Here is a 53,872-nt window from a genome sequence, read left to right as displayed (position 1 = left end):
TGCTAAATCTTTTGAGGGATTCAAAAACAGAATATTATCTAAGATTACGGCTATGACGGTCATTCAATATATAAACATATTTGAATTCAACAGAAATATCAATAACCTAAAAATCAATATTGCCTAAATGCACAACGGGTTACTAAAGTAATTACCTTCACAAAAGGAATAGTTATAAATTCTGTATTTTTACGCTCGTATTATGAAAAAAGAAAAGCAAAAAATTTTATTAGTTGAAGACGACCCTAAGGTGTGTTCCTTTATAAATAAGGGGCTTACCGAAGAAGGTTTTGAAGTTTCCATAGCTTTAAATGGAAGTGAAGGGTTTAGGTTAGCTACTTCTTCTGAGTTTGATTTGCTAATTCTTGATATTATGCTTCCTGAGATGAACGGAATGGACATCTGTAAGGAGATTAGAAAAAATAACGCCAGTATTCCAATTATATTTTTAACGGCTCTTGGAAGTCCAGAAAACATAGCATTAGGACTAAATACTGGAGCCGACGATTATTTAGTAAAGCCGTTTAAGTTTATTGAATTAACCGCTAGAATAAATAGTTTGTTAAGAAGGTCTTCCAATAACAAATCGTTGGTTAACCAAGCGTCTAATATTTATACGTTTGAAACAATTGTTGTAAACGATGCTGCCAAAACAGTTCAAAGAGACAGTCATAAAATTAATTTAACTTCTACAGAATATAAGCTTTTGTTAGCTTTTATAAAGTCGCCTGGAATTGTACTTTCTAGAAATGAGCTTTTAGATAATGTTTGGGGAGTAAATTTTGATATTGGGACAAATGTAGTAGATGTGTATGTAAATTATTTACGGAAAAAGCTAGAGAAATATAACGGAGAACGTCTTATCCATACTGTAATTGGGATGGGATATATTTTAAGAGTAAACGATGAAGACACAAAATAGAATAATCATATTTTTAACCTCCGTTTTCTTTGCTTATATTTTAATATTTAGTGGTGTAATATATTATTCTATAAGTAGTTATGCGTATACGGATTTCTATAAAAGACTGGAGATTAGAGCCATTACCATGGCAAAAATTCAATTAGAAAACAATCAAGATATTGATGTTGTTAAAGAGATTCGCCAAGATTTTTTAGAAAAACTTCCAGATGAAAAAATAACGCTTATAGATCTTGATGAAATAGCCGATTCTGAGGTTTTATTAAATAAAGCAAATATTCCACAGGAGTTTATACAGCAAATTATAGAAGAAGAAAGAGTATTTTACAAGCAAAATAATACCTTTTATTCAGGAATAAAATATGAAAATTATATAGTAGTTGTTTCTGCACAAAATTATTATGCAGAACACCACATGGTCCATTTAAGAAACCTTCTGTTTTTCTCTCTGCTTATTTCAGTTTTAATAATAGTATTTATTGCGTATTTTTTTTCTCGAACGGTAATGCAACCTATAAGTAAGATTATTAAAGGAGTGAAGAAAATTGGGACAGAAAGTCTTAATTATCGTTTAGAGGAGTCTCAAAGTAATGAAGAAATGAAAAGTTTGGCTACCACTTTTAACGATATGCTTAACCGATTGGAAACTTCTTTTGAAACACAGAAAAATTTTATTAGTAATGCTTCTCATGAGCTTAATACTCCGCTAACTTCAATTATTGGGGAAGCAGAAGTTACGTTGTCTAAAGACAGAAGTTCTGAAGAATATAAACAATCGTTAATTACAATTTTAGAGGAAGCTGAAAAACTGAATAAAAAAACTAAAGCATTGTTGTTTCTTGCACAAACGGGTTACAATAAAGGAAAAATAAATCAAGACAGCATTATCCGAATGGATGAGTTAGTTATTGATGTTAAAACTACGGTTGAAAAAATTTATCCTGAAGCTAATATTTATCTGGACTTTAATTTGTTACCCGAAAATCCTTATCATTTAAAAGTAAAAGGAAATGAGCAATTATTACATCTGGCTGTTTCTAATATTGTAATGAATGCATGCAAATATTCCAATAATGCCAAGGTGGATATTATTCTAGCTGCCTCTGATGTAAATGTGATTTTAATTATTAAAGACTTAGGAGTTGGAATTCCAGAAAAAGAGTTAGGCTATATTTACGATCCATTTTTTAGAGCTTCAAATACTGAAGATTACTCAGGTTACGGAATTGGATTGCCATTAAGTAGGAATGTTATTAAACTTCATAGAGGAGAGCTCATTGTTAGCTCTAAAGAAAATGAAGGAACAACAGTAGAGATTTTACTTCCTCACAAATAATTAATTCTCTCGCAAGCTATTCGCTAAGATTAGACAGATTTTACAACAGTAGAATCTTAATTAATGATAACATAGCGGCTTATAAAATTTATCTATCAACTGTCTCGAGGCAAGCCTACAAGGAATGCAAAGGAAAATAATTTAATCCATTTCGACGTAGAGCCCTTCGGTAAACTCAAGATAGGCTATAGGGATTAAAACCCTCAATGAGGGATTTGAAAATTCTAATGGAATTCTAATGTGGTCTTAATTCCATTCTTATAATGTAAACATAGTTTTGTTTTTAAGTAAAAAAAACAAACTATGAAGAAGATATTAGTTCCTACAGATTTTACAATTCAGTCTTTATCACTATTAAAAAAAGTAATTAGCAGTCAGACAGAAAAAATCAATATTGTACTTATTTACAGCGCTCCAATTTCTAGCTCTATTACAGAACTTTTATTTTTCTCCAAAAAACAACAAATAGAAATGCTTCAAGAGGAAAAATTTAATGAAGCACTTGAAATATTGGGTAATAAACACGCTAGAATAATCAATTCTATTTCTACAGATTTATATCATGGATATACAAAAAATGCTTTTGAAAACTATATAAAAGCAAATAAGATAGACGAAGCATATATTCCCATGGCTGTGAAGAAGCAGAAAGAAAAAAATTTCCTTTTAATAAATACTATTAAGAGGTCAAATTTGATTGTTAATGAAGTAGAAACTCCTTTAGAAATAATCTACCAGACTCAAGGAACTTTTGCGAAATTACTTACGTCATAGCTCTCAAAAAAACAATTATGAAGAATAAAATTGTACTAATATACCTGCTTTCGTTTGTAGTTATTGTAACAACAATTACACTTGTTTTAAGCAAAAGCACTCCTCCAAATATGGAAATAGTTGGGGTTTGGGAAGAAACATCTTGGAAGTATGAAAAATTGCCATTAAAAAACAATAAATATATTGATGAAACTATAAAGAATGATATTACAGAAGGCTTGATTATACATGAAGCGGAAACTTGGGAGTTTTTACCAAATGGGGAAGTTCTTCTCTCTAGTGAAGACAGGAAAAAGAAGTTAGAGTGGACACTCAAAGGAAGGGGACATATTTTAAAACTTAAATATCCCGATTTTAAGAATGAACATTACAATCTTTATAAAATTAATGATAAAGAAATGGAGCTTCACTTCCAATCGGATATTCAAGCAAGGGGAATAGTTAAGCTAACTTTTAAGAAAAAAGAAGAGATAAATTATGCTGAGAAAATTTAATAATAGCAGAACCGTCAAAGATAATATCCAACTAGGATCCTTATCTGCTTTTTCAGCAGGAATGGTTAATGTTACTTCTGTAATTATATTTTTTGCATTTACGTCGAATGTAACTGGGCATTATGCAATTTTTGCTGAAGAGGTGGCCAAGGGGAATTGGAATGGCGCTATCATTGTATTTGCTTGGATCTTTTTATTTTTTATAGGAAACTTTTGCTCCAATCAAGTCATAATAAACTTCAATCATAAAAATTCGTACATCGCACATTCGGTACCGTTATTTCTTGAAATTATATGTCTGTTTGCAGTAGGAACTTATGGGGAGTTTTATTATCAAGAAACCTTATGGGAAACCGAAATTATGGTTGGTTTGATGTTGTTTGCAATGGGATTACAAAATGGACTGACCGCTAGTATTTCTAATTTTTCGGTAAAAACAACGCATATGACAGGACTTACCACCGATGTTGGTATTCTTGCTTCTATGTACACAAAAAAGAAATACCGTAATAATAAAGCGCTAAAAGAGAAAGGAAAAATATTGCTCTCCATAGCCTTAGCATATATTACAGGGGGGATTTTTGCAGGAGTAGTGTATTTAAAAATTCAATTTATGGTATTTTATGTTGCTTGTTTTGCTATTTCTATCATTATAGGCTATGAATATTATAAATTAAAAATAAACAAACTTATGAGGAGTCGTCGTAAACGAGCACTTCCACCAAAATATAAAATTGCCGATTAAGATATTTTATTACCAAAGGTTTCTAAGAATTATTACGATGGTTAGTTAGGTTTTTTAAACCAGTTGTTACATCAATCCGTTTGGCTTTTTTAAATGGATTGATGTTTTTTTTGCTCTAATTTTACTCGATAATCGAAAGTTTAGTTACTTTGATGTAGTTTCCTTCTTCTTTAATAGTATAGAAACATTAATGTCCGAGTAAAAATACAAGTCCGCTCGCTATAAGAAAAAGAACAACGACTAAATATTAACTATCTAAAAACAAGTAATTTAGATAATAAACATTACTAAAATCCTCTTTTCATTCATTTTTACTAATAGCAAGGAGCCTATTTTGAAAACCTCATTTAAGCCTTGATATAAGTGGAGTACAATAAATTCCGTTAACTTTTATCGGACAACAATAGTTATAGAACACTAAAATTTCATTAGAAAATAGTATTTTGGTAGCCAATAACTATGTAATAAACTTACAAGAAAAAGATATAAATTATAATGTAATATTCCGACCTAGTGTTGAAGAATATAAACATGCTTAATGTGAGTAAACTACCTAGCAGGGGTAAACCTACAAGGTAGTTATAAGAAAAGCATTTTGATTCTGAAATAGGTTTTGGAGCATTAAAATCTCGATTATCGAGTAAATTTAAAACCCCATGAAGCTATTCTTTGCCCTATTTTTTTTCTTTATTTCTTTTATTGGATTTTCCCAACAGACTCAATTTATAGATATAAAAAAAGGAGATGTTACGCTAACAATTGATCCTGAATTAAAAAAAGTTTCAGGTTATGTTGTTTATACTTTTGATATTTTAAAAGCTACGGATTCGCTTTTTATTGATGCTAAAAACATGGAAATAGAAGCTGTGTTTTTAAATGATTCTCCTGTTGAATTTACTTATAACAATACAAAACTAAAAGTAAACTATAACTTTAAATCAAATACTTTAAATAGTTTAAAAATAGAATATTATACAAGTCCTAAAAAAGCTTTATACTTTGTGTCTCCTGACGGAAATAATAAAACTCAAGTATGGACGCAAGGGCAAGGAAAATACACTTCTAATTGGCTTCCTAGCTTTGATGATATGAACGAGAAGATAGAATTTGATCTTTCTATTTCAACTCCATCAATATATAAAACTATAGCAAATGGAAAACTTGTAGATAAAATAGAAGAGAAGAATTTAACTACTTGGAAATACGATATGCAATATCCAATGAGTAGTTATTTAGTAGCTTTAGCAGTTGGGAATTACGATTATGAAACGGAGGTTTCTAAAAGTGGAATTCCTATAGAAATGTATTATTATCCAAATAAATCGGATATAGTAGAACCTACTTATAGGCATACAAAGCATATTTTTGACTTTTTAGAAACAGAAATAGGTGTTGCTTATCCGTGGCAGAATTATAAGCAAGTTCCAGTAAAAGATTTTTTATATGCTGGGATGGAAAATACATCGCTTACTATTTTTTCCGATTCACATATGGTAGATTCAATTGGGTTTATTGATAAAAATTACATCAATGTTAATGCACATGAATTGGCGCATCAATGGTTTGGAGATTTAGTAACAGAGGAGAGTAGCACACACCATTGGTTACAAGAAGGTTTTGCTACGTATTATGCGCTTTTGGCTGAAAAGGAGATTTTTGGGGAAGATTATTTTTACGAGCAATTGTATAATTCAGCTAAACAATTAGAGGATTTAAATAAAAATGGAGGTGAAAGTCTGCTCAATCCAAAGGCGAGTAGCCTTACTTTCTATGAGCGGGGTGCTTGGGCTATTTTTGCATTGCGGAATTATATTGGCGATAGAGCGTTTAAAAAATCGATAAAGAAATATTTAAAAGATTATGCTTTTAAAAACGCCAATACTCACAACTTTATCAATATAGCTGCTGCTAAAAGTCAGATTAAATTAGAAGATTTTGTCCAAAAGTGGTTTGTAAATCCTAAATTTCCATTAGAAGATGCAAAACAATTGTTGCTTCAAAATGAAGTCTCTAAAACCCTGTTAACCATAGATGAAATGAATAATGAAGAAGTAATAAAATATGCAGAAGCGCATCCTATTATTTTTTCTTCTCAAGATAAATCTGTTATAGTTACTCATATTCTTAAACGCTTGCTTCCTAATTCCGAAGAGGAGAAGGCTGTTTTTTTAAAGGCTATGCAGTCTAACGTATTAAAAACACGACAAGCGGTAGCACTATATATGAATCCTATTCCGCAAGAATTTAAATCAGAATTCGAAAAATTACTATTAGATAAGAGTTATCTAACCATACAGAATGCTTTGATGAAGTTGTGGGTAAATTTTCCTTTTCCAAAAGATAGAGTTAGATTTCTTGATAAAACGAAAGGAATAACGGGTTTTAGCGATAAAAACATTGAAACATTATGGCTTACATTGGCTTTAATTACAGAAGACTATCAGCAAAATAATAAAAAAGAATATTTTGATATTTTGTTAAGTTACACCAATCCCTCACAACATTTTGAAATCCGTCAACAGGCTTTTCAATATCTTTATCAAATAAAAGGATTTGATGAAATGGCTCTTAGAAATTTAGTTCAAGCTTGCAAGCATCCTGTATGGCAGTTTTCAAAATTTTCAAGAGAATTGTTGAAAGAGTTAATGAGTAATAAAGATTATAGAATTGTCTTAGAAGGAATTGTAACCGATTTACCTTCCGAAGAAAAAGTTTTTCTTGAACAACAGCTACAAGAAAATTAATTATGAAATGGCCATTAACAATTAAAAACCAACCAATATGATGTCAAGAGCATGCATCTTACCATTGAGAAACATAAATATTAACAGATGAAAGCACTTGTAATATCTGGAGGAGGATCAAAGGGGGCGTTTGCTGGCGGAGTTGCTCAATATTTAATAGAGGAATTAAAAGTAGAGTACGATTTATTTTTGGGAACTTCCACAGGGAGTTTGTTGGTAAATCATTTAGCGCTTAATGAAGTAGAAAAGATAAAGGCTATTTATACCTCAGTAAACAACGAAAGCATCTTTAATATTTGTCCGTTTCGAATTAAAAAAAAGTATGGAGTTCAGCAAATTTCGATTCATCATTTAAATGTAATTCGCAATTTTTTAAGAGGAAGTAAAACTTTTGGAGAGAGTTATAATCTTAAAAAACTGATTCGAAATACTTTTACAGAAGAAGAGTTTTTAAAATTAAAACACAGTAAAAAAGAAGTAATAGTAACCGTATCCAATTTATCCTTAAATCAAGTAGAATACAAATCTATTAACGATTTTACGTATGATGATTTTTGCGATTGGGTTTGGATTTCCAGTAATTACACACCTTTTATGAGTTTAGTGAGAAAAGAAGGCTGTGAATATGCAGATGGAGGTATTGGCACTATGGTTCCTATTGAAGAAGCAATTAGGAGAGGGGCTACAGAAATTGATGCTATTATCCTTCAAACGGAAGTAACACAATTAAATCGTTTGCCTTCTAGAAATCCATTTTCATTACTTACCACTATGTTTAGTTTTATGTTGGATAGAATTGAACATCAAAACATTAGAATTGGGAAGTTTGTAGCGTCTAATAATGATGTTATTATAAATTTTTATTATACACCAACTGTATTAACTACAAATTCCTTAATTTTCAACAAAGAAAAAATGACAAGATGGTGGCAAAGTGGTTTTGATTTTGCTAAATTTAAAAACAAAGAAACGAGTCAGTTATAAGCTACTATAAAAAATCAATATAAAAGTATGCGAGCATTAGTTATAAGTGGAGGGGGAAGTAAAGGAGCATTTGCCGGTGGTGTTGCAGAGCATCTTATGAAAAAGGAAAAAAGAGATTACGATCTTTATTTAGGAACCTCTACCGGAAGCTTATTGATTCCACATTTGGCAAATAATGATATCGAAAAAATCTACGAAGTTTATACTACCGTTACTCAGCGTAAAATTTTCAGTAACAATCCGTTTGTAACTCGTAAAAAAGGAGATGAAGAATATGTAGCTATTAATTACTTAAACGTAATGTGGCAACTTATAAAGCGTAAGCGTACATTTGGGGAAAGTAAAAACTTACGTAAGCACATCAAAAAACATTTTTCTGAAAACGATTATAATTTACTCAAAGAGAAAGGGAAAAATGTAGTGGTAACGGTTTCTAATTTATCTATGAATCGAGTAGAATATAAGTCGATTATGGATTATGAATATGAAGATTTTTGTGATTGGATTTGGCTTTCTTGTAATTATGTTCCGTTTATGTCGCTTGCTAAAAAAAATGGTTTTGAGTATGCTGATGGCGGATTAGGGTGTGTAATTCCAATTCGCGAAGCTATTAAAATGGGCGCTACGGAAGTTGATGCCATTATTTTAGAAACTGAAAACATGGAGCACAAAAAAGTGTTAGGTAAGAATCCATTTTCTTTAATGGTAAATTTATATAGTTTTGTATTAGACCAACTAGAATCTCATGATGTGGTTGAAGGAAAACTAGCAGCTATCAATAAAAATGTGAAGCTAAACACTTATTTTACTCCTACAAGATTAACAGAAAACTCCCTGTATTTTAATAAGGAATTAATGGCGCAATGGTGGGAACAAGGAAAAGAATATGCAGAAGAGCGCGTAAAAATTCAAAAAGATGCTAAAAGAGTAACTATGGCAGGCTAATTTTTTAGACACTTTTACTTTTAAATCTCTATTAAATATAATTGAGAACCATACAAACCATTCCTTATACTATTTTCATAACCATTTTAATATCTGCACGTTTGTATGGAGTATTTGGTTCTAATGGCACTTCTTTAAAACCATATTTACGATAGAGGTGAATAGCATTTTCAAGCTTTCTGCTAGAGTAGAGGAGTACCTCCTTAAAACCTTTGTCTTTGGCAGTATCTATGCTAAACTGTAATAAATGCTGACCTATTTTTTTACCACGGTATTCTGGAGAAACAGCCATTTTTGTTAATTCAAAAATTCCATTTTCAACTTTTAAAAAAGCAAAGCACCCTACTATTTCAGTATCTATTTTAGCAAAATATATAAATCCTCCTTCATCTATAATATTCTCTTTACAATTAGATAATACTTCTTTATCATGAGGTTCTACAATAAAGAATTTCTCAAGCCATTCTACATTTAAATCTCTAAATGCAGTAGCATATTCCATTTTAAATGGTACAATTTCTATGTTCATATATTTCAATCCCTCATTGAGGGTTTTCTTCTCCAGAGCCTGTTCTGAGTTTCCCGAAGGGCTCTACGTCGAAATGGATTAAATTATTTTCTATTAAATACCTCGTAGGCTTACCTCGAGGGAGTTTATTTAATGTAGAAGCATTAGTGTAGCACTAATGATCTAATATGTATTTTAATTGTGTAATTACTTAATAAAGATTTACTTTCTTATAAAATCGGAAACTAGATAAGCTATTGCTTTACCAACTAAGTTTTTTTCTCGTTCGTTTTCCATAATCGGAGCAGCTTCACAAATATGGAGATAAGAAATGTTTTTTGCCTTTTTACTTTTAAATATAATTTCTCTCACAGTATTAAGAGGTAATCCTGAGCTTGTAATGGCACTACTAGGCATTCCTTCTATGGAATCCATATCTATTTCTAGTCCAAATTTAGAAGGTTTTACAAAATCAATCGCTTCTTTTATTTCAAAATCAAAGCCTTTTTCACAACGCACATACAGTTCTTCAAAAGTATTGTATTTAATTCGAGACTCCTTCTCTAGGGTTTTAAATACTTTTTTTGAAGTATAGTTTTCATGAAGCCCAAAGATAAAGTAATTTTCTAAAAATCCTTCATGAAAAGCATAGGAGAATCCGTTTCCGCTATGTCGACCTTCACGTTTTCTAAAATCGGTGTGTGCATCTATATTAAGGCAATTTATAGCATTTCCATAAGCCAATGAAGCGCCTTTTAATATTCCGTAGGCATTATTATGTCCGCCGCCAATAACAATAGGTTTCTTTCCGCTAGTAACAATTTTATGGATTATATTAGTCACTTCCGTATCTATAAGAGCGGTGATATTACGAGCTTCTTCAATTTGTTCCTCTCCTGAAAGGGCATCAATTTTTTTTAATTCAGAAGAAAAATCTAAATGCCCTAATAATAAAACTTTATTACCTTTTGTGTATTGGTTATTTTGAATATTTAAAATATATGGCAATGCTGCTTCCCAAGCATTTCTTGTTCCAGGCTTTCCTAAATTTGCTATTACCCCAATATCTTCGGGAATTCCCATTAAAACATATTTAGTTTCTGAAGCTGATAATTGAGAAACAAGGGAATCGTTCTCATGTAATAATTCTATATGTTCCCCTAATTTTTGCTCTCCTTTTCTAGGAGCAATTAAAGGGGTGATTTTTTTTAAATCGTAACTAACCAAATTTGAAGACATACTGTATATTTATTATAAAGCTGTAAACGCTTTTATCAAAAGATAATCTATGAACTCGTTGAAATTTTCAGGAAATAGAAAAAGTTTAAATGAGTTCTATATGTAAATGTTAAAAAAAAACTGATATGATACAATAAAATAGTTTTAAAAAATCTATTTTTAACTTTTAAACGTATATAATTCGTAAGGCATAGAAAAGAATGACTATTTTGCCGTACCAAATTTTTAAATAAACAACTTATGACAGAAACAAAATCCAATAATGGTTTAAAAGTAATAGCAGGACTACTTGCTGCTGCTTTGATAGGAACTCTTATTTATACAGCAAGCCTGTATAACAGTAAAAAAGAGACTACTAACAAGCTTAACAAAGAAAAAAATCTTGTTATTGAAGATTTGAATAATTTGAAATCTGATTATGATAGGGCTATTTCTGAAAGTGAATCAGCAAATGCTGAATTGGTAGAAGCACGAAATAAAATTGCAACCTATATAGATTCTGTACAGCAAATGAAAGCAGACATTAGTTCGCTTTCTAGATATAGAAGACAAGTACAACAACTTACCAAAGAGCGTGAATTTTTGTTAACTCAAAACGATTCTTTAAGAGCTTCAAATACGTTGTTGGCTATGCAAAGAGATAGTACAAAAACTGCTTTACAGGAACAATCTATGTTTACAGATTCTTTAATTATGCAAAACACTCAGCTTTCTAAAGTTGTAGAAACAGGAGCTGCTTTAGGGTTGGCTAAGTTTTCTGCGGAAGCTGTTAAAGAGCGTAATAGTGGTAAAATTGTTTCTGTAAACAATAATAGAAGAGCAGACAAATTAAAAATTTGTTACACAGTTGGAGCTAATAAAATTACAAAACCTGGAGCTAAACAATTCTATATTCAAGTAACAGATCCATCTGGAACAATTATGGGAGAGCGTGCTGTAGCTGCAAAAGAAGGTACAGAAACATCAGAACCTATAAGTATAACTTACAGTAAAGCTTCTAGTTTTTACTATGAAAACACTGTTTTAGATGTATGTGACTTTATTAATAAAGAAGGAGAAGATTTTGCTGAAGGAAAATACAGTGTTGTGGTTTACGACCAGAATTTAAAAGAATTAGGGTCGACACAATTTGACTTAAAATAAACTTACTAGATATGTAAATGTCGAGTAAAAAAACTCAACTAACCAATTAATTTAAGAAAGCATCGGGATATCTCTCGATGCTTTTTTTATGTTAGTTGTTCAAGAATTTCGGTAACAATCTCTTCTGGAGTATCTGCTATATTTACAGTTATTGCATGTTTTGGAGGCTGTAAAGTCTCAAATTGGGATTTTAGTAGGGCTATAGGCATAAAATGAGAAACTCTGCCTGCAAGTCTTTCTTCAATTAACTTGAAGTCGCCTAACAAATAAATAAACTCTGTGCTTTTTTCAATATCTTTTCTGAGAATTTTTCGATAAGAACCTTTTAAAGCAGAACAAGCAATAATACAGCTTGTGTTAGCTTCTATTTGTTCTATACAGAATTCGTTTATCTTTTCTAGCCATCCCAATCTGTCATCATCATTTAGAGGATGTCCAGCTTTCATTTTTTTGATATTTTCTTCAGGATGAAAATCATCTCCATCATAAAAAGGAATTCCTGTTTTTTCTGAAAGTAATTCCCCAATGGTAGTCTTTCCAGACCCAGAAACTCCCATAACAATTATGGCCTTAGGTTTTGGTAACATATTATATATATATGACACAAGATATAATTTTATTTGAAAAGAAACATTTTTGAGCATCGTAAAATTTGATATTCTTGATAAGAATACCTTCTTGTAAAATGGTAATTTTGGATAATGAAAAACTCAAAGAAATTACCTCTTGTTATTTTAATCGGAATTTTAGGTGTAGTGTTGTTTTCGGCCAAAGCTGTAATGGTTAAATTAGCGTATCAGTATAATGTAAGCGCAGTAAATTTATTGATGTTTAGAATGCTCTTTGCATTACCTTTTTATATTGCTGTGCTTCTTTTTACAAAAAAGGAATCTGAAAAACTCCCAAGGAAAAACTATGTATGGTTAATTGTATTTGGTTTTATAGGATATTATTTGGCGAGTTATTTTGATTTTGTAGGACTTCAATATATAAAAGCGAGTATAGAGAGAATTATTCTATTTATTTATCCTACCATAGTTCTATTGCTCTCTAGTATCTTTCTAAAGCGTCCTATTAGTAGGGTGCAGGTGTTTGCCATATCAATAACTTATATAGGAATTATTATTGCTTTCTGGGACGAAATAAGTGTGGATGGAGCACAATTTCTCTTGGGTGCAGGATTTATTTTCTTAAGCGCCATAACTTATGCATCATACTTGGTGGGAAGCGATTGGTTAATTCCAAAGTTTGGAGTGGTTAGGTTTACATCTTATGCTATGATTGTATCTTGTGTAAGCGTAATACTACATTATAGCCTCTTTGAGCATACATCCTTACTTGGATACCATCCAAATGTATATTGGTTAGGGCTAGCAATGGCTTTTTTCTCCACTGTAATTCCTTCTTATTTGGTGTCCTATTGTATTAAAGAGATTGGGGCTTCAAATTTTTCAATTTTAGCAGGATTAGGTCCCATATCAACTATTATTTTAGCATCTATTTTTTTAGGAGAACGTTTAACGTTACTTCAATTTGGAGGTGCAATTTTGGTAATTGTAGGAATAATTGTAGTGTCTTTAAATAAATCAACTTACAAAAAATCAGGTTCTTAACAATTTTCAGCAAAAGCTTGTTAATTACTTTACTGATGCAGGGTTTCATTTTAAGTCGCTATACATTATATTAGCAACAAAACCCATCTCTAATATTTTATGTCGGAAATTACTAAGTATACAGAAGACAATATACGTTCGTTAGACTGGAAGGAGCATATCCGCATGCGTCCTGGTATGTATATTGGGAAATTAGGCGATGGTTCTTCTGCAGACGACGGAATTTATATCCTCATAAAGGAAGTACTCGATAACTGTATCGATGAATTCGTTATGGGTGCAGGAAAAACCATTGAAGTTTCTATTCAGGGAAATAAAGTTATTGTACGCGATTATGGACGAGGGATTCCATTAGGAAAAGTGGTAGATGTTGTATCTAAAATGAATACCGGTGGGAAATACGATTCTAGAGCCTTTAAAAAATCGGTTGGTCTAAACGGAGTTGGTACCAAAGCGGTAAATGCTCTTTCCTCTTCTTTTAGAGTCGAATCAAATCGAGATAACAAATCTAAGGCGGCAGAATTTGAGCAAGGAAACCTTGTAAATGAAGAAGAATTAGACGAAACAAGTAGGCGGAGAGGAACAAAAGTTTCCTTTATCCCAGATGATACCATTTTTAAAAACTACAAATTCAGAAATGAATATGTAGAAAAAATGATTCGAAATTATGTATATCTTAATCCAGGGTTAACCATTATTTTTAATGGAGAAAAGTTTTATTCTGAAAATGGATTAAAAGATTTATTGGAAGATACTACCAATAAAGAAGATATGCTGTATCCAATTATTCATTTGCGTGGGGACGATATCGAAGTAGCAATAACTCACAGTAGAACACAGTATAGCGAAGAATATCACTCTTTTGTAAACGGACAAAATACAACCCAAGGTGGAACGCATTTGGCTGCTTTTAGAGAAGCAATTGTTAAAACATTACGCGATTTCTACGGAAAGAATTATGATGCTTCCGATATTAGAAAATCAGTTATTGCTGCTATTTCTATAAAAGTAATGGAGCCCGTTTTTGAAAGTCAGACAAAAACTAAATTAGGTTCTACAGATATGGGAGGCGATTTGCCAACGGTAAGAACCTATATCAACGATTTTGTAGGAACGCATCTTGATAATTTCTTACATAAGAATGCAGAAGTAGCCGATAAAATTCAGCGAAAAATTCTAGCAGCAGAGAGAGAGCGTAAAGAGCTTTCTGGAATTAGAAAACTAGCTAAAGACAGGGCTAAAAAAGCAAGTTTGCACAATAAAAAGCTTCGCGATTGTAGAGTGCATCTGGGTGATACCAAAAACCAACGTTCTTTAGAAACTACTTTGTTTATAACAGAGGGAGATTCCGCTTCGGGATCCATTACCAAATCTAGAGACGTTAATACACAAGCGGTATTTAGCTTACGTGGAAAGCCCTTGAATACCTACGGAATGACTAAAAAAATTGTGTATGAAAATGAGGAGTTTAATTTATTACAAGCGGCATTAAATATAGAAGAGTCAATGGAAGACCTTCGGTATAATAATATTGTAATAGCAACCGATGCCGATGTAGATGGAATGCACATCCGATTGTTGCTAATTACTTTTTTCTTACAGTTTTTTCCTGAATTGATTAAAGAAGGACATTTGTATATTTTGCAAACTCCTTTGTTTAGAGTTCGTAATAAAAAAGAAACCATCTATTGCTATAGTGAGGATGAAAGAAAAGAGGCAATTGAGAAGTTAACTGGGAAACCAGAAATAACTCGATTTAAAGGTTTGGGAGAAATTTCACCAGATGAGTTTCAACATTTCATTGGAGATGATATTCGTTTAGACCCAGTAATGCTTGATAAATCGATGTCGATTGAAAGTTTATTAGAATTTTACATGGGGAAAAACACTCCCGATCGTCAAAAATTCATTATAAATAACCTTCGAGTAGAACTTGATGTAATAGAAGAATAATAGTTAAAAATTAGCTATTTAAAATAATACCCTACTAACCTTTTATGGAAGAGAATACAGAATTAAATCCGGAAGAAAATAACAGTCAAGAAACCATCACTCGTGTTGGCGGAATGTACAAAGATTGGTTTTTGGATTATGCTTCGTATGTAATTTTAGAACGTGCAGTGCCAGCTATTGAAGATGGTTTTAAGCCAGTGCAACGTAGAATTATGCATTCTTTAAAAGAACTAGATGATGGCCGATACAATAAAGTAGCAAACATTGTAGGGCATACCATGCAGTATCACCCGCATGGAGATGCTAGTATTGGAGATGCCATGGTGCAAATTGGTCAAAAAGATTTGCTAATTGATACCCAGGGAAACTGGGGAAATATATTAACGGGAGACAGTGCTGCTGCTTCACGTTATATTGAAGCACGAATTTCTAAATTCGGATTAGAAGTTGTTTACAGTCCGAAAATCACAGAATGGCAACTTAGTTATGACGGCAGGAAGAAGGAACCGATTAATCTTCCTGTAAAATTTCCCTTACTGTTAGCTCAGGGAGCAGAGGGAATTGCTGTAGGATTATCAACAAAAGTATTACCGCATAACTTTATAGAGCTTATAGATGCTTCTATAAAACACCTAAAAGGAAAGAATTTTACGCTATATCCAGATTTTCCAACTGCTGGAATTATGGATATTACCAATTATAATGATGGTTTAAGAGGAGGGAAGATCCGTGTGCGTGCTAGGATTTCTCAATACGATAAAAATACACTGACTATAAGTGAAATTCCTTTTGGAACGAATACTTCTAGTTTGATAGATTCAATTTTAAAAGCAAACGATAAAGGAAAAATCAAAATAAAGAAGATTGAAGATAATACTGCTGCAAATGTTGAGATTTTAGTGCATTTGCCTTCAGGAATTTCTCCAGATAAAACTATTGATGCTCTGTATGCTTTTACAGCTTGCGAATCTTCTATTTCTCCATTGGCTTGTGTTATTGAAGATAATAAACCACTTTTTATAGGAGTCAGTGAAATGTTAAAGCGTTCTACCGATAATACGCTTGATTTACTGAAAAAAGAATTAGAGATTCAACTTCATGAACTGGAAGAGCAGTGGCATTTTGCTTCTTTAGAACGCATCTTTATTGAAAATAGAATTTATCGTGAAATTGAAGAAGAAGAAACTTGGGAAGGTGTAATTAGCGCTATTGACAAAGGACTTCAGCCTCATATAAAACATTTGAAACGTACAATTACTGAAGAAGATATTGTTCGTCTTACTGAGATTCGGATTAAACGTATTTCTAAATTTGATATTGATAAAGCCCAACAAAAAATAGACGCCTTAGAGGGAGATATCGCTACTGTGAAGCATCACTTAGAGCATTTAGTAGATTTTGCTATTGACTATTTTACAAAACTTAAAACTACTTACGGAAAAGGAAGAGAGCGTAAAACCGAGATTCGTATTTTTGACGATATTGAGGCCTCTAAAGTGGTAATTCGGAATACTAAACTTTATCTAAATCGTAAAGAAGGTTTTGTAGGAACATCTCTGAAGAGAGATGAATATGTATGCGATTGTAGTGATATTGATGATATTATCGTTTTTACTGCTACTGGTAAGATGATGGTTACAAAAGTTGACACCAAAACCTTTATTGGAAAAGATATTATTCATGTAGCTGTTTTTAAGAAAAAAGATAAGAGAACTATATATAATCTCATCTATAAAGATGGAAAAGGCGGGGCTACGTATGTAAAACGCTTTTTTGTATCGAGTATTACTAGAGATAAGGAGTACGATCTAACAAACGGAAAACCAGGTTCTTTTGTCCATTATTTCTCTGCAAATCCAAATGGAGAGGCAGAAGTGGTAACTGTTTTCTTACGTCAGGTGGGAAGTATTAAGAAACTTAAATGGGATCTTGATTTTGCCGATATTATGATTAAAGGTCGAGCTTCTAAAGGAAATATTGTAAGTAAATACGCAGTTAAACGTATCGAACTTAAAGAAAAAGGAGTTTCTACTTTAAAACCGCGTAAGATTTGGTTTGATGAAACGGTACAAAGATTAAATGTTGATGGGCGTGGAGAGCTACTCGGAGCTTTTAAAGGGGAAGATAGGTTGCTTATAATTACTCAAGAAGGAATGGTAAAAACAGTTACTCCAGAATTAACTATGCATTTTGAGAGTAATATTATTGTTTTAGAGAAATGGAATCCTAAAAAACCTATTTCTGCAATTTATTTTAATGGAGAGCGAGAGCTTTATTATATTAAAAGGTTTGTTATTGAAACTGAAGGAAAAGAAGAATCTTTTATTCCAGACAATTCAAATTCGCGTTTAGAAATTGTTTCAACCGATTGGAGGCCTGTTGCCGATATTGAATTTACCAAGGAAAGAGGAAAAGACCGAAAACCTAATTTGGAAGTAGATATAGAAGAGTTTATTGCTGTAAAAGGAATAAATGCTATCGGGAATCAGCTTACAAAAGATAAGGTAAATCAAATTAATTTACTAGAACCTTTACCTTTTGACGAACCAGAAGAGCTGCAGCCAGAAGAAATGGAGGTAAATGATGAGGAAGATGTTTCAGAAGAAAATAACTCAAACGCTAAAGATGATGACGGTCCAACGCTTTTTGATTTTGAATAAATAACAGTTAAAGGAGTTATTTAAAAAACGATTTACATTTAAAATAAAAAGCCAACAAACTCAAAATAATATAGAGTTTGTTGGCTTTTTAGATAGTTTCTTTCTGGACTTTGCAACTTTCTACTTTTTCACTTTTTTCTCAATATGAGAATCAACATACCCAAAAATTAAGTTAATTAAAACCACCAAAATACTGAGCACAGCTAATTCTATATAGAGTCCCGTTGCAGCTAAACAGCCAGCAGCGGCACTACACCAAATAGTTGCTGCAGTAGTTAATCCTTTAATTTTATTTTCTTTTTGGAGAATAACACCTGCTCCCAAAAAACCTATTCCAACTACAACCTGACTAAGAACTCGGGTAGCATCAACTCCAAATTGATGCTCATACTGCAAGGAAATTATTACAAAAACAGCAGCGCCAATAGCAACAAGAGTATTGGTTTTAAGTCCGGCGCTTTTTCCTTTATACTCTCGTTCCAAACCTATTAAAAGCCCAGCAATGGTAGCAGCGCTTATTTTTAAAATAAAATCTGTAACCTTTATATTTTCAATAACTGTCTCTATAAACATCATATAACTAAAATTATTAAAAATATTTTTATCTATGTATTTAAGAAAGAAAGTTTTAAAAATAGAAGCGCATAAAAAAGAGTCATATGTATGCTACTAACAGTAAATATGACTCTTTGTGGGATTAAGGATTTATTTTACTTTACTTTTTTCGCAATACCCTTTTGCTTATTTTTTTTATCTCCTACAGCAGCATATTCAAAAGTGTATGAGTTTTTGCTAGTAGTTAATATTTTCATATGAATAGCTTTTGCGTCGTTCCTAGAAGTTGGATTTATTTTTTTTACAATAAACTCACAATCATTAATCCAACGGACAGAGTTGGTGTCAATTTCATTCTCAAAATAATCAATTTCAAGAGTATCATTTCTAATAAATCTACTTGTTTTCTCTTCTCCGTTTATTGTGTAAGTAAATTCAAATTCTCCAGTTTTGAAATCTTCACATTTTTTTTCTTGCTGATAACAAGATGAAAGGAATATTAAGGAGAATAAGGCAAAAATAGAACGCATCATTTAATCTTTATTTTTATACTCTTCAAAGGTACCGTTTTTATAAAAAACTACGATACGAGCAATTTCATTTTTTTGCTCTTTATGCAAAGGAATAGGGAAGTCTTCTATTTTTTCCTGTTTCTCGTTTGTAACTTGATTTGTGTCCTCAGAAGAAAATAAGTCGGAAGTAGAAGAAGTTAAGTTTTTAGAATTTTCTTCTGTAGGTGGAAAACTTCCTTTTCCATTTAACAACCAATATAACTCTACTTCAGGAAAATTCTCAAGAATTCTCATTATAAAATCCAAACTAGGATTGTTCCTTCCTGAAAGTAAATGAGAAATAGAAGAGCGTTGAACACCTACTTTATCAGCAAAAGCAGAAGCCGATAAATCGTAAAAATCCAATACTTTCTCTAGTCGATTAATAAAATCCTCTTTGTTTACCATTGTAAACTAATGTTTAGTACAATTAATAGTTACAAATGTAAACATAACCGTTGACATAAGCAAATATAAGCACTAGGAAGGCTATTTATTTAATGTTAAACTTCATGTAATAGAGTTTAAATATCTGAAAATAAATAATTTATATTTCTAATTAATAATATATTGAGTAAATGTCTTTATTATGGTTACAGATGTAACTATTCCTATTTATGGCGCATTAAAGTTTGTTTACAAATGTGTATCATTTCAATTTACATTCGTAAACAATTATAATTTTACATTTGTAAACCTTAAATAACAATATGGATTTAATAGAAGACTTTACATCAAATTATACAGCATATATCAATCAAAAAATTAGAGGTCGGTATGTAACTCATAAAATGATTTCTCCTTTATTAGAAGATTATTCAGAAAAGTTTAATGTTGAACAAATAGGTGTTTCAGTATTAAACAACCCTATTCATAAATTAACTATTGGGTCTGGAAAAAATAGAATTTTAATATGGTCTCAAATGCATGGAAATGAATCAACAACTACAAAGGCTTTATTTGATTTCCTAAACTATATAGATACCAATATTGATGTTTTAAATTATATCAATGAGAATTTCACGCTTTGTATAATTCCTATTTTAAATCCAGATGGAGCTTTGGCATACACTCGAATAAATGCTAATGAAATTGATTTAAATAGAGATGCTCAAAATCAATCGCAGCCTGAAAGTAGAATTTTAAGAGCTGTTTTCAATGAATTTAAGCCTGATTATTGCTTTAATTTACATGATCAACGGACTATCTTTAGTGCAGGCAACCATAAGAAATCTGCTACAATATCTTTTTTAACGCCTGCTGAGGATGAAGAAAGAAAAGTAACACAGAATAGGAAGAGAAGTATGGAAGTTATTGTAGCGATGAATAAAATGCTTCAGAAATATATTCCAAAACAAGTAGGGAGATACGACGATGGTTTTAATTTGAACTGCGTTGGAGATACATTTCAATCGCTTGGCGTGCCTACTATTTTATTTGAATCTGGTCATTATCCAAACGATTATATGCGTGAAGAAACACGTAAATACATAGCTTATTCTTTAGTAACTGCTCTCCAATACATTAATCTAACTGAGGTTACAGGAAAGAAACATCATGATTATTTCCATATTCCAGAGAATGAAAAGCTCTTTTATGATATAATTTTAAGAAATTTTCCAATTGCTACTAAAGAAGAAACTGAATTTAAGGATGTCGCAATTTTCTTTAAGGAAACGTTAATAAATGATAAAATTGAGTTTAAGCCGAGTATTGAACATATCGAGAAGCACCTTCATTACTATGGCCATAAAGAATTAGATATGAGGAATGTGGGAGTTGATCCTGTGCCTATACATGAATTAAATAATAGTTATTTAACAGATTTGCTAAGAAAAATTTAATAAAATCAGGAAATCATTAAAAAAATAATCGGCAAACGATTATGAATAATTCAATTTTTTTTATTTTTTTTGCATATTCTTTAAAGATAATAAAAAACTATGGCGAAATTTAAATTAGACGAGGTAGATCATCAAATTCTAGATATGTTGATTGATAACACCCGAACTCCTTTTACTGATATAGCAAAGAAATTGCTTATTTCAGCGGGGACTGTTCACGTTAGAGTTAAAAAAATGGAAGATGCAGGTATTATTAAAGGCTCTTCTTTAACTCTAGATTACGTAAAACTAGGGTATTCATTTATCGCATATGTTGGAATTTTCTTAGAAAAAACGCATCAAACAAAGTTTGTTTTAGAGCGATTAAATCAGATTCCGTATATAACAGTAGCGCATATTACTACTGGAAAATTCAATATCTTCTGTAAGATTCGTGCTAAAGATACTAAGCATGCAAAAGATATAATTTTTAAAGTAGATGATATTGATGGAGTTTCTAGAACAGAAACTATGATTTCTCTAGAAGAAAGTATTAACGATAAACGTCGATTAATGCATACAATTTTTAACGATTTATAAGATTTCTGTTTTATAACAATAAACTAACCCTCTTAAGCCTTTGTTTTGAGAGGGTTTTTTGTATTTTTACGTAAAACAGAAAATTTTTATGCTAAGAAAACCAAAGATTGACCGATTTAATGAAAGTGTTTTATCAAGATATCAAATCTACAACAGTATTTTTATCACTTTACCATTTGATGAAATAAGTAATACTGGAGTATTATTACCGCTATTTTCTGAAATTTGTGAAAAGGGTTATGAAGAAAATAAAAACCCTACAGAGATAGTTGGTAATTTTTTTAAAAAATATTACGAAAAACCAACCGATACCGAAAAATTTGATCTTCTTTTTAGATTTATTCAATATATAGAAAGGCAAGTTGTGCTTTTTGATGCTATTGAAGATGCTACCTTTCCGGTTGTAAATAATATGGACGGAAGAGGTACGCTTCGGAACATAAAAGAAGAAGCGGAGGCTAAAAACAAAATGCCAGAGCTTAAAGCTTATTTAGAGCATTTTAAAGTGCGACCAGTATTAACAGCGCATCCTACGCAGTTTTACCCAGGTTCTGTATTAGGTATTATAACCGATTTAGCTACCGCAATTAGAGATAACAATTTAAATCTTATTAAAAAGTTACTCGCGCAATTAGGAAAAACTCCTTTCTTTAAAAAAGAAAAGCCTACACCTTTTGATGAGGCTGTGAGTTTGATTTGGTATTTGGAAAATGTGTTCTACCAATCTGCTAGTCAGATTTTTGATTATATCCAAGATAATATTTTTGGAGAAGAGGAATTAAACAACCAAGTATTAAATTTAGGTTTTTGGCCTGGAGGAGATAGGGATGGAAATCCTTTTGTAACTACAGAAATTACTTTAAAAGTAGCTGATAGACTTCGTAGTACAATTCTTAAAAATTATTATCGTGATGTAAGAAGGTTACGTCGTAGAATTACCTTTAAATTTGTAGATAAGCTTATTACTGATTTAGAGTCTAAGCTTTATGAAAACATATTTCTACAAAGTGGGAGAACTACCATTACTGCAGAAGAGACTATGAGTACTCTTTTAGAGATAAGAGAGATTCTGGAAACTAAACATCAGTCGTTATTTGTTGATGAAATAAATGATTTAATTAATAAAATGAAGCTATTCGGCTTTCATTTTGCAACCTTAGATATTCGTCAAGATTCAAGAGTACACCACAACGTATTATCAAATATTGTTGAGGAGTCTTTAGAAATGGGACTTGATATTTTTCCGAAGAATTACAATAAATTATCCGAAGAAAAACAAATCAATGCGCTTAGTAAAATTGTAGGAAAAGTTAATCCTAGTTTGTTTAAACATGAGATGAGTAGAAACACGCTTGAATCTATTTATGCCATGAAAACCATTCAAAGAAATAATGGGGAAATGGGAAGTAATAGATACATTATTAGTAATAATGGTAGTGTGTTAAATGTAATGGAGGCGTTTGCTATGATTCGTATGTGCGATTGGGAGCAGCCAACTACCGATGTTGTACCGTTATTTGAAACTGTTGAGGATTTAGAAGATGCGCATAATGTTATGGAGACGCTTTATAAGAACAAGGCGTATGCAGAACATTTAAAACGTAGAGGGAATAAGCAAACTATTATGCTTGGTTTCTCTGATGGAACAAAAGATGGAGGTTATTTAATGGCTAACTGGGGAATTTACAGAGCTAAAGAAGCCTTATCTGCTATATCTCGTAAATACGGTATTAAAGTTGTCTTTTTTGATGGTAGAGGAGGACCACCAGCACGTGGAGGTGGTAAAACGCATCAGTTTTATGCTTCATTAGGACCTACAATTGAAAATGAAGAAGTTCAGCTTACTATCCAAGGTCAGACTATTAGTTCTAATTTTGGAACTCCAGAATCTTGCCAGTATAACTTAGAGCAATTATTAAGTTCTGGGATTGCAAATAATGTTTTTGCTAATGAAAAAGATAGATTAGGGAAAGAAGATAGGGATACAATGGATAGATTAGCTAAAATTAGCTATAAAGCATATGTAGATTTTAAAAATCATCCTAAATTCTTGCCTTATTTAGAGCGTATGAGTACGCTAAAATATTATGCAAAAACAAATATTGGAAGTAGACCTTCAAAAAGAGGAGGGGGCGATAAATTAGTTTTTTCTGATTTAAGAGCAATTCCTTTTGTAGGAAGTTGGAGTCAGTTAAAACAAAATGTACCAGGATTTTATGGGGTAGGTGTTGCTATCCAAGAGTTTGTAGACAACAATGAATTTGATAAAGTACAATCGCTATACCAAAACTCTACTTTCTTTAGAACTTTGCTAGAAAATAGTATGATGAGTTTAACTAAGTCTTTCTTTAAGCTTACTGCCTATATGCAAGATGATAAAGAGTTTGGAGCTTTTTGGAAGATTATACATGAAGAATATGAAAGAAGTAAGGCTATGCTGCTTAAATTAACAGGATATTCCGAGTTAATGGAAGATACGCGCTCTATGAAAGCTTCAATTCAAGTAAGAGAGAAAATAGTGTTGCCTTTATTAACAATTCAGCAATTTGCTCTTAGACAAATTCAAGAGTTAAATGCTTCTAAAAAAGAGGTAGATCCAGAGCTTATGGAAACTTATGAGCGTATGGTTACTCGCTCTTTATTTGGGAATATAAATGCTGCCAGAAACTCAGCATAAGTATTTAAAAATAGCTAATTTAAAGCTGTTAAGTAATCTTTTGTAGATTATTTAACAGCTTTTTCCTTATATAAAAGATATCTTTAAAATAGCTATTACTCCAATTTAATTTTAAATGAAAATAAAAACTAGCATTAAAATTTTAAAAGATACTTTTTCTAGATGGTTGGACTTAGACCCATTTGCGCAAAGTGCTATTATTGCATACTACACTTTATTTTCTTTACCTTCATTATTATTGATAGTAATTTGGGTGACTAGTATTTTCTTCGGAAGAGAAGCGGTGCAAGGACATATTACTCAGGAGTTCTCAAGTTTAGTAGGGTATGAGCCAGCAAAAGCCATTGAGGGGATGATAAGTAGTGCAAGTATTAATAGCAATTCTGCGGTGAATATGATTATAAGTGGAGGGACATTGATTTTTGGGGCAACAGGAGTTTTTTTTCAATTACAAAAAACACTAAATACTATTTTTGAGGTTAAGGAAGATAATTCTACTTTTAAGAAAATGGTTATAGATAGGCTTATTTCTTTTGGGATGGTAATGGCTATTGGATTTTTATTGATTATCTCTTTAATTGTATCTGCAGGAATTTCAGTGTTTAATAATTACGTTAAAAATTATTATCCAGAAATAGCTTCTCTTATTGTTAGCGGACTTAATTTTTTAGTTTCATTAGTGGTTATAACAATTTTATTTGGAGCTATTTATAGATTTTTACCTCACAAAAGAATTCGTTGGAAAACAGCTTTAATAGGGGCTTCCATAACTACATTATTATTTTTATTAGGGAAAACAGTTATAGGAGTTTACTTTGGGCAAGCAGCGCCTGCATCGGTTTATGGTGGTGCAAGTTCAGTGGTATTAATTTTACTTTGGGTATACTATACGGGACTTATATTTTTTATGGGAGCTGAATTTACAATGGTGTATTCAGAATATAGAATTAATAAAAAAAAGCCTGAAACATCAATAGATGATGTTCAGGCGTAAATTTAATCCCTCATGAACTTATTATAAGAAATTGTCCAACGTCTTTATTAAAAATTAGAAATTTGGACTCAAATTGAATTTTTTGTAAAAAGCATCAAGAACCTCAATTACTTCGTCTTCAGTATCTACTAGCTTAATCAAATCTAAATCTTTTTCACTTATATTGTTATTTGCATTTAGCAAGGTTGTTTTAACCCAGTCCATTAATCCTCCCCAAAAATCGGTTCCAACTAATATAATAGGAAACATTGCTATTTTTTTAGTTTGAATGAGTGTAATAGCCTCAAAAAGCTCGTCTAAAGTTCCAAATCCACCTGGCATAACTACAAATCCTTGAGAATATTTTACAAACATAACTTTACGAACAAAAAAGTAATCAAAATCTAAACTTTTATCACTATCTATGTATGGATTGTCATGTTGCTCAAAGGGGAGTTCTATGTTTAAACCTACAGAGGTTCCACCTGCCAAATGTGCTCCTTTATTACCAGCTTCCATAATTCCAGGGCCACCACCCGTAATTACTCCATAACCAGCCTCTACTATTTTCTTAGCAATATTTTCTGCCAATTGATAATATTTGTGTTCTGGTTTAGTACGAGCAGATCCAAATATAGAAACACAGGGACCTATTTTACTTAATCTCTCATAGCCATTTACAAATTCACTCATGATTTTAAAAATGGCCCATGAATCATTTGTTTTTATCTCATTCCATCCTTTATGATGCTTTTCTTTTCTCATTTTATATTGTGTTTTAATAATCAATAGGTTTATTTACAGTAACTTAAATAGTTTATTTTAATTCTTTCTTTAAGTACTTAGCGGTATGACTTTTTTTATTAGTAACTATTTCTTCTGGAGCTCCAGTGGCAATAACTTTTCCACCACCTTTTCCGCCTTCAGGGCCAATATCTATAATATGATCTACCATTTTAATAACATCTAGATTATGCTCAATTATCAAAACAGTATTTCCTTTGTTAGTTAGTGTATTGAGAACTCCCATCAATACATTAATATCTTCAAAATGTAATCCAGTTGTGGGTTCGTCTAAAATATAAAACGTATTTCCAGTATCTTTTTTAGAAAGTTCTGTAGCCAATTTCACGCGTTGAGCTTCCCCGCCAGAAAGGGTAGTAGACTGCTGTCCTAGTGTAATATAGCCTAACCCTACGTCTTGCAATGTTGCTATTTTACGGTGTATCTTTGGGATGTTTGCAAAAAACTCCACAGCTTCATTAATAGTCATTTCTAAAACATCGGCAATCGACTTTCCTTTATATCTAATTTCTAAGGTCTCTCTATTGAATCGTTTTCCATTACAAGTTTCACATGATACTGTTACATCTGGCAAAAAATTCATTTCAATAACTCTCACTCCGGCACCTTGACAGGTCTCACATCTTCCTCCTTTTACATTAAAGCTAAATCTTCCAGGCTTATAACCGCGAATCATAGCTTCTGGGGTTTGTGTAAATAGTGTTCTAATTTCACTAAAAACACCAGTATACGTAGCAGGGTTGGAGCGAGGGGTTCTCCCTATTGGAGATTGATTAATATCTATTACCTTATCTATATGCTCTAAGCCTTTGATGCTTTTGTAAGGCATGGGGATTTTTACAGCATTAAAAAAGTGTTCATTTAAAATAGGATATAAGGTCTCGTTAATTAATGTAGATTTTCCGCTTCCAGAAACTCCCGTAACTCCAATCATTTTTCCTAAAGGAAACTCAACATTGATGTTCTTTAAATTATTTCCAGAACATCCTTTTAAAACAATAGATTTTCCATTGCCTTTTCTTCGTTTTTCAGGAATTTCAATTTCTTTCTTTCCTGTGATGTAATCTGCTGTAAGGGTATTGTATTTCTTTAATCCTGATGGAGGTCCTTCAGAAATTATTTCACCGCCTAACTTTCCTGCTTTTGGACCGATATCGATAACATGATCTGCACGTTCAATCATATCTTTATCGTGCTCCACCACAATCACAGAATTCCCAATATCTCTTAAAGATTCTAAAGATTTTATGAGTCGGTCGTTATCTCTTTGATGTAATCCAATACTCGGCTCGTCTAAAATATACAAAACACCAACAAGTTGCGAACCTATCTGTGTGGCTAAACGAATTCGTTGTGCTTCCCCACCAGAAAGCGACTTTGAACTTCTGCTTAGCGATAAATAATTAAGACCAACATCTAAAAGAAAATCAATTCTTGCCGTAATCTCTTTAAGAATTTCCTCTCCAATTTTTAACTGCTTTTCTGAAAGTTGCTTTGGTAAATCTTTAAAGAAAGAAGCTAATTCAATCATATCTAAAGCAGATAATTCAGCTATATTTTTTTCATTCACCATAAAATACAACGACTCCCTTCTTAGTCTGCTTCCATCACAAGTAGGGCAATTTACTTTATCCATAAATCCTTTTGCCCAGCGACGGATAGAGGTAGACTGACTCTCTTCAAACTGATTTTTTATAAAGCTAATAATCCCTTCAAAATCAATTTTGTAATCTCTGGTAATTCCTAATGTTTTAGATTCTACAGAGAATTTTTCATTCCCTCCATTAAGAATCATTTCCATTGCTTCGGCAGGGATTTTCTTAATTGGATCTGTGAGTTCAAAATCGTAACGTTGTGCTATAACTTCTAACTGCTTGAAAATCCAAGATTTTTTATATTCTCCTAAGGGAGCAATCCCGCCAGCTTTAATGCTTAAAGCATCATTAGGAATAATTTTTTCAAAGTTTACTTCATATATCTTCCCTAAGCCACTGCAAGTAGGGCACATTCCTTTAGGGGAATTGAATGAAAATGTATTAGGCTCTGGATTAGGGTATGAAATTCCAGAAGTAGGACACATTAAATTTCGACTAAAAAAACGGGCTTCCTCAGTATCATGATCTATTATCATTAACACATCATCTCCATGATACATGGCGGTATTAATACTCTCAGAAAGGCGTTTAGAGGTATTTTCATTATCATCAATTTGCATTCTATCGATGACGGTTTCTATATCATGATTTTTATAACGGTCAACTTTCATTCCTTTGGTGAGGTCTAAAATTTCTCCGTCAACCCGTACTTTTACAAAACCTTGTTTAGAAATCTGCTCGAATAATTCCCTATAATGTCCTTTTCTACTTCTAACTACTGGTGCAAGAATATTGATCCGCTTACCATTATACTCGCTTATAATAAGGTCTTTTATCTGCTCGTCGCTATAACTCACCATTTTTTCACCAGTATTGTAGCTATAAGCATCTGCAGCACGGGCAAATAATAAACGTAAGAAATCGTATATCTCAGTAATAGTCCCAACGGTAGAGCGTGGCGACTTAGAAGTAGTTTTTTGTTCAATAGCGATAACAGGGGAGAGTCCGTCAATTTTATCGACATCGGGACGCTCTAATCCTCCAAGAAATTGACGTGCATATGCTGAAAATGTTTCAATATATCGACGTTGACCTTCGGCATAAATAGTATCAAAAGCTAAGGATGATTTCCCACTTCCTGAAAGTCCGGTTATAACTACCAATTTTTCTCTTGGAATTGTTACATCTATATTTTTAAGGTTATGGACTCTAGCGCCTTTAACCTCTATGTTTTCTTCAAAATTTGTCATATAAAACGCAAAACTACAAAGTTACGATTTTAAGTGTTAAAAGGGAAGAAGATGGAGTTTTGAATTTAATAATTAAGTTATTGGTTTGTCAAGCCGTAAAATTCCTTAAAATAATCCCGTCATTTCGACTGAAATGAGAAATCACACCCACAAAATAACAGAGATTTGATTGTTCTGAGTTTGTCGTATTCATACAGAAAAATCGATTAAGAAAAATTTTCTTATTGATAGCTAGGGTGTTCAATTCAAATTGCTTTCGATAATGAGATGTCTCCCGCTGGTCGACATGACTGCGTTGCTTTAGTCATTTCGACTGAAAAGGAGAAATCGCACCAACAGAATTACAGAGATTTGATTGCTTTGGATTCTGTTATGTTCTTATAGAAAAATCTATAAAGAAAACTTTTCTTATTAACGCTTAAACTGTTCTATCCATGGTGCGTTTGATAATGAGATGTCTCCCGTTGGTCGACATGACTACGGTGCTTTAGTCATTTCGACTGAAAAGAGAAATCACATCAACAAAATAATAGAGATTTGATTGTTCAGAGTTTGTCAATTTTTAGAGGAAAATCTATAAAAAAAGGCTTCCTTATTGATAACTAGGGTGTTCAATTCAAATTGCTTTCGATAATGAGATGTCTCCCGCTGGTCGACATGACTGCGATCTTTTTTCTGTATTAAGGTGCCTTCCTTTGAGCGGCATGAGGTGGAGTTTAATTATACGCTTTTAAATCTCCCATTTCTAATTCTAGAAACAAAAAATCGTGTTTTGAGGGTAGGTAAGTAGTGGTTTCCATTACTTTCCACTCATCCCATGAAGCTTCGAGTCCGCCAATTGGAATAATGCTAACCCACATTTTAAAGCTTTGTGGAAATCCAGCATCCGTTAATTTCCATAAATAGGAATCGCCTGGAGTATCCCCTCCTTGTGTATAGGTTACTAAAAGAGCTCCTTTTCCGTCATCAAGTGTTACAAAACTCCTTTTTGTTCCTTTATCTCTTATCTTAAAAGGAGCTACTAACCAAAAAGAATCGTTATTAAAATACTTTACTGCGGTATCTATTAATTCTTGCTTTGGGTCTGTATGCATTTTAACTCCATCAATATAAACTTCACTTTTACTGTAATTATTCAAGTTAAGTTTAACAAGATAATTATCCCATTTTACATCGGCTAATTTCTTCTCTTTATCCCATTTGTAAAAGTGCTTTCCTGCAAAAGACCATTCAATAAAACGGGTTTTTGTATAATTGGTGTAATTTATAGATTTCAGCATTTTATCGGCTAAAGCTTCCGCTTGCGGGCCTTCCTTTCCTTGCGGTAAAGGTTCGTTGTATACAAAATATACAACCGCAGAAATTGTTATCAGTAATAACAATAGTATTACTAAAAACTTTACTATTTTTTTTATGATTCTCATTTGTATGGTTTTTAAAATCCTATTGCAGTATCGTCTCCTCTTTTGTCTGCACCAGCCTCCAATCTCCCGTCAGGAAGAACTAAAACAGCATCTACAAGTCCAATAATTCTAGCATTAGATTCGTTAATAAAATATCCTAAATCCTTAAGCTCTTTAATAGTTTCTTTATCAAAGCTATTTGGTTCCATCCTAATTTCGTCTGGCAACCATTGATGATGAAAACGTGGTGCATTTACCGCCTCTTGCATTCCCATTTCATATTCTTCCACATTTAAAATAGTTTGCAACACTGAAGTGATAATAGTAGAACCTCCAGGAGTTCCTAAAACCATGAGTAATTTACCATTTTTTTCAACAATAGTAGGAGTCATGCTGCTTAACATTCTCTTTTCTGGCATAATACTGTTTGCTTCTCCACCAATAAGCCCAAACATATTAGGGACTCCTGGTTTGGAGCTAAAATCATCCATTTCATTATTGAAGAAAAAACCTAATTCCTCAGAATACAACTTAGCACCATACGCACCATTTAAGGTAGTGGTTACCGATACTGCATTCCCAAACTGATCCACAATAGAGAAGTGCGTAGTTTGATCGCTTTCAATAATTTCGACATTTCCGTGTGATACCTCTTCAGAAGGAGTAGCTTTTTCATAAGAAAAAGAATTCATTCTATCATTTAAATATGTCGAGCTTGTTATTTCTAATTCAGGGATTTGCGTAAAGTCTGGATCTCCTAAAAAATAAGCTCTATCGGCATAGGCTCGTCTTTCTGCTTCTGTGATTAACTGTATTGCTTTAACCGAGTTATGATTAGAATCTAAACCTTTACTTTCAATCATTTTCATTATTTGAGCCAAGGTAATTCCGCCACTGCTTGGTGGTCCCATAGAAATAACATTTATATTTTTATAAGAAAATTCTACTGGCTTTCTCCAAACAGCTTGATACTTTTCTAAATCTTCTAGAGTAATAACACCTCCATTTTTTTGAAGGAAATCTACTATTTTTTCTGCTACTTCACCTTTATAAAACCCGTCCTTACCTTTTTCCTTTATAACTTCTAATGTTTTTGCTAATTCTATATATTTAATAGAATCTTTAGCAGAAAAATTTTTTGCAAACAATACAGTATCACTACTTATTTTAGTGATTGACTCTTTATAATGTTCCAATCTTCGAGCTTGTTTTTCGGTGACTAAAACACCTTTTTTAGCAAGATCGATAGCTGGTTGAATAAGTTGCTCCATAGGAAGCGAACCAAACTTTTTATGAATTTCAAAAATACCAGCTACGGTTCCAGGTACTCCAACTGCTGTAGCTCCTTCTGTACTTTTTCCTTCAATTACATTTCCTAAAGAATCTAAATACATATTTTTAGTAGCTGTCAAAGGAGCTTTTTCTCTAAAATCAAGAGTTCCTGTAGTACCATCATTAAGTCTGTAAACCATAAATCCGCCGCCACCAATATTTCCTGCAAAAGGGAAAGCTACTGCTAGCGCAAATTTGGTAGCAATCATGGCGTCAAAGGCGTTTCCGCCCTGTTTTAGAATATCCGTTCCTATTTGAGAAGCTTCCACTCGTGCTGAAACTACCATCCCATTTTTTGCAATTAACCCTTTAACTGCTGATTTCCTTTCTTTACACCCTATAATGAGTAAAAAGGAGATGAAGAGTAATTTTTTTATCATATCTAATTATAAAGATTTAAGCTTATGAGCTGAAAACACTCGTAATTCCTCAAAAAAAGAAGTAAATTCAGCTTCAAATTCATCGTAATATTCTTGTAAATCCTGAATAGCAAAATTCATTTTCGATTTATTTTTAGTTCGCCTATTCATTCCATCAAGCACTTTTGAAATACCTTCTAATTTAGCATAATTTAGCAACCAATTATCAGCAATCATATAAGGCATTAATTTTTTTATATTCATAGGAAGAATCTCATAGTGTTCGCCTAATAAATCATAAAAATTATCAACATAAATAGTTAAGGGTATATCAGAATAGCTACTCCAATTTTTAGCTAAAAAATGGTCGTAAAAAATATCTACAATAACCCCGCTATAGTGACTGTAATTTTTATGCAATTTTTTAGTACTTAATCTCACCGTAGGATGCGCATCGGTGTAAGTGTCTATTTCTCGATGTAATAAAATTCCTTTTTTATACCCTTCAGGATACTTTAAATATTGTTTCCCACGAATACTATCGGCCATAAAGTTTCCGATTTTAACCTCAGGGTTTTCTCCTGATAAATAAATGTGTGCTAAAAAGTTCATTTTCTAAATTTACAAATTCAGCGTATATAAAAGCAGTAACGAGTGTAATTTTATAAAAAGTAATCTGTAAGAAATTATTTTAAAATAGAAGACGTATTTGTATAGTATTGAAATATAGTTAATTAAACTTGAAACCCCTATAACTTGTGTTCAGCTTCATTCTAATAACTTAACTTTAATCAACTTAAAACCTTCAAAAAACTTCTATATTTGTTGAAAATCGAAACTTTGACGTTGTTTGTGCCTCAATCAGCGTTTTATATAGAAATAAAAAGCAATAAACTACATGACATTAATAAAATCAATTTCAGGAATCCGTGGTACCATAGGGGGGAGTTCAGGAGAAAATCTAACTCCTTTGGATGCAGTAAAGTTTGCATCTGCTTATGGAACATGGTTAAAATCGCAATCAGATAAAAAAGAACTCACTGTTGTAATTGGAAGAGATGCTCGTATTTCTGGAGAAATGATTCAGAATTTAGTTTCTTCTTCTCTTATTGGATTAGGAATTAATGTGATCGATTTAGGACTTTCTACCACTCCAACTGTAGAAATTGCAGTTCCTTTAGAAAAAGCAGACGGAGGTATTATTTTAACTGCTAGTCATAATCCAAAGCAATGGAATGCATTAAAACTCCTTAATAATAAAGGAGAGTTCTTGAGTGGAGATGATGGAAAAGAAATTTTAGAAATTGCTGAAGCGGAAGATTTTAATTTTGCTGAAGTAGATGATTTAGGGGAGATTATTGTAAACGATTCCTATGTAGACATCCATATTGATGAAGTATTGGATTTACCTTTAGTAGATGCTGAAAAAATTAAAGCAGCTAAATTCAAAGTAGTTGTTGATGGCGTAAATTCTTCTGGAGGAGTTGTTATTCCTAAGTTGTTAAAAGAACTAGGAGTAGAGGTTGTAGAATTATACTGCGAGCCTAATGGGCATTTTCCTCATAATCCAGAACCTTTAAAAGAACACCTTACAGATATTTGTGAGTTGGTTGTAAAAGAAAAAGCCGATTTAGGAATTGTAGTAGATCCAGATGTAGATAGATTGGCATTTATTAGTAATGACGGTGAAATGTTTGGGGAAGAGTATACTTTAGTAGCCTGTGCCGATTATGTGCTTGGAAAAACTAAAGGAAATACTGTTTCCAATATGTCGTCTTCTAGAGCTTTGCGAGATATAACTGAAAAGCACGGTGGAACTTATGAAGCTTCTGCAGTAGGAGAGGTAAATGTTGTTACTTTGATGAAAAATAACAATGCTATTATTGGAGGTGAAGGAAATGGCGGAATTATTTATCCTGAGAGCCATTATGGTCGTGATGCATTGGTAGGAGTAGCTTTGTTTTTAACTCATTTAGCTGAAAAAGGAATTTCTGTAAAAGAATTAAGAGCCAGTTACCCTTCATATTTTATGAGTAAAAAGAAAATAGCATTAACACCAGAATTAGATGTGGATGTTATTTTAGAAACTATGGAAAAAAGATATTCAGAAGAGAATATTACTACCGTTGATGGAGTAAAAATAGATTTTCCAGAAAACTGGGTGCATTTAAGAAAATCGAATACCGAACCTATTATAAGAATTTACACAGAAGCAAAATCACAACAAGAAGCCGATACGCTTGCCGATAAATTTATTGCGGAAATTAGTGATGTAGCAGGATTGTAGGAAAGCCAAGCTATTTTTTTTAAAAATTAAAAGGCTCATAAACTGATTTGTTTATGAGCCTTTTTTATGAACTTATTTATTTTTTTGTTTTTAATTTGTAGAGAAACTCCAGATATTTCCAATTGTAACTCCACCTTTATGATCTTTTACAACTATTTTCCAATAATATTTTGTTTTGGGTTGTAAAGTAGCTAGATAATTATTTTGAGAAGCAGATTCTATTATTAATGGTAGCGCTTCTGGATCAGTACCAAAATACATATCATATAAAATGACATCATTATCAGGGTCTGTTGCCTGCCATTGTATGCTTACAGAACTTTTAGAAATAACAATGTTGTTTGCAGGAGTAATAATTGTTGGTTGATTTGGAACCTGATTAACTTCTGCATCACGTTCTGTAAAAAATCGGGAAGCTTTTGTATAACTACTTTCCGCTTCTTTGCTATCTATTGCTTTTACTCTCCAATAAAAAGTTTTCCCTTTTGGTAAATTATATTTCTTGGATAAGTCTGGTGTTAAATCATTATAATCTGTTTTAGAAAAATCTGAAACATCACTAATTTGTACCTGATAGGTAATTTTATCTCCATCTTTATCGGTTGCTTCTAACCATTTAAAGGTTACATTATTATCAATACAAACTAAATCTTCTGTAGGATAATCTAAATTAGGTAGGGAAGGAGCATTATTTACAGGCTCTGGTGTAGGTTCAGGAACTGGTTCGGGACCATCGTCTGATCCACCGCAAGCAGTTATCAATATTGATATTATTATATATAGGAAATTTAACTTTTTCATTTTTTTACTACTTTTAGGGTTTCTACTTGATCGGAATACACTTTTATAAAATACATTCCGGGGTTTAAAATACTCATATCTATAGTTACTGCATTATTTAAAACAGGATAAGTATTGCCAATAATTACCTTTCCAGAATTATCAATAACCTCTATATGAATATCTTTATTTTTTGATTCCCGTGTAGGCAATGTTATTATAGTCTGATTGATAATTGGGTTTGGATAAATGGAAATTGTTTTATTTGAAATATATTTTTCAATCTTTCCTTCACAAGGAAGACTAGAATATACTTCAACGAGACCTTCTTTTTCAATAATAGCCTCAAACGATCTACTGGAATAAGTGCCAATAGTTCTTCCATTAGAAACAACTCGGAATGGAGATGTTCCTTTTTCGATATAAAATGAAACGCTATTTTTATTGATGGTTTTTTTATTATTAGCGATATCTCCAGTTAATTCTTCAGCCGCTTTTATTTCTATTTCAAAACATTGCTGTGATTCCTCAGATCCTACAATTTTTAAACAAACTAAATACTTACCAGGTATCATATCTTCTACAAAAAGTTCATTTGTAAATTGATATATTTCATCATTTATGGCGGCTTCATAGTTTTGAACTATTATTGGAGTGATTTTTACACTACCATTTCCCTTATTTACACAGGTTTCATTTGTAAATTCTATTTTGTAATTATCTTCATTTACAGAGTATCTTTCATTTGTAATAAAAGTCTTGCCGTTTGATATGTATTCTTCATTATTTATATCAAACTTCAATCTATAAAAATATGTAGTATTCTCTGACAATGCGCTTTTAGGGATGGTAACTTCAACCATATTTCCATCATAATAAAAAGATTCAGATATTGTAGTAATACTATTTCCATATTCAGAAGATAATCCATATTCAAATATTACATTGCTTACATAATTACTTCCTGGATATATATATGCTTTTAATAAAATTGAATGGTCTTCATTTTCTATACTTTCTATTTCAGTAACAGATAAATCTCCTGAATAGTTAAAGGCCTTTATTTCACTATAAACATATTCTTCACCTTGCAAAGCTTTTAATCTATAAAAATAGGTTTGGTTTTTATCCAGTTCACTTATTTCACTATAAACCCAATCACTACTAAACTCCTCATTTAAAGGAATTTCTGAAGGGGTAGCAGCTATGGAATTAGTCATATCTAATGTGGTGCCATATTCAAAAGTAACCTCTTTTAAGTCTTCTTTATACGCATAGACACTAGATTGTAATGTTGCACTATCATCATTATAATAATAGGCATTAAGTTCAAAAATATAATCTGGCTTGGTTTTAATCTCTCTAGTGTTGTAACTAAAAATCTCAATGCCATCTCGAAGAGCTTTAACTTTTACAAAATAGGTTGTGTTTGGTGTTAATTCTGTAAGTTTTGCTTTAACTTGATGTTGGCCTAGCTCAACAGTGCTAAGATCTGCGGGAACGCTATATATTAAAGAATCAGATTTTGTTCCATATATAAACTCAATAGCTGTTAGTTTTTTATTAAAGCTAGTAATTTCAGCTGTTAGTTCTAAAGAAGTATTATCATTTACATAAGAATTACCTATGTAAATTTCATATTCATTTGGAGTAAAAAATGTTCTTATATCACTTTTATATTGAACGCCATTACTTGTTCCTACTAATTGATAATAATAATAAGTGTTTGCTTCTAATCCTTCTAATTCTGCATTTACAGTTTCAGTTTGTAAGGCTTCAACAGTAGTGGTAGAGGCTGGAATTTCATTATCTAAAACTGAATATTCTTTTCCGTATAAAAATTTAATGTCTGTAATCTCATCTGTATTTGAGGTTACATTTCCTTTCATAACAACAGGTTCCTTATCAATATAGTCATGTCGATCTAAAAGAGTAACCTTAACACTATTATAATCAATGCTAGTTTTTCTTATTTGCCCTTTATTTTCTCCAATAAACATGGTGTCTTCAAATAAACTCAGGATAATTTTTTCTGAATAATAATTGTAATTATTATAAATATTCTCCCAAGAATACCCTCCATTTTCAGTTTTGTTAACTTCACCAGAGCTATAAGAATAACCTACATTATTATTATAAAACTTGATTTTGCCACCACTACTATAGTAATTATTGTCATCTATAAGATTCCAATTTTCCCCTCCATCTATTGTTTTATATAAATTGGAATAACCACTTTTAAAATAACCAGTATTTGCATCTACAAAATCGAATGACGAAATTGTTGATTCCCCTTCATATATTGCATTCCATGTAGTTCCTCCATCTGTTGACTTAAATAATCTATTGTTTGAATAATTAGAATCTTCTAATGCATATACGGTTTCAGAATTTATAAATTCTATTTGTTTAAAAGAGATGCTTTCTTGTTTATTCCATGTTTCACCACCATCTGTGGTTTTGTATACTACTTTATTATTCTCTGATGCTCCTCCACTTATTATTCCTATATTTTCATCAATAAAATCAACACTAAATAAGTCATCAAGAAAATTTGTTGTAATACCATTGTCTTTTTTTATCCATGACATACCACCGTCTATGGATTTATAAACAAAATTAGTGGTAATTAAATAGCCTGTAGTTTCACTAAGAAATTTGAAATTTATAACCTCTTGCTCTAAACTACTTTGATATTGCCATGTATCGCCACTATCAATAGTTGTATAAATATCTTTACCCGCTGCAACAAAGGCTGTAGTAGAAGTTAAAAATTGTAGCTGACTAATGGAATTATAAAATGTATACCCTTTCCAGTTTACACCACCGTCTAATGTTTCAAATATTACACCATCCCTTCCAATAACAAAACCATGAGCCTCATCAAAAAAATATAAATCTCGAGGAATAATATTACTTTCTATTTCGGTTATAAACAACCATGATTCTCCACCATCATCTGTTCTATAAATCATTCCATTAGAATCATAGCCATAACCAGTACTTTCATTAATAAAGGATATCGATTCTATATAAACGCTATTATTTACGAGAGTCCAAGAGGTACCACCATCAGTTGTTTTGTATATACCATTACCGTTTGAGACAACACCCGATAAATCATTAAAAAAGTGGATAAAAGCATTAGAATTATAATTATCCATAGCTAATGATTCAGTCCAAGTAGTCCCTCCATCAATTGTTTTATAGACAATACCGTCTCTAAAAACAACGTATCCCGTAAGTGAGTCTATAAAAAATAAATCTTGTATTGAGTTATAGTTATCTGGATTAACACTGTAACTTTCCCAAGTATTACCATTATTTAAAGTTTTATATAAATACCTTTCTCCAGAAATTACAACGGTATTATCATCTACTATATAGACTTTACCAAGATTTTGGCCTGAATTAATATTTATTTTACTCCAATTTACACCCCCGTCAGTTGTTTTTAAAACATACCCATAATCTCCAACAATATAACCTGTAGTGTTTTTAATAGCAATGTCGTTTCCGCTATCAATATTTTGTTTGATATTCCAGGTTTCACCTCCATCATCTGTATGTAATAATTCTTCATTATTTAAAATATAACCATTAGTATCAGAAGAAAAAGTAATTCCTTCTCCATCCAAAATTGTTGGTTTAGGATTTAAAAGTTCCCATGAAGACTGCGCTAGTAGGTAATTTGATGTTAAAAATAAGCTTAGAATGAGTAGTTTTTTTATCATAAGGTTTATTATTAAATAGTATTTCTGCTAATATAGATAAATTACCCTCATGTAGTATATCTTCTCAATAAAATATTTAGTATTAAATAAATAATTTTACATACTAACCTATGCATAGATTAGAAAGTACATTAATTACATATTTATAGGAATTATAAAGAAGAAATAATTCGCAAAATCACAACAAGAAGCCGATACGCTTGCCGATAAATTTATTGCGGAAATTAGTGATGTAGCAGGATTGTAGGAAAGCCAAGTTGTTAAAAATAAAACTTAAAAAACACTTCTTTAGATTTTAGGAATTTAAAGAAGTGTTTTCTTTTAGATATTCTGCTGGGACTTTATTACGGTGCTTAAAACGGTTGTGTGTCCACAAATAATATTCTGGTTTATATCGAATTTCTTTTTCTAACATTTCGGTATACATATCCGTAATTTCGAAATCTGGGTACGCCTTCGGATTGTCTGTAATGTCTACAATAGTGGTTTCATAAAAACCTCTTTTTACTTTTTTTACACAGAAAAATACTATAGCCAAATCAAATTTTTTGGCCAAAGTTTCTGCGGCAGTATGCACAGGGACAACAGTTCCGAAAAAAGGTCTCCAATATCTAGCGTGACTTACTTGCGGAGATTGATCGTTAACAAAACCATATAATGCTAAATGGTTATCGCGATAATTTCTAAGTACGGTTTTTGCAGTTTCAAACATAGAGATTAAGGTTCCACCTTGTCTTTTTCTAGTTTTCTTAATTAATTTATCAAAATATTTATTGGATAACGGAGAATAGATTCCAAATCCGTCATGCTGAATATGTTGCCCTAAAGAAAGTACCCATTCGTAATTTGCATAATGCCCACAAAGTAAAATCACACTTTTATTTTGTTCCGCATATTTATCGAGTAATTCCAAATTATGAAACTTAGCTCTTCTCTTCATTTCTTCTTGAGACATGGTAAGCGATTTTATCATTTCTAAAAATAAATCGCACATATGCTTATAAAACTTTTTTCTTATCAGTAGTAATTCTTCTTCCGATTTCTCTGGAAAACAACGTTTTAAATTAGCTAGTACCATTTTTTTTCTATATCCTATTACATAATATAATAATAAATATACTCCGTCGGATATTTTATAAAAAATGGGGAATGGAAGAATTGAAATCATCCATAATAAAGGGTAAACGAGTAGGTAAATAACTAGTTGCATTCTGTAAGAATTTTAGCAAATATAGCTATATTTGATGCTAAACTTTAATTGTTTTTATGAATTTAAGTATTGCTACTATTGTTATTATCGGAGCTAATGTATTGGCCTCTATTAAAGGCTTTAATGATTTCTCATTTTTTGAACGTTATAAATTCAATATTGGAGCTATAAAACGTGGAGAGCAAATAAGAACCATTACTTCTGGTTTTTTACATGTAGATATTTCTCATTTGCTTTTTAATATGCTTACATTATATTTTTTTGCACCTATTGTAGTTCAATACTTGGGGGATGTAAAATTTCTAATCATTTATTTTATAAGTTTATTGGCAGGGAGTTTGTTATCGCTCAGTTTTCATAAAAACGATTATCATTATAGCGCCGTCGGGGCTAGCGGTGCTGTAACAGGGATTTTATATGCCGCAATTCTTTTGCAGCCAGAAATGCGATTAGCTTTTTTCTTCATTCCAATTCCTATTCCAGCTTATATATTTGGAATCGGTTATTTGTTGTATTCTATTTATGGAATGAAAGCCCGCTTGGGTAATATTGGGCATACTGCCCATTTTGGAGGGGCAATTGGAGGATATGTAATTACACTTCTTTTTATGCCTTCATTACTTACACAAGAAACATTAATGGTTGTACTACTTGCCTTACCTATTATAGTGTTATTTATTTTAGAAAAAACAGGAAAAATATAGTTTGGCATTCTGTTTGTATATAGAATCAAAAGAAATTTAAAATTTAAAAAAACATGAAAAAAATAATTTTATTAGTAACAGCATTTATAGGTATGAATAGTTTACAAGCACAAGAAATAACCCCTTCAATAGCGGTAGTTGGAGAAGGAGTTGTAAGAGTAACTCCTGACCAAGTTTTAATAAAAGTAAGAGTTGAAAGCGAAGGTTCTTCTGCGCAACAAGTAAAAAGTGATAATGATAAAGCAATTGACAAGGTTTTAAAGTACACCAAATCAATGGGAGTTAAAGAAGGGGATGTAAAAACAGAATATGTAAACCTTAATAAAAACTATGATTATCAAACTAAAGAGTATAAATATGTAGCAAATCAGTCGATTTCTATTTTACTGAAAGATTTAAATAAGTATTCTGAATTTACAGAAGGATTATTAAATGCTGGAATTAATAGAATTGATGGTGTTACTTTTAAATCTACGGAAATTGAAACACATAATTCTAAAGCAAGAATGGAAGCAATAAAAGATGCTAAAAAGAAAGCTGAAGAATATGCTAGTGCTTTAGGTCAAAGTGTTGGAAAAGCATTAACTATTTCTGAAACAGGTTCTGTAAGTGCTCCACAGCCAATTTATAGAATGGAGATGATGAAATCTGCAGACAGTAGTGGAGGAGGAGATATGGAAACTATAGCTGTTGGAGAAATGGTAATAGAAGCAAAAGTAAATGTTACTTTTCACTTGAAATAGTTTTTATTTTTCAATATAAAGGAAAGTGTTCAGTTGGCAGTTTTTTTCTTTATAAACTTCTGACTCCCGACTTTTTCAATTTTTTAATCCTTCAATCTTTAAATTAAATCAAAAAGAAAGGCTTTCCAAACGGAAAGCCTTTCTTTTTGATCTTCTACTATTTGTTAATTTAACAAGCTAGCAATTTTTTCATTCAATGCTTCACCACGCAGGTCTTTAGCAATTATCTTTCCGTTTTCATCTAAAATAAATGTAGCAGGAATTGAACGGATGTTGTATTCTTGAGCTATAGGATCTTGCCAAAATTTAAGGTTTGAAATATGAGTCCAAGGTAAGTTATCGTCTTCAATAGCTTTTTTCCAATCTTCTGCTTTTCTATCTAAAGAAACCCCAACAACATTTAATCCTTTGTCGTGATATTCTGCATAAAGCTTTACTAAATTAGGATTTTCAGCTCTACATGGTTTACACCAAGCAGCCCAAAAATCTAGCACAGTAACTTTTCCAAGAGATCCTTTTAAAGAAACTGTTTCTCCGTCTGGAGTAGGCCCAGAAAAATCTGGAGCTACAGCACCAACAGAAAGTTTATTAGCCTTTCCTAGTTCTTCAGAAATAGTTTTTCCTAATTCAGTATTTTTTATATCCTCAGAAAGGTCATTAAATAAAACTCCTACTTCTTCTGAAGTCTTACTTTTCGTACGCATCATTTGCTGAATCACTAAAAGAGAGATGTAAGACTCTTTATGAGTATCTACAAAGTCATTTTCGTAATTTCTAGCTTCTTCTTGAACTTCTTCAAAAGTTTCTTTTAAGGTGTTCATGGTAATAGTATCACCACTTTGTTGTGCTTCCATTCCTTTTTTCTGAATGTCAGACATTTTATCTCTAATCGTTTTAGATCCTTGAATAAAAGCAGTGAAATCTTCATTTGAAGGACTTCCTTCAATTTTAGAGAAGTTTAAGCTGTCTTTATATGCAGTAACTTGGATATCTCCTTCTTCTAGTATAATTGGTAAAACACCTCTTACACCTTCAAAAAATAAATAGTGAAGTTGCGGACTTTCAGCTTTTCCTGTAAATTCAAACTTTCCTTCTTTAACCTCCATTGTATCTATAACTTCTGGACGTTGCCCATCCACAGGTTTTTGTAAGTATACTTGCTTTCCATCTTCAACACCATCAACACTAACAGTTACTTTGTATGTGTCTTTTTCAACTTTATTACATGCTACAAGTACTACAAGTAATAAAAGAATAGTTCCTATTTTTTTCATTAAAATTTATTTAAACAGTTTTAGTTCAGTTACAAAGTTAAAATTTCATTTTAATCCTAAAAGACAATTAACAAAAAAAGCCCTGAACATTATGTTTTCAGGGCTTTTATTAGTATTAATTCTTTTTTTAGAATTGATATCTTATACCTAGCGCAATATCAAAGTCAAAATCATCGTCATCAATGTCATTAAATCCAATTTCTGGACGGAAATCTAAAGATAATAATAAAGGGAAATTAAAGTCGTATTCAACCCCTATATCTCCAGCTATAAATGCAAACATCCCGCTATCGTCATGGTCGTTCCCATCAAAATCGTAATCATCATCAGTATCGTAACCTCCAAGTCCACCACCGGCACCTACATACCAGTTAAAATCTCCTTCAATAGGAAATACCCATTGATAAAGACCTGTTAGCCTAAAAGCATCATAATGATTACTGTCTTTCCATCCTAAATCTAACTCAAGTCGATTGTTAGCACTTAACCCTCTTTGATAAGATATTTCAGCTCCAAAGCCATCTCCATCACCTAGTCTTAAACCTAAGGCATTCTTAGATACTTCTTGTGAATAGGCTGTTGATGCAAATCCAATTGCTAAAAAACTTAATAAGATTATTTTTTTCATAAATTTGATTTTTGATTTGTAATATATACGTTACTAAATTAACTTAAAGTTCACACACTCTTGTTAAAAAATTCTAAAAATGACTTACAAGCTCTTATGGAAGAGCTTGAAGGAACGCTGTTTTTCGACGATTTACATAAAACTATTTATGCTACAGATGCATCTGTATATCGCTTAATGCCAACGGCTGTAGCCTACCCAAAAAACATAAATGATATTAAGAAAATAATTGCTTTTTGTAATGATTATAAATTGTCAATTATTCCGCGTACTGCTGGAACTTCTCTTGCTGGACAGTGTGTTGGGGACGGAATTGTAGTAGACGTTTCTAAGCATTTTACTGAAATTTTAGATATAAATGAAGCTGAAAAAACTGTAATTGTACAGCCCGGAGTTATTCGCGATGAGTTAAATCTGTATTTAAAGCCCTATAATTTGTTTTTTGGGCCTAATACTTCTACTTCCAATAGATGTATGATTGGAGGTATGACAGGGAACAATTCTAGTGGAACTACTTCTATTAAATATGGTGTTACTCGTGATAAAGTTTTAGAAATTGAAGCTATTTTAAGTGATGGGAGTGAAGTAGTGTTTAAAAATTTAACTGCGGAAGAATTTAAACAGAAACTTGAACTTAAAACATTAGAAGGAGAAATATATCGTAATCTCTATGAAGAGTTAACTGCTGATGGAGTAGCTAAACGTATAAAAGATAATTTCCCTAAACCCGAAATTCATAGGAGAAATACAGGGTATGCAATTGATGAATTATTAAGATTACAGCCGTTTAATAAAGGCGGAGGGGTATTTAATATGTGTAAACTACTTACTGGAAGTGAGGGGACTTTGGCTTTTACAACAAAGATAAAAATCCAATTAGATACGTTAATGCCTACAAATGCGGTAATGGTAGCCGCACATTACAAAAGTGTAGCCGATTGTTGTGACGCTGTTTACGATGCCATGCAACACGACCTTTTTACTTGTGAGATGATGGATAAGGTTATTCTTGATTGTACAAAGAATAATAAGTCGCAATTACCTAATCGATTTTTCATTGAAGGGGATCCTGAGGCTATTTTAATGATGGAACTGCGAGATAATGATGTGAATATATTAGAAGAAAAACGAAAAGCACTTATTGCAACATTAGATAAAAAGGGGTTAAGCTATGCAAATCCTTCATTATATCATACAGAAATAGAGCAAGCTGCCGAATTAAGAAAAGCAGGACTTGGACTGTTAGGGAATATTGTAGGCGATAAAAAAGCGGTTGCTTGTATTGAAGATACTGCTGTAAGTATTGAAGATTTAAGCAGTTATATTTCTGAATTTACTCAAATTATGAGTGGATATAATCAAAATGCGGTGTATTATGCGCATGCTGGCGCTGGAGAGCTTCATTTGCGACCTATTTTGGATCTTAAAAAAAGTGGAGATGTAAAGCTTTTCAGACAAATAACTACAGATGTTGCACATTTAGTTAAGAAATATGGCGGTTCTATGAGTGGTGAGCATGGAGACGGAAGGGTTAGAGCTGAATTTATAGAGTTAATGATAGGAAGTGAAAATTATGAGCTTCTTAAGCGTGTTAAAAAGACATTTGACCCTAATAACATTTTCAATCCAGGAAAAATTGTCGACAGTGCTCCAATGGATACTTCGTTACGTTACCAACCGGATAGAAAAGAACCAAAAGTAGAAACATTATTAGATTTTTCAGATTCGTTAGGGATTTTGAGAGCTGCAGAAAAATGTAATGGGAGTGGCGATTGTAGGAAAACACATCTTTCTAATGGCGCTATGTGTCCGAGTTATCACGCTACTAAAAACGAAAAAGATACAACAAGAGCTCGTGCAAATGCATTACGAGAATATTTAACAACTTCAGAAAAAGAAAATAAGTTTAACAACAAGGAGCTTAAAGAGGTTTTTGATTTATGTGTAAGCTGCAAAGCATGTAGCAGTGAATGTCCGAGTAATGTAGATGTTGCTACTTTGAAGGCTGAGTTTTTATATCAATACTATAAAGACAATCCGCCGTCAATAAGAGATAAAGCTTTTGCATACAACACTCAATTAAGTAAATTAGGAAGTGTATTTCCATTATTAACAAATAGTAAGTTTTCTGGTAGTATTTTAAAAAAAGTACTTAATGTAGCTCCAAAAAGAACACTTCCTAAAATTGAAAGCTTTGATTTTGATGAACAACTAGAAATATCTAAAAATGAGTTTTTTGCAAACAAAAAAATAATTCTTTATATAGATGAATTTACTCAATATCTAGATGTGTCTATCGGAAAAGATGCTATTGAGTTATTAACTAAATTAGGCTATGATGTAACGCTGTTTTATGGAGAAAGTGGGCGTTCTTTTCTTTCTAAAGGTTTTTTAAAACAAGCTCAAAAATTAGCCAATGTAAACATTAGTAAGTTAGAAGATTTAGTAAGTTCCGATTGTCCTATTATTGGAATTGAGCCCTCTGCAATATTATCTTTTAGAGATGAGTATTTAAGAATGGTGCAAAATAAGGAAGCTGCAAAAAAAGTAGCATTGAATAGTTTTATTATAGAAGAATTTCTTTCAGATGAAATAAAAAAAGGGAATATTACTTCCTCTCAATTTTCTTCCGAAGAGAAAACTGTAAAATATCATGCGCATTGTCATCAAAAATCGCAATCCAACACAAAATCAACTTTTGATATTTTAAATCTTCCTTCCAATTTTAATGTAACCATGATTAATTCTGGATGTTGTGGTATGGCTGGTTCTTTTGGATATGAAAAAGAACATTATGAAACAAGCATGGCTATTGGAGAGCTTCGTTTATTTCCAGCTGTAAGAAAAGCAGCAGAAAGTGTTATAATAGTTGCAAATGGTACAAGTTGCAGACATCAAATAAAAGATGGAACAGGCAGAGATGCTATTCATCCAGTTACACTTTTAAATAGTTTTGTTTTATGAATCCCTCATTGAGGGTTTTATTCCCCAGAGCCTGTCCTGAGTATCTTGAAGGGTTCTACGTCGGAAGGCTTTATGCTATAAGCTTTTTAATTCAAAGGGGCAAAGAGGCAAAGAGGCAAAGGGGCAAAGGCTCAAAGTTTTAAATTTGTGGATGTTCTAATTTGAAAATTTGGAAATAAAAAGAAGACCGAAGTCAGGAGACTTTATGCTATAAGCTAAATGCTGTAAGCATTTTTTAACTCAAAGATGCAAAGATGCAAAGGTTCAGAGGGGTAAAGTTTTAAATTTGTGAATGAGTTAATTAGATGATTTGAAGAAAAAAAAGGTTTGAAGGTAGAAGTCCGAAGTCAGGAGGTTTTATGCTCTAATCTATATCCTCATCTCTTTATTCTTGTTTGCTTCCAGCTTCGGTCTTCCGACTTCCGACTTCTTTCTTTTACAATCCTTCAATCCTTCAATCCTTCAATCCTTCAATCCTTCAATCTTTCAATCTTTTCAATCTTTCAATTTTTCAATATAAAGAAAAGTGTTCAGTAGTCCGTTTTTTCTTCACAACTTCCAACTTCTGTCTTCTGACTCCCAACTCCCTGTGCTTCCCTGACATAGGTTGACTACTTAAAAGCAGTGAAAAACTATTTAAACAATCACTCACTTATTTTTGAAGAATTAGCAATGTGCTGAGAAGTTATTTCAGAAATTTTGGTTGGCATTTCTAAAGGGATACTCAATTGCTCAATGTTTGTAAGCTGATAATCAACATTAGTTTCATTATTAATAATGCCAATACCAGGAGCAAAATATTGTGTAGAAATAATAACATCTTTAGGTTTTAAAATGGAAACAGTAACTTCAAAACCATTAACGGTTGTGGTTACAACTCCAGAAAGATTAACAACCATCGATATCTTTATAACATTGCTATAATCTTCACCGAAAAGCGAATAATCTTCAATTAAAGCTTCTGTTTTTGTTGTTATGGTATGCGCTACTTCAATAATATAACCTTCTTTTTCTGTAGAAGAAGTCCCAATACTTGTATGCATAGTATTCCCAACAGGGTTTTTAGGATCTAACAAGACTAGATTTTCAACAGGAATTTCAATTCCCGGAATTAAATCAGTAATAACTCCATTTAAAATCAATTTATTCTTCGATTTATGGAGAAGGCTGTTCGTTAATAAATTTGTTATAAATCCTGTTTTAGAACTATTAGCACTGATGTGGTAATGAATTTCTCCTTCAATTAAGGTATCTTTTTCTACCCATAAACTATCAATTCCAGATTTTTCTGAGTCTACTTCATAAACCCAATAATTAGAATTTTCTAATGGAAAGTAATTTTCGTTATTTATTTCAGCTAACAAATCATCAGAAATAGATTCGCTACTAGAACAGGAAATGAACATTATTGAAAGAAAAACAAGTTGAAGGGAGTTCCGAAGCATTTATTAAGGATTTTTCATCTATACAAAATTTCACAAACTATTGTTTGTTTATGTAGGTTGGTATTGACCATTCTTTTTAAAAGCCCATAATGGGCTTTCAAATATAGAAAAATAAATTTTACTTGGTACCTGTTATTGTAATTGCAGCTAGTAACTCCTTGTAGTTCATGGTTTTTATATCCTCATCAGAATAAAAAGGACTTAATTTATCTTCATTAAAATGGTACAACTCCCAGCGTTTGTTATGATATTCTAGAGAAGTAAGATTCTCTATCCAATCGCCAGAGTTTAAGTATAAACAAGTTCCATTTTTATTGACTTTTCGAAGCATTTGAGGTTGATGAATATGTCCACAAACAACATATTTATAGCCATTTTCTATAGCTAAATCTGACGCTACTTTTTCAAAATCGGCAATGTATTTAATAGCTTTTTTTACACTATTCTTTATTTTTTTTGAAAGGGAGTATTTTTCTCTTCCCATTCCTACTAAAATCCAATTGATAAATTGATTAATCAAGATTAAAAGATCATAACCCCAACCACCTAATTTAGCAATCCATTTGGTGTGTTGTATAGATGCATCGAATACATCTCCATGAAAAATCCATGCCTTTTTTCCGTCTAAATTTAAGATAAGCTTATCTAAAATGTGGATATTCCCCATGGTTACATCACTAAATTTACGAAGCATTTCATCATGGTTTCCAGTAATATAATAGACTTCTGTACCTTTAGTAGATAAGTCGATTATCTTTTTAATTACCTGAAGATGGTTTTTAGGGAAATAACGTTTTCTAAACTGCCAAATATCTATTATATCTCCGTTTAGAATTAGCTTTTTAGGCGATATGCTATTTAAATAAGAAAGTAATTCTCCAGCATGGCAACCAAAAGTGCCAAGATGAACATCTGAAATTACTACCACGTCTACTTTTCTTTTTCTCAATCGTAACTGTTTAATCCCAAAGGGTATAATTTTCTGAGCTCTATGGAGAATCAGTTTTAATTATTTTCAATTGAATTTATTATGTTTTTACACTAGTCAATTGATTATTACGAAATAAAGAAAGTTATTCAATCATCGTATTACTTGATAATTAATTATTTATGATTTCTTTGTTAAGAAACACCATATTTTAACATCTTAATATTAATTGATGATTACGTATATTTAATTTTTGTTTCTCTTTTTTAAGATTTACATTTGTCAAAACCAAAATTTTATGGCAGGAAATTCCTTTGGAAACCTCTTTAAGTTAAGTACTTTCGGCGAGTCTCATGGAGAGGCTCTAGGCGGAGTTATAGATGGATGCCCAGCTGGCATCTCTTTAGATTTAAGCAAAATACAATTAGACCTCGATAGACGTAAACCTGGGCAATCTGCCATTGTAACTCAACGAAAAGAACCAGATGAAGTTCGTTTTCTTTCTGGAATCTTTGAAGGCAAAACAACAGGGACGCCAATTGGTTTTATTATAGAAAATACCAATCAGAAATCACACGATTATTCTCATATAAAAGATAGTTACAGACCTTCACATGCAGATTATGTGTATGAAAAAAAGTATGGTTTTAGAGATTACCGTGGTGGCGGAAGAAGTTCTGCTAGAGAAACGGCTAGTAGAGTAGTGGCTGGTGCTGTTGCCAAGCAAATGTTGGAAGGTGTAAAAATAAATGCTTTTGTTTCTTCCGTAGGAAATATCCATTTAGAAAAACCCTATACAGAACTTGATCTAGCTAATGCAGAAACTAACATTGTACGCTGTCCAGACACAGATTTGGCTGCTAAAATGGAAAATTATATCAAGCAAATTAGAAAAGAAGGAGATACTGTTGGAGGCGTAGTTACCTGTGTAATTCAGAATGTACCTGTTGGACTTGGAGAGCCTGTATTTGATAAATTACATGCAGAATTAGGAAAAGCAATGCTTTCCATAAATGCTGTAAAAGGATTTGAATATGGAAGCGGATTTCCAGGTGCCGAAATGAAGGGAAGCCAGCATAACGATTTATACAATGCAGACGGCACTACAAAAACTAACTATTCTGGTGGAATTCAAGGAGGTATAAGCAATGGCATGGATATTTATTTTAGAGTAGCTTTTAAACCTGTAGCTACTATAATGCAGACTCAAAAAACTATAGATAATAAGGGGGAAGAAGTAGAAATGCAGGGAAAAGGTCGTCATGACCCTTGTGTGGTTCCTCGTGCAGTACCTATTGTAGAAGCAATGGCAGCATTGGTTTTAGCCGATTATACCTTGATAAATAATAGTTATCTTCATAAAAGATAAATTCTGTTATATTTGAAGCAGTTTTTATTAACAGATTAACTTAAAACATACATTCATTTGAAGAAATTAGCATTACATTGGCAAATTATCATTGGATTAGTTCTTGGAATTATTTGGGCTATTTTATCAAGTAAACTTGGTTGGAGTCAGTTTACAATTGGCTGGATAGCGCCTTTCGGAACTATTTTTATTAATTTATTAAAGCTCATTGCTGTTCCTTTAGTGCTTTTTTCTATTATAAATGGAGTTTCAAATATTGGAGATCCGTCTAGTTTAGGTAGAATGGGAGGAAAAACCCTTTTAGCATACCTTATTACTACTATTTTAGCGGTTTCCCTTGGATTAGTTTTAGTGAATGTTATTAAACCTGGAAAGCTTATAGATGAGCAAAGCAGAATAGATAATAGAATTAGCTACGAATTGTGGGCAGGATCTCAGAATTTAGAAATTAAGGATGGGGTTAATTATTTACACGATCCTAAATTTCTAGATAGAGCAGAGCGAATTTCAGATTTATCCAGATCAGAATTGAAAGACGCTACCGTAAACGAAAAAATGAATACTGCAAATCAGGCAAAAGAAGCAGGACCGCTTCAACCGCTAGTAGATATTGTTCCAGATAATATTTTTAAATCTTTAGCAGATAACGGATTAATGCTTCAAGTTATATTTTTTGCTCTTTTCTTCGGAATTAGTTTACTCTTTATTCCTGATGAAAAATCAAAACCTGTAGAAGCTTTTATTGATGGAGTTATGGAGGTGTTTCTTAAAATGGTAGCCTTGATTATGAAGGCAGCTCCATTTTTTGTTTTTGCTCTTCTAGCAGGTGTTGTAAGTAAAATGGCTGGAGACGATATAGGAAAAGTAGTAGAAATATTTAAAGGGCTAAGTTGGTATTCTCTTACAGTAATGCTTGGTTTAGGTTTAATGATATTTGTAGTATATCCTGCAATTTTTAAAATGTTTATAAGAGTTATTTCTTATTTTGGATTCTTTAAAGCAATGAGCCCAGCTCAAACATTAGCTTTTTCTACATCAAGTAGTGCCGCTACGCTTCCAGTTACAATGGAATGCGTGGAAGATAACTTAGGAGTAGATAAAAAAATAACAAGTTTTGTACTTCCAATTGGAGCTACCGTAAATATGGACGGGACCTGCTTATACCAAGCAGTAGCAGTTGTATTTCTTGCTCAATTACACATGATTGATTTAACTATTGCACAGCAATTAACTATAGTGCTAACTGCCACATTAGCCTCTATTGGTTCTGCTGCGGTGCCAAGCGCTGGCTTAGTAATGCTTATTATAGTATTGCAATCGGTAGGCCTAAATCCAGCTTGGATTGGTATCATCCTTCCTGTGGATAGAATTTTAGATATGATGAGAACTGTAGTAAATGTTACTGGAGACGCTACTGTTTGCTCTTTAATTGCTAAAAGTGAAGGAATGCTTAATTATCAAGAACAAAAAGAGAAGGAAGTTACTGTATGATAACTAAGGATATTTTAAAAGACAACGCTGCTTTATTTACTATTGATAAGAATTTAGATAGGCTAATTAAACGAATAGAGTTACTTAGTTATTTAAATCCTTTAAATACTGAAAAGGAAAAGCATCGTTTCTTTTCTTCTAAATACACAGAAGAACCTATCTTTAAATATCCGAAGCAAAATTTTAATGCTTTCAAGCTACAGCGTTCGTTGTTTTCTAATCAATTAGAAAAAATTGAAGATGATGATATTCGCGATTTATACCAAGGGATTGTATATTATTATGCCAACATGGTACAAACTGCAGAAGCAATTGGTGAGCGAAAAAAATTCTTTTATAACAGCCTGAAACTTTATGGAACTCCAAAAGAAAAAGACGTAGCCAATGCCCGTTTTATTCTTCATATAAAAAATGAAAAAGAAGGAGAAAATCAGGAAAAAAAATACACTGCTAGAGATGCGCAGGCGTACTTTGAAGAGTTTGTAGAGCGTTATGATTTTCCTTTAAATATAAAATTATCTACTAGTATAGCGGCAGATGCTATGGTATCTAATAGCACACAAACGTTGTATATTAAAAAGAACGCTAAATTTAACGACAATCAGCTTAAAACGTTAGCAAACCATGAAATAGGCGTTCATATGGTAACTACTTTTAATGGTTTAAATCAGCCTCTTAAAATATTTTCTAATGGCTTTCCAAAAAATGTAGAAACACAAGAAGGATTGGCTGTATTTAGCGAGTATATGAGTGGCGCCCTCACTTTAAGTCGACTAAAAATATTAGCGTATAGAGTAATTGCCGCTGATAGTTTGATTAAAGGATATTCATTTTCGGACACTTTCGATTTATTACACAATCAGTATAAATTAGATAGAGATAAGGCTTTTATAATAACACTACGAATCCATAGAGGAGGAGGGTTTACAAAAGATTATTTGTATTTAACAGGATTAAAAAAAGTGTATGAATATTACAAATCTGGGAACAATCTTTCCCCTTTATTAACAGGAAAAGTTTCTTTAGATAGGGTAGATTCTATTGTAAAACTTCAAGAATTAGGACTGGCTTCAAAATCTATTCATATAACAGATTCTTACTCAGCTAATAAAAACAATAATTCTAGTATTGATTTCATTCTCCATAATCTAAAATAAGTAAAACTACTTATATTTTCTCATTTTATAAGACACTATCTTAATAAAGTGTTTTGTATACAAATATCATCCCTACACAACAAAAAATTTCATTTAAAATATACAGGAGATATTTTTGCTTCTATATAAATAATTTTATACCCAAATCTTATTTATGAAACCTACTTTATGTTTGTAAGCGTAAACTTAGATACCTTATGAAGATGATTAATATTTTTAATTTTTCTAGTGTGAAGAAAGATGAGCGACTTAAAAAAGCAGATATTTCTAAATTAAAAGAAGACTGCTTGGCCGATAAAGAGTATATGAATGAAATAGTTGCTTTGTTAAATGAAAACATAGAGGAGTTTTATGAAACTACAGCAATTTCTATAAAAGCAAAAGAGCGCTTTTCAATTTCTAGAGCGGCTCATAAAGTAAGGAATGGTTTGGAAATGGTTAAAGCCAATTCGCTTCTTGATTATTTAGATATGATCCAAAAGGAATGCCAGCATTTAAACACTTACGATAATATTTCAAATCTAATTTCAGGCTTTAAAAATGAATATATAGCAGTATTAAACGAAATTCGGAAGCAAATAAACGAACTGGATGCTTAAAAAAACTATTGTTTTAATAGAAGAGGATCGAATGGTTGCTTCTTTACTGTCGTTTCGGTTAAAGAAAGAGAATTTCAAAGTAGTCGTTTTTGCAAACCTCTCAGCTGCTACAGATTTTTTATCCAATAAGCTTTTTGATGTAATAATTTATAGTTTTAGTAGCACAAATTTTAACGGACTATCAATAATTCAAGAGATTGATAAAAAAAACGTTTTAAATACCCCTGTAATTTTCTTAGCCTCAAATAGTCAACAAGTAGCTTTAATAGAAAACTCAACTTTAGAAATAAATAACTGTGTTCTTAAACCTGTAGTACCAGAAATTTTGATAGAATTAACTTCAAAAATTGTAGGAATATATAAAAGTGAAGTTTTATAGTAAACTAATCTGGTTAAAAGGACTATTATGATACGTTCACATACAAAAAACCAATCTTTACACTACTCCCCATCTGTAAGACAGTTTAAATATATATCTAATTATTTATGATGCTATTCTTTTTGTATTATAAATTTGATCAGGTGGTACTTTTCCTATTTCAGTATGCCTTCTTTTGGTGTTATAGAATTCAATATA

Annotated in this window: 43 protein-coding genes and 1 pseudogene; 26 read left to right on the top strand and 18 right to left on the bottom strand. The window is 31.9% G+C overall.

Annotated features, from left to right (window positions below):
- The 9 genes and pseudogenes from AC13CQ_RS12550 to AC13CQ_RS12510 form a co-directional block, all read left to right on the top strand.
- Window positions 1-127, top strand: a pseudogene (locus AC13CQ_RS12550) (IS982 family transposase); the annotation flags it as partial.
- A gap of 75 nt (window positions 128-202) precedes the next feature.
- A complete protein-coding gene (locus AC13CQ_RS12545) occupies window positions 203-922 on the top strand; it encodes a response regulator transcription factor (protein ID WP_008615064.1) in 720 nt (239 codons plus the stop codon).
- Window positions 906-2,258 (top strand): sensor histidine kinase, encoded by a 1,353-nt coding sequence (locus AC13CQ_RS12540; protein WP_008615063.1) that lies wholly within the window; start codon window positions 906-908, stop codon window positions 2,256-2,258. Before AC13CQ_RS12545 ends, AC13CQ_RS12540 begins: the two co-directional genes overlap by 17 nt.
- 303 nt (window positions 2,259-2,561) lie before the next feature.
- The gene (locus AC13CQ_RS12535) at window positions 2,562-3,032 is read left to right on the top strand and encodes a hypothetical protein (protein WP_008615061.1); all 471 of its coding nucleotides are present in this window, start codon (window positions 2,562-2,564) and stop codon (window positions 3,030-3,032) included.
- A 17-nt stretch (window positions 3,033-3,049) separates the two neighbouring features.
- Window positions 3,050-3,526, top strand: a complete 477-nt coding sequence (locus AC13CQ_RS12530) for a hypothetical protein (protein WP_008615060.1) — start codon at window positions 3,050-3,052, stop codon at window positions 3,524-3,526.
- On the top strand, window positions 3,510-4,271 hold the full coding sequence (locus AC13CQ_RS12525) for a YoaK family protein (protein WP_008615059.1): 762 nt from the start codon (window positions 3,510-3,512) through the stop codon (window positions 4,269-4,271). The genes AC13CQ_RS12530 and AC13CQ_RS12525 overlap by 17 nt, the downstream gene beginning before the upstream one ends.
- A 656-nt stretch (window positions 4,272-4,927) precedes the next feature.
- Window positions 4,928-7,015 (top strand): M1 family metallopeptidase, encoded by a 2,088-nt coding sequence (locus AC13CQ_RS12520; RefSeq protein WP_008615058.1) that lies wholly within the window; start codon window positions 4,928-4,930, stop codon window positions 7,013-7,015.
- 87 nt (window positions 7,016-7,102) lie between these two features.
- Window positions 7,103-7,999: a patatin-like phospholipase family protein gene (locus AC13CQ_RS12515; RefSeq protein ID WP_008615056.1), complete on the top strand. Its 897-nt coding sequence runs from the start codon at window positions 7,103-7,105 to the stop codon at window positions 7,997-7,999.
- A gap of 27 nt (window positions 8,000-8,026) precedes the next feature.
- A complete protein-coding gene (locus AC13CQ_RS12510) occupies window positions 8,027-8,944 on the top strand; it encodes a patatin-like phospholipase family protein (RefSeq protein WP_008615054.1) in 918 nt (305 codons plus the stop codon).
- Between the two features lie 64 nt (window positions 8,945-9,008).
- Here AC13CQ_RS12510 and AC13CQ_RS12505 read toward each other — a convergent pair whose 3' ends face one another.
- Window positions 9,009-9,473 carry a GNAT family N-acetyltransferase gene (locus tag AC13CQ_RS12505; protein ID WP_008615053.1) on the bottom strand — a complete coding sequence of 155 codons (465 nt, stop codon included), beginning with the start codon at window positions 9,471-9,473 and terminating at the stop codon, window positions 9,009-9,011.
- 201 nt (window positions 9,474-9,674) lie between these two features.
- Window positions 9,675-10,691 (bottom strand): formimidoylglutamase, encoded by a 1,017-nt coding sequence (locus tag AC13CQ_RS12500; protein ID WP_008615051.1) that lies wholly within the window; start codon window positions 10,689-10,691, stop codon window positions 9,675-9,677.
- Window positions 10,692-10,931: 240 nt separating this feature from the next.
- Here AC13CQ_RS12500 and AC13CQ_RS12495 point away from each other — a divergent pair, with 240 nt between their 5' ends.
- Window positions 10,932-11,834: a hypothetical protein gene (locus AC13CQ_RS12495; RefSeq protein WP_008615041.1), complete on the top strand. Its 903-nt coding sequence runs from the start codon at window positions 10,932-10,934 to the stop codon at window positions 11,832-11,834.
- An 86-nt stretch (window positions 11,835-11,920) separates the two neighbouring features.
- On the opposite strand, the gene AC13CQ_RS12490 is transcribed toward AC13CQ_RS12495, so the two are convergent.
- Window positions 11,921-12,439, bottom strand: a complete 519-nt coding sequence (locus AC13CQ_RS12490) for a gluconokinase (RefSeq protein WP_245547684.1) — start codon at window positions 12,437-12,439, stop codon at window positions 11,921-11,923.
- Window positions 12,440-12,535: 96 nt separating this feature from the next.
- Between AC13CQ_RS12490 and AC13CQ_RS12485 the strand changes: the two genes are divergently transcribed.
- The 3 genes from AC13CQ_RS12485 (at window position 12,536) to AC13CQ_RS12475 (ending at window position 18,060) form a co-directional block, all read left to right on the top strand.
- The gene (locus AC13CQ_RS12485; protein ID WP_008615024.1) at window positions 12,536-13,447 is read left to right on the top strand and encodes a DMT family transporter; all 912 of its coding nucleotides are present in this window, start codon (window positions 12,536-12,538) and stop codon (window positions 13,445-13,447) included.
- Between the two features lie 99 nt (window positions 13,448-13,546).
- A complete protein-coding gene (locus AC13CQ_RS12480; RefSeq protein ID WP_008615022.1) occupies window positions 13,547-15,400 on the top strand; it encodes a DNA topoisomerase IV subunit B in 1,854 nt (617 codons plus the stop codon).
- A gap of 44 nt (window positions 15,401-15,444) precedes the next feature.
- Window positions 15,445-18,060, top strand: coding sequence for a DNA gyrase/topoisomerase IV subunit A (locus AC13CQ_RS12475; RefSeq protein WP_008615017.1), 2,616 nt, complete (start codon window positions 15,445-15,447; stop codon window positions 18,058-18,060).
- Between the two features lie 120 nt (window positions 18,061-18,180).
- Here the strand turns inward: AC13CQ_RS12475 and AC13CQ_RS12470 are convergent, their stop codons facing one another.
- The 3 genes from AC13CQ_RS12470 to AC13CQ_RS12460 form a co-directional block, all read right to left on the bottom strand.
- Window positions 18,181-18,636, bottom strand: coding sequence for an MgtC/SapB family protein (locus AC13CQ_RS12470; protein ID WP_008615016.1), 456 nt, complete (start codon window positions 18,634-18,636; stop codon window positions 18,181-18,183).
- Window positions 18,637-18,770: 134 nt separating this feature from the next.
- A complete protein-coding gene (locus AC13CQ_RS12465; RefSeq protein ID WP_008615015.1) occupies window positions 18,771-19,148 on the bottom strand; it encodes a hypothetical protein in 378 nt (125 codons plus the stop codon).
- Window positions 19,149-19,574, bottom strand: coding sequence for a helix-turn-helix transcriptional regulator (locus AC13CQ_RS12460; RefSeq protein ID WP_008615014.1), 426 nt, complete (start codon window positions 19,572-19,574; stop codon window positions 19,149-19,151).
- Window positions 19,575-19,876: 302 nt separating this feature from the next.
- Here AC13CQ_RS12460 and AC13CQ_RS12455 point away from each other — a divergent pair, with 302 nt between their 5' ends.
- From AC13CQ_RS12455 to AC13CQ_RS12440, 4 genes are all read left to right on the top strand, one after another.
- Window positions 19,877-21,010: a M14 family metallopeptidase gene (locus AC13CQ_RS12455; RefSeq protein ID WP_008615012.1), complete on the top strand. Its 1,134-nt coding sequence runs from the start codon at window positions 19,877-19,879 to the stop codon at window positions 21,008-21,010.
- Between the two features lie 99 nt (window positions 21,011-21,109).
- A complete protein-coding gene (locus AC13CQ_RS12450) occupies window positions 21,110-21,589 on the top strand; it encodes an Lrp/AsnC family transcriptional regulator (RefSeq protein ID WP_008615011.1) in 480 nt (159 codons plus the stop codon).
- An 88-nt stretch (window positions 21,590-21,677) separates the two neighbouring features.
- The gene (locus AC13CQ_RS12445) at window positions 21,678-24,266 is read left to right on the top strand and encodes a phosphoenolpyruvate carboxylase (RefSeq protein WP_008615010.1); all 2,589 of its coding nucleotides are present in this window, start codon (window positions 21,678-21,680) and stop codon (window positions 24,264-24,266) included.
- Window positions 24,267-24,381: 115 nt separating this feature from the next.
- Window positions 24,382-25,260: a YihY/virulence factor BrkB family protein gene (locus tag AC13CQ_RS12440; RefSeq protein WP_008615009.1), complete on the top strand. Its 879-nt coding sequence runs from the start codon at window positions 24,382-24,384 to the stop codon at window positions 25,258-25,260.
- A 54-nt stretch (window positions 25,261-25,314) separates the two neighbouring features.
- Here AC13CQ_RS12440 and AC13CQ_RS12435 read toward each other — a convergent pair whose 3' ends face one another.
- The 5 genes from AC13CQ_RS12435 to AC13CQ_RS12415 all read right to left on the bottom strand — a co-directional run bounded on the left by AC13CQ_RS12435 (window position 25,315) and on the right by AC13CQ_RS12415 (window position 32,594).
- Window positions 25,315-26,004: an LOG family protein gene (locus tag AC13CQ_RS12435; protein WP_008615007.1), complete on the bottom strand. Its 690-nt coding sequence runs from the start codon at window positions 26,002-26,004 to the stop codon at window positions 25,315-25,317.
- Window positions 26,005-26,056: 52 nt separating this feature from the next.
- Window positions 26,057-28,888 (bottom strand): excinuclease ABC subunit UvrA, encoded by a 2,832-nt coding sequence (gene uvrA / locus AC13CQ_RS12430; RefSeq protein ID WP_008615006.1) that lies wholly within the window; start codon window positions 28,886-28,888, stop codon window positions 26,057-26,059.
- Between the two features lie 716 nt (window positions 28,889-29,604).
- Window positions 29,605-30,312: a hypothetical protein gene (locus tag AC13CQ_RS12425; protein WP_008615005.1), complete on the bottom strand. Its 708-nt coding sequence runs from the start codon at window positions 30,310-30,312 to the stop codon at window positions 29,605-29,607.
- 11 nt (window positions 30,313-30,323) lie between these two features.
- Window positions 30,324-32,003, bottom strand: coding sequence for a gamma-glutamyltransferase (gene ggt, locus AC13CQ_RS12420; RefSeq protein ID WP_008615003.1), 1,680 nt, complete (start codon window positions 32,001-32,003; stop codon window positions 30,324-30,326).
- 6 nt (window positions 32,004-32,009) lie between these two features.
- Window positions 32,010-32,594 carry an acyl carrier protein phosphodiesterase gene (locus AC13CQ_RS12415; RefSeq protein WP_008615001.1) on the bottom strand — a complete coding sequence of 195 codons (585 nt, stop codon included), beginning with the start codon at window positions 32,592-32,594 and terminating at the stop codon, window positions 32,010-32,012.
- 286 nt (window positions 32,595-32,880) lie between these two features.
- Between AC13CQ_RS12415 and glmM the strand changes: the two genes are divergently transcribed.
- A complete protein-coding gene (gene glmM / locus AC13CQ_RS12410) occupies window positions 32,881-34,269 on the top strand; it encodes a phosphoglucosamine mutase (protein ID WP_008615000.1) in 1,389 nt (462 codons plus the stop codon).
- Between the two features lie 90 nt (window positions 34,270-34,359).
- On the opposite strand, the gene AC13CQ_RS12405 is transcribed toward glmM, so the two are convergent.
- The 3 genes from AC13CQ_RS12405 to AC13CQ_RS12395 all read right to left on the bottom strand — a co-directional run bounded on the left by AC13CQ_RS12405 (window position 34,360) and on the right by AC13CQ_RS12395 (window position 39,993).
- Window positions 34,360-35,070, bottom strand: a complete 711-nt coding sequence (locus AC13CQ_RS12405) for a fibronectin type III domain-containing protein (protein ID WP_008614997.1) — start codon at window positions 35,068-35,070, stop codon at window positions 34,360-34,362.
- Window positions 35,067-38,783, bottom strand: coding sequence for a YCF48-related protein (locus AC13CQ_RS12400; RefSeq protein WP_008614996.1), 3,717 nt, complete (start codon window positions 38,781-38,783; stop codon window positions 35,067-35,069). Before AC13CQ_RS12400 ends, AC13CQ_RS12405 begins: the two co-directional genes overlap by 4 nt.
- 295 nt (window positions 38,784-39,078) lie before the next feature.
- Window positions 39,079-39,993: a lysophospholipid acyltransferase family protein gene (locus AC13CQ_RS12395; RefSeq protein ID WP_008614995.1), complete on the bottom strand. Its 915-nt coding sequence runs from the start codon at window positions 39,991-39,993 to the stop codon at window positions 39,079-39,081.
- A gap of 56 nt (window positions 39,994-40,049) precedes the next feature.
- Here AC13CQ_RS12395 and AC13CQ_RS12390 point away from each other — a divergent pair, with 56 nt between their 5' ends.
- Window positions 40,050-40,697 carry a rhomboid family intramembrane serine protease gene (locus AC13CQ_RS12390; protein WP_008614994.1) on the top strand — a complete coding sequence of 216 codons (648 nt, stop codon included), beginning with the start codon at window positions 40,050-40,052 and terminating at the stop codon, window positions 40,695-40,697.
- A 53-nt stretch (window positions 40,698-40,750) separates the two neighbouring features.
- On the top strand, window positions 40,751-41,440 hold the full coding sequence (locus AC13CQ_RS12385) for an SIMPL domain-containing protein (protein WP_008614993.1): 690 nt from the start codon (window positions 40,751-40,753) through the stop codon (window positions 41,438-41,440).
- Window positions 41,441-41,604: 164 nt separating this feature from the next.
- Here the strand turns inward: AC13CQ_RS12385 and AC13CQ_RS12380 are convergent, their stop codons facing one another.
- Together AC13CQ_RS12380 and AC13CQ_RS12375 are read right to left on the bottom strand one after the other, a co-directional pair.
- A complete protein-coding gene (locus tag AC13CQ_RS12380) occupies window positions 41,605-42,714 on the bottom strand; it encodes a TlpA disulfide reductase family protein (RefSeq protein ID WP_008614992.1) in 1,110 nt (369 codons plus the stop codon).
- Between the two features lie 127 nt (window positions 42,715-42,841).
- Window positions 42,842-43,342 (bottom strand): hypothetical protein, encoded by a 501-nt coding sequence (locus AC13CQ_RS12375; RefSeq protein ID WP_008614990.1) that lies wholly within the window; start codon window positions 43,340-43,342, stop codon window positions 42,842-42,844.
- 96 nt (window positions 43,343-43,438) lie between these two features.
- Here AC13CQ_RS12375 and AC13CQ_RS12370 point away from each other — a divergent pair, with 96 nt between their 5' ends.
- Window positions 43,439-46,306 (top strand): FAD-binding and (Fe-S)-binding domain-containing protein, encoded by a 2,868-nt coding sequence (locus AC13CQ_RS12370; RefSeq protein ID WP_040879779.1) that lies wholly within the window; start codon window positions 43,439-43,441, stop codon window positions 46,304-46,306.
- A gap of 644 nt (window positions 46,307-46,950) precedes the next feature.
- Here AC13CQ_RS12370 and AC13CQ_RS12365 read toward each other — a convergent pair.
- Together AC13CQ_RS12365 and AC13CQ_RS12360 are read right to left on the bottom strand one after the other, a co-directional pair.
- A complete protein-coding gene (locus AC13CQ_RS12365) occupies window positions 46,951-47,712 on the bottom strand; it encodes a hypothetical protein (protein WP_040879778.1) in 762 nt (253 codons plus the stop codon).
- Between the two features lie 157 nt (window positions 47,713-47,869).
- Entirely contained in the window at window positions 47,870-48,700 is an 831-nt protein-coding gene (locus AC13CQ_RS12360) for a UDP-2,3-diacylglucosamine diphosphatase (RefSeq protein WP_008614986.1), read from the bottom strand.
- Between the two features lie 277 nt (window positions 48,701-48,977).
- Here AC13CQ_RS12360 and aroC point away from each other — a divergent pair, with 277 nt between their 5' ends.
- The 5 genes from aroC (at window position 48,978) to AC13CQ_RS12335 (ending at window position 53,674) form a co-directional block, all read left to right on the top strand.
- Window positions 48,978-50,048 carry a chorismate synthase gene (aroC, locus tag AC13CQ_RS12355; protein ID WP_008614984.1) on the top strand — a complete coding sequence of 357 codons (1,071 nt, stop codon included), beginning with the start codon at window positions 48,978-48,980 and terminating at the stop codon, window positions 50,046-50,048.
- A 57-nt stretch (window positions 50,049-50,105) separates the two neighbouring features.
- Entirely contained in the window at window positions 50,106-51,539 is a 1,434-nt protein-coding gene (locus tag AC13CQ_RS12350) for a dicarboxylate/amino acid:cation symporter (protein ID WP_008614981.1), read from the top strand.
- Entirely contained in the window at window positions 51,536-52,696 is a 1,161-nt protein-coding gene (locus AC13CQ_RS12345; RefSeq protein ID WP_008614979.1) for a peptidase MATCAP family protein, read from the top strand. Before AC13CQ_RS12350 ends, AC13CQ_RS12345 begins: the two co-directional genes overlap by 4 nt.
- Before the next feature lie 197 nt (window positions 52,697-52,893).
- On the top strand, window positions 52,894-53,295 hold the full coding sequence (locus AC13CQ_RS12340; RefSeq protein ID WP_008614977.1) for a hypothetical protein: 402 nt from the start codon (window positions 52,894-52,896) through the stop codon (window positions 53,293-53,295).
- Entirely contained in the window at window positions 53,288-53,674 is a 387-nt protein-coding gene (locus AC13CQ_RS12335; RefSeq protein ID WP_008614976.1) for a response regulator, read from the top strand. The genes AC13CQ_RS12340 and AC13CQ_RS12335 overlap by 8 nt, the downstream gene beginning before the upstream one ends.
- The last annotated feature ends 198 nt before the right edge of the window (window positions 53,675-53,872 follow it).

Source organism: Galbibacter sp. L-19, assembly GCF_056857615.1.
The sequence above is the reverse complement of the archived record's forward strand: the minus strand, read 5'-3'. Positions and strand labels throughout refer to the sequence as shown.

Coding starts and splice junctions, on each gene's coding strand:
- AC13CQ_RS12505 (WP_008615053.1), bottom strand. CDS start 9,473: ATGAACATAGAAATTGTACCATTTAAAATGGAATATGCTACTGCATTT.
- AC13CQ_RS12415 (WP_008615001.1), bottom strand. CDS start 32,594: ATGAACTTTTTAGCACACATTTATTTATCAGGAGAAAACCCTGAGGTT.
- AC13CQ_RS12510 (WP_008615054.1), top strand. CDS start 8,027: ATGCGAGCATTAGTTATAAGTGGAGGGGGAAGTAAAGGAGCATTTGCC.
- AC13CQ_RS12465 (WP_008615015.1), bottom strand. CDS start 19,148: ATGATGCGTTCTATTTTTGCCTTATTCTCCTTAATATTCCTTTCATCT.
- AC13CQ_RS12345 (WP_008614979.1), top strand. CDS start 51,536: ATGATAACTAAGGATATTTTAAAAGACAACGCTGCTTTATTTACTATT.
- AC13CQ_RS12435 (WP_008615007.1), bottom strand. CDS start 26,004: ATGAGAAAAGAAAAGCATCATAAAGGATGGAATGAGATAAAAACAAAT.
- AC13CQ_RS12395 (WP_008614995.1), bottom strand. CDS start 39,993: ATGCAACTAGTTATTTACCTACTCGTTTACCCTTTATTATGGATGATT.
- uvrA (WP_008615006.1), bottom strand. CDS start 28,888: ATGACAAATTTTGAAGAAAACATAGAGGTTAAAGGCGCTAGAGTCCAT.
- aroC (WP_008614984.1), top strand. CDS start 48,978: ATGGCAGGAAATTCCTTTGGAAACCTCTTTAAGTTAAGTACTTTCGGC.
- AC13CQ_RS12540 (WP_008615063.1), top strand. CDS start 906: ATGAAGACACAAAATAGAATAATCATATTTTTAACCTCCGTTTTCTTT.
- glmM (WP_008615000.1), top strand. CDS start 32,881: ATGACATTAATAAAATCAATTTCAGGAATCCGTGGTACCATAGGGGGG.
- AC13CQ_RS12370 (WP_040879779.1), top strand. CDS start 43,439: ATGGAAGAGCTTGAAGGAACGCTGTTTTTCGACGATTTACATAAAACT.
- AC13CQ_RS12390 (WP_008614994.1), top strand. CDS start 40,050: ATGAATTTAAGTATTGCTACTATTGTTATTATCGGAGCTAATGTATTG.
- AC13CQ_RS12450 (WP_008615011.1), top strand. CDS start 21,110: ATGGCGAAATTTAAATTAGACGAGGTAGATCATCAAATTCTAGATATG.
- AC13CQ_RS12545 (WP_008615064.1), top strand. CDS start 203: ATGAAAAAAGAAAAGCAAAAAATTTTATTAGTTGAAGACGACCCTAAG.
- AC13CQ_RS12495 (WP_008615041.1), top strand. CDS start 10,932: ATGACAGAAACAAAATCCAATAATGGTTTAAAAGTAATAGCAGGACTA.
- AC13CQ_RS12515 (WP_008615056.1), top strand. CDS start 7,103: ATGAAAGCACTTGTAATATCTGGAGGAGGATCAAAGGGGGCGTTTGCT.
- AC13CQ_RS12445 (WP_008615010.1), top strand. CDS start 21,678: ATGCTAAGAAAACCAAAGATTGACCGATTTAATGAAAGTGTTTTATCA.
- AC13CQ_RS12405 (WP_008614997.1), bottom strand. CDS start 35,070: ATGAAAAAGTTAAATTTCCTATATATAATAATATCAATATTGATAACT.
- AC13CQ_RS12455 (WP_008615012.1), top strand. CDS start 19,877: ATGGATTTAATAGAAGACTTTACATCAAATTATACAGCATATATCAAT.
- AC13CQ_RS12335 (WP_008614976.1), top strand. CDS start 53,288: ATGCTTAAAAAAACTATTGTTTTAATAGAAGAGGATCGAATGGTTGCT.
- AC13CQ_RS12385 (WP_008614993.1), top strand. CDS start 40,751: ATGAAAAAAATAATTTTATTAGTAACAGCATTTATAGGTATGAATAGT.
- AC13CQ_RS12475 (WP_008615017.1), top strand. CDS start 15,445: ATGGAAGAGAATACAGAATTAAATCCGGAAGAAAATAACAGTCAAGAA.
- AC13CQ_RS12530 (WP_008615060.1), top strand. CDS start 3,050: ATGAAGAATAAAATTGTACTAATATACCTGCTTTCGTTTGTAGTTATT.
- AC13CQ_RS12470 (WP_008615016.1), bottom strand. CDS start 18,636: ATGATGTTTATAGAGACAGTTATTGAAAATATAAAGGTTACAGATTTT.
- AC13CQ_RS12520 (WP_008615058.1), top strand. CDS start 4,928: ATGAAGCTATTCTTTGCCCTATTTTTTTTCTTTATTTCTTTTATTGGA.
- AC13CQ_RS12400 (WP_008614996.1), bottom strand. CDS start 38,783: ATGATAAAAAAACTACTCATTCTAAGCTTATTTTTAACATCAAATTAC.
- AC13CQ_RS12365 (WP_040879778.1), bottom strand. CDS start 47,712: ATGTTCATTTCCTGTTCTAGTAGCGAATCTATTTCTGATGATTTGTTA.
- AC13CQ_RS12340 (WP_008614977.1), top strand. CDS start 52,894: ATGAAGATGATTAATATTTTTAATTTTTCTAGTGTGAAGAAAGATGAG.
- AC13CQ_RS12485 (WP_008615024.1), top strand. CDS start 12,536: ATGAAAAACTCAAAGAAATTACCTCTTGTTATTTTAATCGGAATTTTA.
- AC13CQ_RS12425 (WP_008615005.1), bottom strand. CDS start 30,312: ATGAGAATCATAAAAAAAATAGTAAAGTTTTTAGTAATACTATTGTTA.
- AC13CQ_RS12480 (WP_008615022.1), top strand. CDS start 13,547: ATGTCGGAAATTACTAAGTATACAGAAGACAATATACGTTCGTTAGAC.
- AC13CQ_RS12525 (WP_008615059.1), top strand. CDS start 3,510: ATGCTGAGAAAATTTAATAATAGCAGAACCGTCAAAGATAATATCCAA.
- ggt (WP_008615003.1), bottom strand. CDS start 32,003: ATGATAAAAAAATTACTCTTCATCTCCTTTTTACTCATTATAGGGTGT.
- AC13CQ_RS12375 (WP_008614990.1), bottom strand. CDS start 43,342: ATGAAAAAAATAATCTTATTAAGTTTTTTAGCAATTGGATTTGCATCA.
- AC13CQ_RS12440 (WP_008615009.1), top strand. CDS start 24,382: ATGAAAATAAAAACTAGCATTAAAATTTTAAAAGATACTTTTTCTAGA.
- AC13CQ_RS12500 (WP_008615051.1), bottom strand. CDS start 10,691: ATGTCTTCAAATTTGGTTAGTTACGATTTAAAAAAAATCACCCCTTTA.
- AC13CQ_RS12380 (WP_008614992.1), bottom strand. CDS start 42,714: ATGAAAAAAATAGGAACTATTCTTTTATTACTTGTAGTACTTGTAGCA.
- AC13CQ_RS12535 (WP_008615061.1), top strand. CDS start 2,562: ATGAAGAAGATATTAGTTCCTACAGATTTTACAATTCAGTCTTTATCA.
- AC13CQ_RS12460 (WP_008615014.1), bottom strand. CDS start 19,574: ATGGTAAACAAAGAGGATTTTATTAATCGACTAGAGAAAGTATTGGAT.